Below are 57,459 nucleotides of genomic sequence, written 5' to 3'. Positions count from 1 at the left end.
TCACCCCACCCATGCCCAACCAACGCACCAACCGCCCCACCGGTTACGGGACAACCTCTAGGTAAGAAACTTGAGAAGAGGCGCAGAGGAACCTGAGGGTTCCGTTAGGGGCGCAAACTGTGCCCGATGTCATAGGCCCGCGTATGTCGCTCCCGCGTCCCGCAGGCGCTCGTGCAGTCCTCGGAAGACGGCGGCCGAGCGTGCGCCGGGCCAGTCCTCGGGCAGCAGCCGGGACGGGAGGCCGGGGTCGGTGTAGGGGAGGTGGCGCCAGGAGTCCAGGGCGAGGAGGTAGTCGCGGTAGGCCTCCTCGGGCGGGGTGTCGGCCCGGCGCTCCCATTCGTGCAGCACGCGCGCGTGGCGGTCGAGGAAGGCGTCGTGCTCCTTGGCGATCGCCGCCAGGTCCCACCAGCGGGCGACGGCCTCCACGGTCGGTGTGAAACCCAGGTGCTCGCCGCGGAAGAAGTCGACGTACTCCGCCAGGCGCAGCCGCGCGAGGGTGTGCCTGGCCTCCTCGTAGAGCCGCGCGGGCGCGATCCACACGCCCGGGGCCGCCGTGCCGAAGCCGAGCCCGGCCAGCCGGGAGCGCAGCACATGGCGCTTCTGCCGCTCCGACTCCGGCACCGAGAACACCGCGAGCACCCACCCCTCGTCGTCAGGCGGCACGGTGGCGTAGATGCGCTGGTCGCCGTCGTCGAGCAACTGGCGGGCGTCCGGCGACAGTTCATAGCCGGCCGCGCCCTGCGCCGTACGGGCCGGCAGCAGCAGCCCGCGCCGCTTCAGCCGGGACACCGACGACCGCACGGAGGGGGCGTCCACGCCGACCGCGGCCAGCAGTCTGATCAGCTCGGCGACCGGCACCGGGCCGGGCATATGGCGGCCGTACGCGCCGTAGAGCGTGACGATGAGAGACCGTGGTGCATGCTGGTCGGACACGTTGATCATCTTAGTTCGTACGGATCACTGCTGGGCGCCCTGTGGACGACCGCCGTCGCGCAGCCGGAACCGCTGGAGCTTGCCGGTCGCGGTGCGCGGCAGCGCGTCCAGGAAGACGAACTCACGCGGGCACTTGTACGGCGCCAGCTCCGCCTTGACGAACGTCCGCAGCACCTCCGCGTCCCGTCGCGCACCCTCCCTGAGCACGGCGTATGCCACCACGACCTGGCCGCGCGCCTCGTCGGGCCGCCCCACCACCGCGGTCTCCAGCACATCCGGATGACGCAGCAGCGCTTCCTCGACCTCGGGGCCCGCGATGTTGTAACCGGCCGAGATGATCATGTCGTCCGCGCGGGCGACATAGCGGAAGTAGCCGTCACTCTCCCGGACGTAGGTGTCGCCGGTGATGTTCCAGCCGTGGCGCACGTACTCGCGTTGCCGGGGGTCGGTGAGATAGCGGCAGCCGACGGGCCCGCGGACGGCGAGCAGTCCGGGCTCCCCGTCGGGCAGGTCGTGGCCCTCGGCGTCGACCACGCGCGCGTGCCAGCCCGGAACCGGCACCCCGGTCGTCCCCGGCCTGATGTGTTCGTCGGCCGCCGAGATGAAGATGTGCAGCAGTTCGGTGGCGCCGATGCCGTTGATGACGCGCAGCCCGGTCCGCTCGTGCCAGGCCCGCCAGGTGGCCGCGGGAAGGTTCTCGCCCGCGGAGACGCAGCGGCGCAGGGAGGAGATGTCGCCCGAGTCGAGCTCGTCGAGCATCGCGCGGTATGCCGTCGGGGCCGTGAACAGCACGGACACCCGGTGCTCGGCGATCGCGGGCAACAGCTGCTTGGGACCCGCCTGTTCCAGGAGGAGGGAGCTGGCGCCGGCTCGCATCGGGAAGATCACGAGTCCGCCGAGGCCGAAGGTGAAGCCGAGCGGGGGACTGCCGGCGAAGACATCGCCCATATGTGGTTGCAGCACATGTTCCGAGAAGGTGTCCGCTATCGCGAGCACATCCCGGTGGAAGTGCATACAGCCCTTCGGGCGACCGGTGGTCCCCGAGGTGAAGGCGATGAGGGCCACGTCGTCGGACGCCGTGTCCGCGGCGGGGTACGGGGTGTCGGGGGCCGGCAGGCGCAGCAGGTCGTCCGGTGCGTCACCGCCGTACGTGGCGAGGCGCAGGCCGGGGATCTCGGCCTTGGCGAGGTCGTCGACGGCGCGGATGTCGCACAGCGCGTGCCGAACCTGGGCGATCTCGCACATGGTCCGCAGCTCGTGCGGCCGCTGCTGGGCCAGCACGGTGACGGCGACCGCGCCCGCTTTCAGCACCGCCAGCCAGCAGGCCGCCAGCCATGGTGTGGTCGGGCCACGCAGCAGCACCCGATTGCCCGGGACGACGCCGAGGTGGGTGGTCAGCACATGTGCGAGCCGGTCGACGTGGGCACGCAGTGTGCCGTACGTCCATGTGGGGCCGGACGGGGTGTGGAAGACGGGCCGGTCGTCGTCGGGGCCGTCCAGCAGTTCGGCGGCGGCGTTGAGCCGATCGGGGTAGTGCAGCCCCGGCAGGTCGAAGCGGAGCTCGGGCCACTCTTCGGGCGGCGGCAGATGCTCGCGGGCGAAGGTGTCGACGTGGGCGGAGCGGTGCAGACCGGCCATGGCGGTTCGCCCCCTTGCCTTGTGGCTGCCTTATGGGCGTCGTGCTTGTGGGCGTCGTGGTGGGCTCGCACAGGGAGCGTATCGTGTTGGTGACGACAGTCAATGGAGCGCGATATCTTCGAGAGGGATCGTCCTCGGCCCCCAGGGAGGTCGGCAATGCCCGCATTCTCACTCGATCCGGCGCAAACCGCCCGGTGTGCCGAGCTGCGCACCCTCGCCGCCGAACGGCTGCGCCCACTCGCGGAGAAGGGCGAACCCGGGCATGTCAACCGCCCGCTCGTCACCGAACTCGGCCGACTGGGCCTGCTGGAGCGGCTGTTCACCTCCGGAGCGGTCGACCTGTGCCTGATGCGGGAGTCCCTCGCCCACGCCTGCACCGAGGCCGAGACCGCCCTCGCCCTGCAGGGCCTGGGCGCACACCCCGTCCACGCGTACGGCACCCCGGCCCAGCGGGAACGCTGGCTGCCCGGGGTGGCCGAGGGCAGCACGGTGGCGGCGTTCGCGCTGAGCGAGCCGGGGGCCGGGTCGGACGCGGCGGCACTGGAGCTGCGCGCGGAGCCGGAGCCTGCGGGGGACGGGGGCCCCGTCCGCTGGCGCCTCACCGGCGAGAAGTGCTGGATCTCCAACGCTCCCGAGGCCGACTTCTACACCGTCTTCGCCCGCACCACCCCCGACGCCGGCGCCCGCGGCGTCACCGCGTTCCTGGTCCCCGCCGACCGGCCCGGACTCACCGGAACGGGCCTCGACATGCTGTCCCCGCACCCCATCGGCGCCCTCACCTTCGACGCCGTCCCCGTCACCGCCGACGACATGCTCGGCGAACCCGACCGCGGCTTCCGGGTCGCCATGGGCACCCTCAACCTCTTCCGGCCCAGCGTCGGCGCCTTCGCCGTCGGCATGGCACAGGCCGCCCTGGACGCGACCCTCGCCCACACCGCCGAACGGGACGCCTTCAGCGGCAAGTTGAAGGACCTTCAGACGGTCGCCCACCAGGTCGCCGAGATGGCCCTGCGCACGGAGGCGGCCCGGCTCATGGTGTACGCGGCGGCCGCGGCGTACGACGAAGGATCCCGGGACGTCCCCCAACGTGCCGCGATGGCGAAGCTCCTCGCCACCGAGACCGCGCAGTACGTCGTCGACAAGGCCGTCCAACTGCACGGCGCCCGCGCCCTGCGCCACGGCCATCTGCTCGAACACCTCTACCGCGAGGTGCGCGCGCCACGTATCTACGAGGGCGCAAGCGAGGTGCAACGCGGCATCATCGCCAAGGAGTTGTACGCCACCATGGAGGCCGGCCAGTGAGCACCGAGCGCGTCAACCCACCCGACCTCTCCCCGCCCACCGGCTTCTCCCACGCGGTCGTCGCCACCGGCTCGCGCGTCGTGTTCCTCGCCGGGCAGACCGCGCTGGACTCCGACGGCAAGGTGGTCGGGGAGTCACTGCCGGAGCAGTTCGAGCGGGCGCTCACCAGTCTGCTGACCGCGCTGGCGGCGGCCGGCGGCACACCGGCCGATCTCGCCCGGGTCACCGTCTACGCGACCGACGTCGCGGCGTATCGTGCCCAGGCGGCCGAACTCGGCGCCATCTGGCGGAAGTTGGCGGGCCGTACCTATCCGGCGATGGCGGTCGTCGGGGCCGTGCGCCTCTGGGACGAGGCGGCGATGGTGGAGCTCGACGGGTTCGCGGTGCTGCCGTAGATCCCGGTCACGCCGCCATCGCGAGGCGCGCGGCCGGCACCCGGTGCGGGGCCACCACACGGCCGTCGGGCAGCAGCTCGCCGCTGTCGTCGAACACGATCGCGCCACTGCACAGCAGGCTCCAGCCCTGCTCGGGGTGTGCGGCCACCACATGTGCGCTGCGGTCGTCCGAGGAGGAAGGGCACGAAGGCTGGTAGGAACACATGGCGCACCTCCACATAGGGCGGACGAGCCGTACGGGTCGTCCATATGGGTAGACCATGCTCCCGCCACGAACTCATCGGAACGGCCCGCCGTGAACCGTGACAACACGCGGACAACTCTCTGACCGATCCACGAAGGTCGGGGCGGACTCGCCACCGAAGGGGTGACGATCACGCTCCTGGGCGCACCCGCCGGGTACCAGTGGGAGGCCCCACTCCGCCCACCCGGGAGGTCATCCCATGCACCTGCGTCCCGCTCTCGCCACCGCCGTCGGCGCCGCCCTGCTCCTGCTGGTCGCCGCGCCCTCGGCCCCCGCCGACTCCGACACCAAGGCCGAGCCCGAGGAGACGGTGACCGTCGACACCGCGGCCGTCATGGCAGCGGACGGCACCGTCACCGTCTCCGGAACCTACAAGTGCGTCGACAGCGCGGGGCCCACGTTCGTGAGCGCCTCCGTGGGCCAGAAGGCCTCCACCAACCGGTACGCCATCGGCGGCACCGTCGCCGAGTGCGACGGCAAGGAACACCGCTGGCAGAACAAGAGCAAGCCCTCCCCGTCCACGCTCAAGCACGGCAAGGCCGACGTCGAGGCCACCATCGTCGAACTCCGGCCCATGGACGTCCTCGGCGGCCTGCCGCTGCCGCACTTCCACGCCGTACTGAAGAAGAACGTCACCCTGTCGAAGGCGTGACGCCGGTGCCCGCGCGGGGACCGGCGTCAGGGCGCGCCGTCATGACACGGCGTCAGGACACGGTCCCCGCACGGGCCACCAGGTCCAGCGCGATGTCGGTGATCATGTCCTCCTGCCCGCCGACCATGCGCCGCCGTCCCACCTCGACGAGGATGCCGCGGGTGTCCAGGCCGTACCGTTCGGCGGCGGTCTCCGCGTGGCGCAGGAAGCTGGAGTACACGCCCGCGTAGCCGAGGCTCAGGGTCTCGCGGTCCACCCGCACCTCGCGGTCCTGGAGCGGCCGTACGAGATCGTCGGCGGCGTCCATCAGGGGGAACAGTTCACACATGTGGTCCCAGCCCATGAGGTCGGCGACCGCTATGAAGGCTTCCAGGGGACAGTTGCCCGCCCCCGCGCCCTGCCCGGCCAGGGAGGCGTCGACGCGAACCGCGCCGCTCTCCACGGCGACGACCGTGTTGGCCACGCCCAGGGCGAGGTTGTGATGGGCGTGGATGCCCAGCTCCGTCTCCGGAGACAGGACGTCGCGGTAGGCGCGGAAGCGGTCGCGGACGCCGTCCATGGTGAGACGGCCGCCGGAGTCGGTGACGTAGACGCAGTGGGCGCCGTAGGACTCCATCAGCTTGGCCTGGCGGGCGAGTTCGGCGGGCTCGGCCATGTGGGACATCATCAGGAACCCGGCGACGTCCATGCCCAGCTCCCGCGCGGCGGCCATGTGCTGGGCCGCTATGTCGGCCTCGGTGCAGTGTGTGGCGACGCGCACCGAGCGGATGCCCAGGGTGTGCGCCTGCCGCAGGTCGTGGAGGGTGCCGATGCCGGGGAGGAGCAGGGTTGTGGGGATCGCCTGGTGCGCGACGTCCACCACCGCCTCGATCCACTCCCAGTCGGTGTGGGCGCCGATGCCGTAGTTGATGCTGGAGCCGGCCAGGCCGTCGCCGTGGGCGATCTCGATCGCGGCCACTCCGGCGGCGTCGAGCGCGGAGGCGATGGCGCGGGCCTGGCCGGTGGTGTAGCGGTGGCGGACGGCGTGCATGCCGTCCCGCAGGGTCACGTCCTGGACGTAGAGCCGGGTCATCGGGAGGCCACCTTCGGAGCGATGGGGCGGGCGGCCATGCGTTCCGCGGTGCGCAGGGCGGCCGAGGTCATGATGTCGAGGTTCCCGGCGTAGGACGGGAGGTAGTGCGCGGCACCCTCGACCTCCAGGAAGACGGACACCTTCAGGAGATCGCCGCCGCTCGGGGCGAGGGTGCTCAGCGGGTCGTCGGCGGCGACGCGCTCGTACTGCACCTTCTGCTTGAGCCGGTAGCCGGGGACGTACGCCTGGACCCGCCCGACCATCTCCTCGACCGACGCCGTGACCGCCTCGGTGGCGCAGTCGGAGACCAGGCAGTGCACGGTGTCCCGCATGATCAGCGGGGGTTCGGCCGGGTTGAGGACGATGATCGCCTTGCCGCGCGCTGCGCCGCCGACCTGCTCGATGGCGGAGGAGGTGGTCTCGGTGAACTCGTCGATGTTGGCGCGGGTGCCCGGTCCGGCGGAGCGGGAGGCGAGGGACGCGACGATCTCGCCGTAGTGGACCGGGGTGACCGCGCCCACGGCGGCGACGATCGGGATGGTGGCCTGGCCGCCGCAGGTGACCATGTTGACGTTCGGGGCGTCGAGATGGGCGTCGCCGTTGACCGGCGGGACGACGTACGGGCCGAGGGCGGCCGGGGTGAGGTCGACGAGGGTGCGGCCCAGCGGGCGCAGCACCGCGTCGTGGTGGCGGTGGGCACCGGCCGAGGTCGCGTCGAAGACGATCTCCACATCGGCGAACTCGTCCAGCGCGACGAGCCCTTCGACGCCCTCGTGGGTCGTGGCGACCTTGAGGCGCCGGGCGCGGGCCAGGCCGTCCGAGGCCGGGTCGATGCCGGCCAGCGCGGCGATCTCCAGCGACTCCGACAGGCGCAGGACCTTGATCATGAGGTCGGTCCCTATGTTGCCGGAACCTATGATCGCGACCTTGGTGCTCACAGCTCGCCCCCTTCCTCGGCGGATTCCTTGGCGAAGCCGACCCGCACAGAGCCCAGCCCCGAGATATGTGCCTCGAACACATCCCCCGGCACGGCGGGCACCATAGGGCCGAGCGCGCCGGTCAGCACCAGGTCGCCGGCCCGCAGCGGATCGCCCCGCTCGGCGAGCGTGGAGGCCAGCCACACGGCCGCGTTGAGCGGGCTGCCGAGACAGTCGGCGCCGGTGCCCTCGGAGACGGAGTCGCCGCCCCGGGTCATGGTCATCGTCACCGTCCGCAGATCGACGGCGGTGAGCGGTACGGGGGTCGCGCCCAGGACGTACAGGCCGCAGGAGGCGTTGTCCGCGACCGTGTCGACCAGGGAGATGTCCCAGCCGGCGATACGGCTGTCCACGATCTCCAGCGCGGGCAGCGCGAAGTCCACCGCCCGCAGCACATCCACGACCGTGCACGCCCGCTCCGGCAGGTCCCGCCCGAGGACGAGCGCCACCTCGGCCTCCACCTTGGGCTGGAGCAGCCGCCCGGCGGCCACCTCACCGCCGTCCGGTACGGCCATGTCCGCGAACAGCGCTCCGAAGTCCGGCCGGTCCACGCCGAGTTGGCGCTGCACGGCCACCGAGGTCAGACCGATCTTGCGGCCCACGATCCGGCGGCCGGCGTCCAGGCCACGCCGGACGCCCAGCTGTTGCACGGCGTACGCGGTCGCCAGATCGCCGCCGCCGTCGAACAGCTCACGCACCGGAGGACACGCGGCCCCGGTCCGGGCGGCCTCCGCCAGCAGGTCGGCGGCCTGGACGACGGCCGGTGGGGCGGCGTCCGGACGGACACCGTCGGGTGCGGTCGGCACGGGATACCTCCAGGGCAGGGGAACGGGCGGTTGCCGCCTTCGATGTGATGGCTGCCTTCGATGTGGCTGCCGCCTTCGATGCGGCTGCCGCTTCCGATATAGACAGGCCCTGAGCAAGAGCGCCAAACTTTGTTCCGTGACGCGGAACAACGTGGGCGGCAGCAACATGCTGGACAAGGCCGCGACCATCCTGGAGAGCTTCAGCCCGAGCGGCGGACCGTACCGTCTGTCGGAACTTTCCGAGCGCACCGGGCTGCCCAAGGCCACGGTGCACCGGCTGGCGGCGGACCTGGTGCGGCTGGGCTGGCTGGAGCGCTCGGGCACCCGGTACCGGCTCGGCGCGAAGCTGTTCGAGCTGGGCTCGCTGGTGCCGCACCGGCTCGATCTGCGCGAGGCGGCCCTGCCGTTCCTCCAGGACCTGTTCGAGGCCACCCGCGAGACCGTCCACCTCGGCATCCGCGAGGGCATGGACGTGGTCTACCTGGAGCGCATCCACGGCCACGAGGCACTCCAGCTGCCCTCCCGTATCGGCGGCAGCCTCCCGCTGACCTGCACCGGGGTCGGCAAGGCCCTGCTCGCCTTCTCCGGCGCCGAGCTCACCGAGGAGGTGCTGTCCCGGCCGCTGCCGAGCCTCACCCCGCACTCCATCACCGACCCGAACCGGCTGCGCATGGCCCTGGAGAAGACCCGGGTCTCCGGCCTCGCCTACGAGGAGCAGGAGGCCGCCCTCGGCGTGAGCTGCATCGCGGCGCCCGTCTTCGCAGGCGGCACCACGGTCGCCGCCCTCTCGGTGGCCGTGCCGCGCGCCCGCTTCAGCCCCGCCCAGCTGGCACCCGCCGTACGGACGGCGGCGCTCGGACTGTCTCGGGTGCTGCGCGGGGGCGGGTGACGGGTGCGGCCCGTACGACGGTGGACAGGAGGCGGCCCGTCCGGTCTGAGGCATCCATGAGAGCGGCGTAACGTCGTCTGTGTGGAGCCCACGCCCGGCGGTCTTCTCTCGCGTGCGGCGCATGAGCTCGGCTCGCGGACCGATGAGCTCACGGCCGACGTGGAACAACGCCTGCGGCGCGAACTCCCCGCGCTGTGGGAGAACCCGGACGTCGCCAGGACGGCCGCCGAGAACGTCGTCGAGCACACCGCCGCCGCCCTGTTCGGAATCGAACACGCGATCGAGCCGAGCCTGATCGAACTGCCGCCCGCCGATGTGGAGCGTGCGCGGGTGCTGGCCCGGCACGGCACACCTCTCAGCACCATGCTGCGTGCCTTCCGGCTGGCGCAGGAGATCGTCAGCGACCGGCTGTTCGCGGAACTGCCCCGGCTCAGCGACGACGCCGAGCAGGTCAGTGTGGCGGCGCGGCAGCTCACCGCGCTGGCGACCACCTATGTGGACCGGGTGGCGGAGCAGGGTGTCGTCGCGTTCCAGGAGGAACGGGACCGGCGGCTGCGGTGGCGGTCGGCCATGGTGAACGAGGCCAGTATGTGCATCGGCACCACCCTCGACATCGCCCGCACCACCCAGGAACTGGCGGACTTCGCCGTCCAGCAGTTCGCCGACCTGGTCACCGTCGACCTGCTCGACACCGTGCTGCGCGGACGGGACGCGGCGGGGGAGGGCCCGCTGATGCTGCGCCGGATGGCCGAGGGGCCGACGGGCGGGGCCGGCCCGGAACCGGCGATCGCACCGAGGCAGCTGCACACCTGCCCGGACGGATCGCCGTGCGCGCAGGCACTGAGCAGCGGACGGCCCAGCCGGCAGCGGCAGGGCGGGGCGTGGGGCGCCCCGAGCGACGGTTCCACCCTGGTCGTGCCGCTGCGCGCCCGGGACACCACGCTGGGCGTCGCCCAGTTCCACCGCTACGGCCCCGCCCGGCACTACGACGACGAGGATCTGCTGCTCGCCCAGGAGATCGTCGCCAGGGCCGCCGTAGCCGTCGACAACGCCCGCCGCTACACACACGCGCGTGCCACCGCCCTCACCCTCCAGCGCAGCCTGCTCCCCCGGGCGGCACCGCGGCAGTCGGCCGTGGACGTCGCCTACCGCTATCTCCCGGCCGGCTCCGAGACCGGGGTGGGCGGTGACTGGTACGACGTCATCCCGCTGTCCGGCGCGCGGGTGGCGTTGGTGGTGGGCGATGTCGTCGGTCACGGCATCCGCGCCGCCGCCACCATGGGCCGGCTGCGGACCGCCGTACGCACCCTGGCCGACATCGATCTGCCGCCGGACGAGCTCCTCACCCACCTGGACGATGTCGTCCTGCGCCTGGCCACCGAGGCGGGCACGGACCCGGACGCCGAACCCGAGGCCGACGTGGGCCGGGACAACGGTGCCACCTGCCTCTACGCCGTCTACGACCCCGTCGCGCGCCGCTGCACCCTGGCCCGCGCGGGGCATGTGCCGCCTGCCGTGGTGGTCCGGGACGGCACGGCGGACGTCCTGGAACTGCCGCCCGGTCCTCCGCTGGGCATCGGCGGGCTGCCGTTCGAGGCGCTGGAGGTCGACCTGCCCGAGGGCAGCCTGATCGCCCTGTGCACCGACGGCCTGATCGAGGCGAGGGCGGCGGAGGGCGTTGACGACGTGTCCCCGGCTCCCGACACCCCGGCTCCCGACACCCCCGCTCCAGACACCCCCGACATCGAAGTCGGCCTCACCACCCTGTGCCGGATCCTCGCCCGCCCGGCCCCGTCCCTGGAGACCGCCTGCGACACCGTGCTGGAGGCCCTGCTTCCGTCCCGGCCGGACGACGACATCGCCCTGCTCCTCGCCCGTACCCGTGCGCTGGGCGCCGACCGGGTCGTCACCTGGGAGTTGGACGCCGACCCGGCGGTCGTGGCGCGTGCCCGTGCGGACGTCTCCCGGCAACTGGCCGCCTGGGGCCTGGAGGAACTCGCCTTCGTCGCCGAGCTGGTGGTCAGCGAACTCGTCACCAACGCCATCCGCTATGGGCGTTCCCCGATCAGTCTGCGTCTCATCCATGACCGCGCCCTGCTGTGCGAGGTCTCCGACGCGGGCGGCACCACCCCGCATCTGCGCCGGGCCCGGGTCTTCGACGAGGGTGGCCGCGGTCTGCTCCTGGTCGCCCAGCTCGCCGGGCAGTGGGGCACCCGCCACGCCCGGCACGGCAAGACGGTCTGGGCGGCACTGAGCGAATAGGCCGCCGCCCACGGCCCTCAGCCGGTCCCGGCCTCAGCCGGTCCCGGCCTCAGTCGCTCCCGGGCTGGATGAGCTTGAACACGGCACGGGCCCCGGCGCGCCGCACGGACCGCCGCAGACGCACCGCGAGGGGACGCGGCTCCGGCGGCGCGGGCCTGCTCCCGGCCAGGCGCGGGAAGAGCGCCTCGGCGGCCGTGCGGTTGATCGTCGCGAGGGTGTCGGGGTCGACACCGCTGTCGAGCCCGGCCGCGAAGTACTGTCCCGCCGCGGCCGGCGCGAACGGCCAGTCGCTGCCGAACAGGACGTGCCCGGGACGGGCGAAGGCGAGCAGCGTGGGCAGGGCAGCGGGGCTGGAGGACAGCGCGGTGTCGAAGTGGAAACCCCGGAAGTCGTCCAGGACGTCATGGGGGCCGCGTCCGATGTCACCGGCGATGGCGACGGCCATGCGATGGGAGGCGTACGGGACGAAGCCGCCGCCGTGGCTGAGGATGAACCGGATGTTGGGGTAGCGGCGCGGGACGCCGTTGCGTACGAGGAGATACGCGGCGCGGGTGGTGTCGAGGAGGAAGTCGGCGGCGAACGGCAGGATGCCGTCGACGGCGGGCGCGGGGAGTTCGGCCGGATGCACGAAGACGACGGCACCGTGCTCGTCGAGGACCTCCCACAGGGCGTCCTGGCCCTCGGCGCCGAGGTAGGCGCCCCGGTTGTTGGCCAGCAGCGTCACCCCGTCGGCCCCCAGCTCGGCCAGCGCACGCCCGGCCTCCCGCGCCGACGCGGCGACATCGGGCATGGGCAGCGTGGCGAACCAGCCGAAGCGGGCGGGGTGTTGGGCGGTGAGCTCGGCGCAGTGGTCGTTGAGGCGCCGGGCCAGGCCGGCGGCCTCATCGGGGTCGGTGAGGAAGCCGGTGCCGGGGGTGGAGACCGAGAGGATCGCAGTCTCGGTGCCGAGCAGGTCCATCGACTCCAGGGCCGCCTCGGGACTCCAGTCGGGCAGGGCACGGCCGCCCGCCTCCGTGATGCCGGACGCGGCGAGGGCGTCGCGGTAGAGGGAGGGGATGAGGTGCTGGTGGACGTCGATACGGCGGGGTGCGGTGGTCATGCCTTGGCCTCCTTGGGGCAATGGGTCGGTGTCATCCCGCGCGCGGCCTCGTAGACGAGCCGTGCGTGCAGCTCGAACATCGCCACCAGGTCGACCGAGTCGCCGCCGATCTCGCGGTGCACGAACAGTCCGTCGGCTCCGGCCACGGCGTAGGTCGTCAGGGTGTGGACGACGTCCTCGTCGAGGGTCGGGAACAGGGCGCGGATCATGTCCGCGACCCGCTGCCGGGAGAGGTCGCGCACCTGGAGGAACACCGCCCGGCCCCGGGGCTCGGCGGGGCGTCGCTCCAAGGCGAGCATCAGGCCCAGACGCAGGAAGTCCGGCGCCTCGACCAGTGATCTCGCGACCCGCGCCGCCATCGCCGTCACCCGCTCCAGTGGGGTGCCCGCCTCGGGGCCGGGCAGTTCGACGGCCGTGAGCCAGGCCGCGAAGCTGCGCTCGATGACCGCGGCGATCAGATGGTCCTTGTCCTCGAAGTGCCAGTAGATCGAGGACGCGGGCAGCCCGCACTTGGCGCTGACCGCCGCGATCGACGTGCCCTCGTAGCCGCGCTCGCCCGCGATCTCGACGGCGGCGTCGAGGATGCGCTGCCGCGACTCCACGCCGTTCGCCCGCATCCTGCGCGCCGCCCGAGGCCTGGTCATCGGCGCCCCTTCCTGTCGGTCCGGCACTTGACCGACCCTGAAGCCGAGCTTACCGTAGCGTCCATTCCAATTGGAGTGAACACTACGGTAAGAATCCGGGACGACAGTGAGGTGGGCCGATGACAGGGACCGGCGAGGATGCGTACGACGTGGCGGTGATCGGCTACGGCCCCACGGGAGTGACCGCCGCGAACCTGCTGGGCGCGGCCGGCCTGAAGGTCGTCGTGCTGGAGCGCGACGCCGAGATCTACTCGCGGGCCCGCGCGATCTCCACCGACGAGGAGGTCCTGCGGATCTGGCAGCGCACCGGCCTCGCCGAGCGGCTGAAGCAGGACATGCTCCCCGACCGGCCGCTCGACTTCGTCGACGCGCGCGGCCGCGCCTTCATCAGCGCCCGCCCCACCCCGCGCGGCCACGGCCACCCGCCGCAGATGTTCCTCTACCAGCCCGCCCTTGAGCAGATCCTGCGCGACGGCGTCGACCGCTACCCCGAGGTGGAGGTCCTGCTGCGGCACGAGTGCGTGCGGCTGCGCCAGGAGGCGGACGGGGTCGAGCTCACCGTCGTGGGAACCGCCGACGACGCCGTACGACGTCTGCGCGCCAAGTACGTCGTCGCGGCCGACGGCGGCTCCAGCCTCACCCGTGCGCAGCTCAACGTGGGGTACGAGGGACGGACGTACGAGGACCGCTGGGTCGTCGTCGACACCAGGATGATCGAGCCCTGGCCGGACCACGACCGGCTGCGCTTCCGCTGCGACCCGGCCCGCCCGGCGGTCGACTGCCCGACCCCGCTCGGTCACCACCGCTGGGAGTTCCCGATCCTGCCGGGCGACGACGAGACCTATCTGACGACCGACGACGCGATCCACTCGATGGTGGCGCGGTACGGGATCGGCCCGGACCAGATCGAGATCCTGCGCGCCACCGTCTACAGCCACCATGTCCGCTTCGCCGCCCGCTTCCGGGTGGGCAGGGTCTTCCTCGCCGGTGACGCCGCCCATGCGATGCCGCCGTGGATCGGGCAGGGCATGGCCGCCGGGGTGCGTGACGTGGCCAACCTGTGCTGGAAGCTGGAGGCCGTGCTGCGCGGCGAGCTGCCCGAGTCGGTGCTCGACAGCTACGAGGCCGAGCGCAAGCCGCACGTCAAGGAGGTCACCGCGCGGGCGGTGTTCGTCGGCCGTGTCATCACCGAGCGGCGGCCCGCCGTCACCCGGCTCCGGGACCTGCTGCTTCCGGCCCTGAACCGGGTCCCGGGCTTCGGCGACTGGCTCCAGGGCTCCAACTGGATCCCCGCCGCCCACTACGCCGAAGGCCTCCAGGCCCGCCCTCGCGCCAAGGCCTCCGGGCATCAGCTGCCTCAGCCCCGGGTCACCGCCCCCGACGGCACGCGGGCCCGCCTGGACGACGTACTCGACGGTCGGTGGCTGCTGCTGCATCGCGGACGGCTCACCCCGCAGCCCGCGTGGGACCGCTCCGGTGTCCCCTCCCTGACGGTCCTGCCGGCGGGCTCGCTCCCGGCGGAGGGCGCGGTCGTGGACGACGAGGGTGTGCTGCTGCCGTGGCTGACCGAGCACCGTGCCGCCGCCCTCGCGCTGCGCCCCGACGCGTACGTCTATGCCGCCGCCCCCGCGGGCGCCCAACTCCCGCCGCCCCCAACCGGATTCACCCTCCAAGGAGCGTCATGAGAGAGTCCCTGATCGATGTCCACGGTCGCCGGATCTTCGTCACGGAGACCGGCGACGGACCGCCCGTACTGCTGCTGCACGGCGGCGGCCCCGGCGCCTCCGGGGTCTCCAACTACGCCCGGAACATCGCCGAGTTGGCCAAGGAGTACCGCGTCATCGTCCCCGACCTGCCCGGCTACGGCCGCAGCAGCAAGGGCGTGGACCGCGCCGACCCCTTCGGTCACCTCGCCACCGGCGTCCGTGGTCTGCTCGATGAACTCGGCCTGGACAAGGCGCACTTGGTCGGCAACTCCTACGGTGGCGCCTGTGCCCTGCGCCTCGCCCTGGACACCCCCGACCGGGTCGACCGCATGGTCCTGATGGGCCCCGGCGGCATCGGCACCACCCGCGCGCTGCCGACCCCCGGCCTGAACAGCCTGCTCGACTACTACTCCGGGGACGGGCCTTCGCGGCTGAAGCTGGAGAGGTTCATCCGCACCCACCTCGTCTTCAACGCGGCGGACGTGCCGGACAGCGTCATCGAGTCGCGCTACCGGGACAGCATCGACCCGGAGGTCGTCGCGGACCCGCCGCTGAGGCGCCCGAAGACGCTGAAGGCCCTGTGGAGGATGGACTTCACCCGCGACCGGCGACTGTCCCGGCTTCCGGTGCCCACGCTGGTGCTCTGGGGCGCGGCCGACAAGGTGAACCGGCCGTCCGGGGGCCGGATGCTGGCCGACCGTATGCCCAACTGCGATCTGTACGAGGTCGCGGGCACCGGGCACTGGGTGCAGTTCGAGCGCGCCGAGCTGTTCAACCGGATGTGCGCCGACTTCCTGGCGGGCCGCCGATGAACGTCTTCGGCTCCGTCCGTCTCGGCCACATCGTCATCGAGACCAACCGCTTCACCGACTGGCGCCGCTTCGGCACCGATGCGATCGGCATGCACCGCGACGACCTCGACACCGGCCTGATGCGCTTCCGCCTGGATGACAACCAGTGCCGCTTCCTCCTCCGGCGCGGGTCCGCCGAGGACGTCGTCGCCCTAGGCTGGCACCTCGCCGACCACACCGCCTTCGAGCAGATCGAGGCCCGGGTCCGCGCCCACGGCGTGCCCTGCGTGGAGGGCACCGCCGAGGAGGCGGGGCTGCGTGGCGTGGAACGCCTGCTGCGGTTCCCCGGCCCCAAGGGCATCACCCAGGAGATCTGCACCGCCCCGGTCCGCTCGCCCCAGCCCCTGACCATGCTCACCTCCGGCTGGGTCACGGGCGACGCGGGCATGGGCCACGTGGCCATCACCTCCGCGAGACCCACCCTCCTGCGGGGCTACTTCACCAACGTCCTCGACGCCCGCCTCACCGACGTCATCGAAGAGACGATCAGCGGCGTCAAGCTCCAGATCCGCTTCCTGCGCGTCAACGAACGCCACCACTCCCTCGCGATCGCAGCCGTACGGGGCCTGCCCGTCGACCCGGTCCGCACCCGCGTCCAGCACCTCAACATCCAGGCCGCCACACTCGACGACCTGGCCCGCAGCTACGACCGCGTGCACGAACTCGGCTTCGACATGGCCCTCACGGTCGGACAGCACACCAACGACAAGGAACTCTCCTACTACGCCCGCACGCCCTCCGGCTTCGAGTGGGAGGTCGGCTGGAACTCCGTCGTCATCGACGAGAGCACCTGGGAACCCAGCACCCACCAGGGCATCAGCATCTGGGGCCACACACCGGTCGGGCAGACCATCGTCGGCAAGCTCGACCAGTTCCGCCTCGCCGCCCGCTCCCTCGCCCGCCGGGAACGGACGGTCCCCGCCCTCAGCGGGGGCGCGCCCCTCTCCTGAGCGCGCCGGATGCGACTTTCGTCGTACACCGGTGCGACGAACGGATGCTGTGGGCCGGGGCGCCGCCCCCTACCGTTGGCGTGTGAATCTGACGACGATGGCGCGAGACGTCCGAGAACACCTGGTCGTGGCGGGGATGTGGTCCCGGCGGCGGATCGTCGGCGAGGCGATCCTGGCGCCCTTCCTGGCGCTGATGGCGACCCTGGGCGTGCTGGGCGACGGCGTGTTCGCGATCGTCGCGGTGGCGGTGGTCGCCGTCGCGCTGTCCCTGCTGCGGCGGGCGTTCCCGACGACCGTTCTCGTGCTGACCGGCGCCATCGCCGCCGTGTCCGGCGGATTCTGGGCCCTGCTGATGCTCGCCGGCTGGTCGGCGGGCCCGAGGATCAAGGCACCGCGGCGGGCGCTCGCGGCGTTCGCGATCTCGTACGCCCTCTACGCGGGCCTGTCCGCCCTCCAGGAACACTCCGGGCTCACCGCGATGCAGACGCTGGTGTTCACCACACTGGCGTTCCTGGCGACGACCGTCGTGCCCGGCCTCGCCGCCCGCTACCGCACCCAACGCCGCACCCTCATGCACGCGCTGCACGAGCACAACGCCCAACTGCTGCGCGAACGCGAGATCATCGCGTCCCACACCAGGCTGCGCGAGCGGCAGCGGATAGCCCAGGACATGCACGACAGCCTCGGCCATCAGCTGGCGCTGATCGCGGTGCACACGGGCGCGCTGGAGGTGGACCGGACGCTGACGGACGGTCAGCGCGAGGCGGTCGCGGTGCTGCGGCAGGCCTCCGTGGCCGCGATGCACGAACTGCGCGAGGCCGTCGGCATCCTGCGCGACGGCACCTACGCGCAGGAGCACGAGAGCGAATCGGCGGCCGCGACCCGGGGCGTACCGGGCATCGACGGCCTGGTGGAGGCGTCGCGGGCCGCGGGTGCGGACGTGAAGCTGCGACAGGAGGGCGAGACACGGTCACTCGCACCCGCCGCCGACCACGCGGCGTACAGGATCGTGCAGGAGGCCCTGACCAACGCCCTGAAGCATGCCCAGGGCGCCTCGATCACCGTGGAACTGCGGTACGAGCCGGACTCGCTGGTGGTCGAGGTCGCCAACGGCCCCGCGCCGGTACCGGCCGACGGTGGTTCGCGGGTCGTGGTGAGCGGTGGGCAGGGGCTGACCGGGCTGCAGGAACGCGCCCGGCTGGTCGGCGGAATGGTGCACGCCGGGCCCGTGGCCGGGGGCGGCTTCCGGGTGGCGGGTGTGCTGCCGTACAGCGGGCGGGGCGGTACGCCGGATGCCTCGCCGACAACCTTCGTAGACGGGGGCAGCGACTTCCGGGGGCAGAGCGAGAGGGCGTCGAACGGCGACGGTGGTGAGGTCATCGACTGGTCCGGATCGCCGGACAGACAGAAGGAGCTCGACCGCGCCATGGGGAACAAGAAGAAGGGCGTCGTGATCGGATGCGGCATCGCGGCGGCCGTCGTCGTCGGTCTGGTGGTGCTCGCCGTCGTGGCCGTCGTCGCGCTGGTGAACGAGAGCGACAACGCCATGATCGAACCGTCCGTCTACAAGTCGATGAAGGTCGGCGAGGCCGAGGCGGACGTACGCGACAAGCTCCCGGACGGCGACTCCTTCCTCACCGAGGGGCTGGACAGCGACGGACCGGCGGAACCGAAGGGCGCCAACTGCCTGGTGCTGATGTCGACGGAGATACCGGACAGCCTGGACGACGAACCCGTCTTCCGGTTCTGCTTCAAGGACGGAAAGCTGATCGAGAAGCGGTCCTACACGATCAAGTCGTAGCGAACGTCAGGTGCCGGGGCCGTGAGTATGGTTGTCGCGTTCCACGCGTCCACCGAACGTCATGCGTCCACCGAAAGCCACGCGTTCACGAAAGCCTGCGGGAGAGTTGTGATCAGGGTCCTCGTCGCGGATGACGAACCGCTCATCCGGGCGGGCATCAGGATGATCCTCACCTCCGCCGACGACATCGACGTCGTGGCCGAGGCCGGCAACGGACGTGAGGCCGTCGACCTGGTCCGGGCGCACACTGTCGACGTCGCCCTGCTCGACATCCAGATGCCGGTCCTCGACGGCCTCTCCGCCCTCGCCGAACTACGCCGGGCCGCACCTTCCGTACGCCCGCTGATCCTGACGACCTTCGGCGAACGCGAGAACGTACTGCGCGCCCTCAGCCACGGCGGCGCGGGCTTCCTGCTCAAGGACTCGGCACCGGGCGAACTGATCCAGGCGGTACGGGCCGCCGCGGCCGGGGACGCGTATCTGTCGCCGGCCGCCACCCGGCACGTCGTCGACTCCCTCGCCTCGGGCCAGGCAGCCGCCCGCGCCGAAGCGGCCCGGCGCCGCCTCGAATCCCTCAGCGCCCGCGAACTGGAGGTCCTCGCCCTCCTCGGCGAGGGCCTCTCGAACGCCGACGCCGGCGAGCGGATCCACGTCAGCGAGGCCACGGTGAAGACCTACGTCAGCCGCATCCTGACCAAGCTGGAGTGCGAGAACCGGGTCCAGGCCGCGCTGCTGGCCAGGGACGCGGGGCTGGGGACGGCGCCCTGAATCGCACCCGCCCCGCACCGAGGACACGAAGGTCGACGGTGCGGGGCGGGGAACGACAACCGTGGCGCGGCGATCAGTCGTCGGCGGACTGACCGAAGCCGGACTCGTCCTGGCCGAAGCCGGAAGCGTCGTCGCCGAAGCCGGAGGCGTCCTGGCCGAAGCCGGAGGCGTCCTGGCCGAAGCTGGGCTCGTCCTGGCCGGAGCCGGGCGTGGCCGGTGCGCTGGTCCCGAAATCGAATCCGGCGCTGCTCGTGTTGTCGGTGTCGTCGGCAAGGGCCTGGCCCGCGCCGCCGAACAGGACGGCCCCGGTGAGAGCGACGGCGGCCAGCACGGTGGGTGCACGCATGAGCGTCTCCTTCGGTAGGTGTGTGCTCGCCCAGAGGTATGCCGTCGACCCACGCACGAGTAGCGGTGGCGTGCACACAAGCACCCGAACAGGTGGCGCACATGACGCACCCGGGCTCGCACCGCATCGCTTTCGGTGACCCGCTTGGTGCCCCCCGTCATGACGCCCGTGGTGACTCTCCTAGTGATTTCCTTAGTGCCCTCCAGCGCCCCTAGTGAATTCCTTAGTGGCCCCCCTAGTGGTTTCCCTAGTCCTCATCGATGCCTCGTTGACGCCGCTGAGCGAGATCACCCAGACTCAAATCCGAAATCGGGAATCGGATTTGCTCGCGCGACTGGAGGAGAATCGCGATGAGTACGCACGTCACCTCGTCCACCAGGCCCCAGGCCCTCTTTTCGCCGGGGGTGGCGCGATCCGCGGTATTTCCTGTGATGCGGCATCAGGTTTCCACGCTGGAGCCCTCCTTGGCCCGGATCTGCGGTTATCACCTGGGTTTCCTCGACGAACATGGTGACCCCGCAAGTGGGGGATACGGCAAACTCACCCGCGCCAGCCTCATGATGGCGGTGGCCGAAGGGGTCGGCCTGCGGCCGGAGGACGTACGGTCCCAGGCGGCGGCGGTGGAGTTGCTGCACAACGCGACGCTGGTGCACGACGACATCGCCGATGCGGACGACCTGCGCCGCGGCCGCCGGGCGGCGTGGAAGGTGTTCGGCACGGGCCAGGCGATACACGCCGGGAACGCGCTGCAGATTCTCGGGCTGCGGATGGTCGTGGACGACTCCGGACCCGGCCACAGGGAAATCGCCAGTACGTTCACCGAGGCCATCGGATTGGTGCACGCGGGTCAAGCTCGCGAACTCACCATTCGGCCCGGTTCGGACGCCGGAATCGCGGCGTACGAACAAATGGTGAAGGAGAAGGCTTCGGCACTGCTGGAGTGCTCACTGGCGACGCCGGCAATGCGCGCGGAACGGCCGGAAAATGTCCTGGCGGCGCTGCGTGATTCAGGCCGGCACCTGGGCATCGCTCTGCAGATCTTCAATGACGTGGAGGACATCTGGGGCGATCCGGCGGTGACCGGAAAACCGATCCGGGGAGATATCCGGCGGCGTAATCCGACCTTCCCCGTGCTGGTCGCCATGGCCACCGACAACCCGGCCGCGAACCGGCTGAGCCGTGCGTGGCACGCCGAGAGCACCACGGACGCGCATCTGCAGGCGATGGCCGACCTCATCGACGAGGCCGGCGGCCGGCACACGGCCGAGCGGCTGTCCCGCCACCATCTCGACTCGGCTGTCGAACACCTCGGACGAGCCGGACTGTCCCCGACCGCGACCACCGAACTGACCACGCTGTTCGACCGCATCGTCAATCGCACAACATGACCCGCGCCGCCCCACAGAAGCGGCATGTTGATTGGAGTTCACCATCATGACCACCACCCAGGACACCTCGGTTCGCCCCGTCATCCGCAGCGAGTTCGAGCGCCGGGCGCAGGCTCACTACGAGACCAAGACCCAGGACCCGATCAACCTGCTGCTGGGCGAGGAGGACGGGCTGTACCACCACCACTACGCCGTCGGTCCCTACGACAAGTCCGTGCTGGAGGTTCCCCGGCCCGAGCGGGACGCGGCGATCCTCGCGGAGATGACCCGCATGGAGAACGAGCAGGTCGAGCTGGTACTGCACGGGCTGGCCCCGCTCTCGCCCGACGCGAGGGTGATGGACGGCGGATCGGGCCGCGGCGGCACGGCCTTCCTCGTCAACCGGCGGTTCGGGTGCGAGGTGGTCGGGGTCAACTTCTGCGCCCACCACATCGAGTTCGCCGAGCGCCTCGCCAAGGAGAAGCACGGCTGCGACGACAAGGTGTCCTTCAAGTACGCCAACATGTGCGACACCGGTCTGCCCGCCGACTCGTTCGACGCCGTGTACACCAACGAGACCACCATGTACGTCGACCCCGCGGAGGCCTTCGCGGAGTTCGCCCGGGTGCTGCGCCCGGGAGGCCGCTACGTCTGCGTCACCTGGTGCGCCAACGACGCCGTGTCGACCACCAGCGAGGCGGTGAAGGCCATCGACGACCACTACGACTGCCACATCAACAACCGCAGCGACTACTTCAAGGCGCTCGCCGACAACCACCTCGTGCCCTCGCAGGTCTGGGACCTGACCCAGGAGGCCATCCCCCACTGGGAGCTGCGATCCCACTGGGGCCTGGCCACCGGTGTGGAGCAGCCGTTCCTCGACGCGCACCGGAGCAACGAACTCAACTACATAGTCGTGGTCGCCGAGTACACGCCGCCGGCGTAGTCGCCCTCATCGCGCACGGCGGGTGCCCTCGCCCGAGTGGCGCCCGCCCGCCAGGGCCGGGTCACAACGATGTGGAGGTTGTCAGTGAACGCACCAGCTCAATTGCCCTTCGAGCAGACGCACCTGTTGCATGTCGCGCCACTGCTGCGCACGCTCCAGTCCGAGGGCACGGTCCATCGCGTTCGTACCCCCGAGGGGGACGAGGCATGGCTGGTCACCGGCCATGCCGAGGTACAGCGGTTGTTGGACGACGACCGGCTCAGCCGCTCCAATCCCGACCCGGGCGCGGCCCGAGACAGCGGGGCCGCGCTGCTCGACAGCCTGCTGGGCGGCTTCGCCACCGACCACGCCCGGCTGCGTGCGCTGCTGGAGCCGCACTTCGCACCCGAGCGCATGCGGGCGCTGCGCTCCCACGTCGAGACACTCACCGAGCGGCTGCTCGACGAGTTGGCCGGGCAGGCGCCGCCGGTGGATCTGCGCCAGGCACTGGCATTACCGCTGCCGATTCTGGTGATGTGCGAATGGCTCGGCGTGCCCCACGAGGACAAGGACCGGTTCGGCAGCTGGACCCAGGACGCCGCCAATGTGGGGGACCGGATCCGATCCAAGCAAGGCATGGCCGAGCTGTTCGGCTACTGCCAGAAACTCATCGCGCACAAGCGGCAGAACCCCGGCGACGACGCGATCTCCAGGCTGTGCGCGACCGAGGGCATCAGCGACACGGAAGTCGTGGGCCTGACCGCGTTGTTGCTGTTCGGCGGATACGAGACCACGGTGGCCCGCATCGGCACGGGAGCGTTGCTGCTGCTGACCAACCCCGAGCAACGGCAGGCTTTGCTGGATGACCCGGGCCTCGTCCCGGGCGCGGTGGAGGAAATCCTCCGTCGGTCGATGCCGAACCCGCACAACGGCGGAATGCCCCGCTATGCGCTGACGGACCTGGAGATCGACGGAACCACCATCCGGACCGGCGAACTCGTGCTGCTGAACATCATCGCGGCCAACCACGACCAGACGGTGTTCACCGACCCCGAGCGGGTCGATGTCACCCGCGAAACCGCGGGCAGCCTCACCTTCGGCCATGGCACGCACTACTGTGTCGGCGCCCCGCTGGCCCGGATGCAGCTCCAGGTGGCGCTCGCCCGACTCGTCGCACGCTTCCCGACCATGCGGCTCGCCGTCGACGTGGCGGAACTGAAACTGCGTCACGACACGTTGCTCGGCGGCCTGGTCGAACTTCCGGTGACGTGGTGAGCAGCACCCCGGCGGCGGTGAGCCGCGACAATTCCCCCATGCTGCAGCGGATATCCGCGCACATGGTCAAGAAGAGCCCGGATTCGATTCGCTCCTATCTCATATTGATGCGGCTCCACGCGCCCACAGGCGTCGTGCTCTACCTCCTTCCAGGATTGTGGAGTCTCACCCTCGCCACCGAGCAACGCCCGGATCTGCTGGCGGTGGTATGGCTCGCCCTCGCGGCCGTACTGGTACGGGGAGCGAGCTGCGCGGTCAACGACGTCGTCGACAAGGACATCGACGCCCAGGTCGCCCGCACGGCGTCGCGTCCCGTCGCCGCCGGCACGATCAGTGTCGGAAAGGCTCTGCTGTTCGGCGCCGCACAGGCTGTGGCTTCTCTTGCGATCCTGGCGCTGATCAACACGGAAACGGCGCTGGTCGTGGGCGCCTCGTATCCGTTCCTTGTCGCGTACCCCTACATGAAGCGCATATCTCCGTGGCCCACGGCATGGCTGGCGTTGGTGATCAGCGTCTATCCGATGGCGGGCTGGACGGCGGTGACCGGGAGCGTGGACTATCCGCCTACCGTGTACGGCCTTTACGCCTGCGCTTTCTTCTGGACCCTTTTCCACGACACCGTCTACTCCCACCAGGACAAGGAGTACGACCGGAGCATCGGCGTCAAGTCCTCTGCTCTGATGTTCGGCGAATCCAGCAAGGCATGGCTGACCGTCTTCATCGTGCTGAGCGTCGCCGGCGCTTTGTGGGCCGGTATCGAGGCGGAGACGGGCTGGGCCTTCTACCCGCTCGTCGTGGGTGCGGGGGCGCTGCTGTCCTATCAGGTCGTACGAGTGAACCTGGACGATCCGCAATCCTGCTGGGACACCTTCGTCACCAACCGCTACTTCGGCTGGATCATTCTCGCGGCGACGATCGCCGGACAGTTCACCTGACAGAGCTGAATCCGCGGATCGAAGGATGGGATACAATGACAGATTCGATATGGCAGGGCGCCGATGTAGACCTGGACGCCTATCTCTCCCGTGTGGGATACGAGGCCGAAGTGGCTCCGGATCTCGGCACGCTACGGGGCCTGCATGCCGCTCATGTCGAGGCGATCGCCTTCGAGAACATCGACGCGGTGCTCGGGCGGGCGGTGCCGTTGGACCTGGACAGCGTCCAGGAGAAGATCGTTCGACGTGGCCGTGGCGGCCTGTGTCTGGAACAGGTCGTCCTGATGGCGGCCGTGCTGGACCGGATCGGGTTCACCTTCTCGGCGTTCGCGGCCCGCTCCCGGATCCGCACCGGAAACAAGTTGGGTCCCGCCGTCCATATCGCCCTGTGCGTCACGCTGGACGACGAACGGTGGCTCTTCGACGTGAGTTTCGGCGGATACGGGCTGCATGAGCCGATCCGCCTCGCCGAGGGCGCCCGGCTGGACGGCGATTGGCCTTTCGATGTGGTGCGGGAACCGCACGGCGAATACGTACTGCGATTCCTGCGGGCCGAGGGACCGGCGGAACTCTACGGATTCACCACCGACGCGCGCTATCCGGCGGACTTCGAGGTCCTGAACCACTACTGCCTGACCCACCCTCGCTCACCGTTCAACCACCGGGTGATCCTCCAGCGCACTCAGCCGAAGGTGCGGCACGTCCTCATCGGCAACACCCTCACGGAAATACGGCCCGGAGAGCCGGCGACCTTCCGGGAACTCGACGACGACGAGGCACTTTCCGCTCCCGGGAAGATCTTCGGGATCACCTTGGACCATAAGGATCACTATGGACGAGATGCTCGATGAAGGGGAGTTCGGGGCATTGCCCGTGGCGGAACGGCTGCGGTCGCTCCCGGAACACGATCCGAATGACCCGGTGGAGAACGCCGTCATCAGCAGGCTCGCCGACAACTGGTACCGGCGCGCCACGGTGAAGCGGCGGGAGGAGACCCTGGACGACGTGTTCGAGCGGGACAGGCCGGACTTTCCAGTGGCCCTGCTGCCTTTCCGGAATCACCCCACCTATCTCGGTCTCGACGACGAAATCAAGGCCAGGCTTCTCGCGTGGGGCTGGGTGGCGTTCAACAAGAACGTCATGGACATCGAGCAGTTCGTGGTCAACCCGGGGTTCAGTCTGATCGCCAAGGACGCCTTCGGTACAGGGCTGGGCGATTCCATGACCATCGCGGTCACACAGGCCATGGTCGACGAGCAGTACCACACGCTGATGCATCTGAACGCCAGCGCGGTGACGCGTCGGCAACGCGGCTGGCGTATGCCCGAGACCGCGCTTCCCCGCGGCTACAAGACACGCCGGCATACGCACCGGCTCGCCGCCGCCGAAACCCCTGAGCAGCAGGCGCTGGTCTCACTCGCCTTCACCACGGTCGCGGAAATCTCCATCAACGCCCATCTGGACCTCATCGCGGAGGACCACGAGATCCAGCCCGTCAACCGCATGACGGCCGTCCTGCACAACCGCGACGAATACTGTCACGCCTCGATCGCCAACACCGTCGTCCAAGAAGCATGGAAGCGATTCACCGCAGAACAGCGCGGCTGCTTCCTGACCGAACTGGCCGACGGGATGGAGGCGTTCGCCGCCCATGACTTCACGACCTGGGCGCGGATCATGGAATTGCTCGAAGTGGAGGGAGGCGCGGAGATGCTGCGCGACATCAAGAACACCTCCGGCAGCGGGCGGCTCCTTCAGGACTTCAGCGGATTGCGGCAGTTGTGCCAGGAACTGGATGTATTCGACTCGGTCCCCTTCGACTGGTCGACGGTGAAGACCGAAACCCCCTGACGCCCGCCCCTCACGCTGCGCACCGGGAGATTCCCGCACTCTCCATTCCTCCGCCTCCGACAACCACCTGGTGTTGACTCATGCGCGTGCTGCTCATCGACAATTACGACTCCTACACCTACAACCTGTACCAGCTCCTGGCGAAGGTGTACGGCAGCACGCCCGTCGTCGTACGGAACGATGCTGCGGCCTGGAGCCACCTCGATCTGGACGGCTTCGATGCCGCGGTCATCTCACCGGGACCCGGGCACCCGGCCGTCCCCCGTGACTTCGGCCGCTCCCGCGACATCCTGGCGGACACCCGGCTTCCGGTCCTGGGCGTGTGCCTAGGACACCAGGGCATGGGACTGCTGGCGGACGCGCGGATCACCCCGGCACCGCAGCCCCGGCACGGCCACCTGTCCACGATCCGGCACAGCGGCGACGGCCTCTTCGCGGGCATCCCGCAGGAGTTCACCGCCGTGCGCTACCACTCGCTGAGCATCGCGGAACCCGTGCCCGCCCACCTGGAGATCACCGCCCGCGCCGAGGACGGCGTGGTCATGGGCCTGGCCCACCGCGATCGGCCCTGGTGGGGCGTGCAGTTCCACCCGGAGTCGATCTGCACGGAGCACGGCGCCCTCCTCGTGGCGAACTTCCGTGACCTGGCCCTCGCCCCGGGCACCCGCCAGGGCGGCGGCATCGGCACCAATGGCGTACGCGTGTCCGACGCACCGACGACCCCGCTCCCGCGCCCCGTGCGACTCCAGGCGCAGATCGGCACCCTGGACCGAGCCGTCGACACCGAGGCCGCGTTCCAGGCCCTGTACGGCGCCGACGCACGCTCCTTCTGGCTCGACAGCTCACATGTCGAACCCGGGCTGGCCCGCTTCTCCTTCTTCGGCTCCGCGGCGGCGCCCGGAGCCGAGATGCTCACCTACCGGGTGGAGGACAAGCATGTCGTCGTGGATCCCGCGGGAGGCGTTCCCCGTCTGGAGACCGGCACGATCTTCGACGCCCTCGACCGCCGCACCGGCCGAATGGTCGAGGGAGCCGAGGAATTGCCCTTCGATTTCCTCGGCGGCTACGTCGGCTATTTCGGCTATGAATTGAAGGCCGATCTCGGCGCCCAGCACCCGCACCGGTCGAAGACCCCGGACGCCGTGTGGCTTCAAGCCGACCGTTTCATCGCCGTGGACCACGCCGAGAACCGCACGTACATCGTCGCCGTGTGCGAGCAGCAGGACCTGGTCGCCGCCGAGAAATGGATCAGTACGGTCATCCCCGTCCTGGCCGAGCTGCCCACGGCCCAGTCCGACACGTCTCCACCACCCCGCGCCGAGAACCATGAGGCGTCGCGGCGACTGGCCCGATCGCGCACCCAGTACCTCGCCGACATCCGTGAGTGCGATCGCCGACTGCGGGAGGGCGTGAGCTACGAGATATGCCTCACCAATAAACTCCATCTGCCCGCGCCGGCCAATGACTTCGCCTATTACCAGCGCCTGCGCCGCCTCAACCCCGCTCCCTACGCCGCATTCCTGCGCCTCGGCGAGGTCACGGTCCTCAGCTCGTCACCCGAGCGATTCCTCAAGGTGGACGCCGCTCGCACGGTGGAGACCAAACCGATCAAAGGAACAGCGCCCCGTCACCCGGATCCACGAACCGATGACGAGAGGCGGCGCTCATTGCAGATGGATCCCAAGACGCGCGCCGAGAACCTCATGATCGTGGACCTGCTCCGCAACGACCTCGGACGGATCTGCGAGGTCGGCAGCGTCACCGTCCCCTCGCTGATGGCGACGGAGTCGTACGCCACCGTGCACCAATTGGTCTCCACGGTCACCGGGACCCTGCGCGACGGAAAGTCCGCCGTGGACGCCGTACGCGCCTGCTTTCCCGGCGGATCCATGACGGGAGCACCGAAGCTGCGCACCATGGAAATCATCGACACCTTGGAGGGTGAGGCCCGCGGAGTCTATTCCGGAGCCCTCGGTTTCATCGGATACACCGGGACCACCGACCTCAGCATCGTCATCCGCACCGCGGTGAGCCACGACGGCGAACTGACCATCGGTGCGGGTGGAGCCATCGTCCTCGACTCCGATCCCGACGCGGAGTACGAGGAAATGCTGCTCAAGGCCGAATCGACCCTGCGGGCACTGCCGAAGGCGAGGGTCTCGGGCTCGTAGCTGCCGCGGCCCGGCGGGCGACCCGGCCGTCGGCCGCCGGCTCGGCCGGGCGGGTGTCCCGCTCCCCCCCCACGACAGCCACGCAGCCACCACAGTCCTTGCGACCACCTGCTGCGCTCGTCTGCGGCGGAAGGATGCTCATGCCCCCACCACAACTGCCCTGCCACGACACCCACCCGGCACCGCCCGCGCCCACCGCACGGACCGGTCGCCCGCGAAGCCCGGACCTGACCACGCTCGGCGGCCCCCACGACGTGCGTGCCCTGCCGGCCGGGCAACTCGCCGCCCTGGCCCGGGACATCCGTACGTTCCTCATCGAGAAGGTCTGTGCGTCGGGCGGCCATCTGGGCCCCAACCTGGGCATGGTGGAACTGACCATCGCCCTGCACCGCGTCTTCGACTCACCACGCGACGCGATCCTCTTCGACACCGGCCACCAGGCCTATGTCCACAAGATCCTGACCGGACGCGCCGCCGACTTCGACCGGCTGCGCCAGGCCGGCGGACTCTCCGGCTATCCCTCGCGCGCCGAGTCCGCGCACGACTGGAGCGAGAACTCCCACGCCTCCGCCTCCCTCTCCTACGCCGACGGCCTGGCCAAGGCCCATGAACTGCGCGGACACCGGGACCGGTCGGTGGTCGCCGTCATCGGCGACGGAGCCATGACCGGCGGCATGGCCTGGGAAGCGCTCAACAACATCGGCGCCGGGGAGCTCCCGGTCGTCGTGGTCCTCAACGACAACGGCCGCTCCTACGCCCCCACCACCGGCGCCCTCACCAACCAACTGGACGCCCTGAAGCACTCCGGGGCCGTATCGGACGGGGCGGGCGCGAATCTGTTCACCCGGATCGGCTTCACCTACCTGGGCCCCGTCGACGGCCACGACACCGCGGCCCTGGAGGCCGTACTGGAGCAGGCCCGCCGCCTGCGCCGGCCCGTACTCGTCCACGCGGTGACCGTCAAAGGCTGGGGATTCGCGCCGGCCGAGGACGACGAGGCCGACTGTCTGCACGCGGTGGGCACCGTGGACGCGGCCACCGGCATGCCCGCACCCGCCCCCGCCTCCGGGCCGCCCGCCGTGTCGTGGACCAGCCTCTTCGGGCAGGCCCTGCTCGAACTGGCCGGTGAACGCGAGGACTTGGTGGCCATCACCGCCTCCATGCTCCGCCCCACCGGCCTGTATTCGATGGCGGTGAAGTACCCCGAGCGGGTCTTCGACGTCGGAATCGCCGAGCAGCACGCCGTCACCTCCGCGGCCGGACTGGCCATGGGCGGCTTCCACCCCGTCGTCGCCCTCTACTCCACCTTCCTCACCCGCGCCGCCGACCAGGTCCTCATGGACGTCGCCCTGCACCGGCTGCCGGTCACCTTCGTCCTGGACCGGGCCGGCATCACAGGACCCGACGGCGCCTCGCACCACGGCATGTGGGACGCCTCCCTCCTCGGCATCGTGCCCGGCCTGCGGCTGGCGGTGCCCCGGGACGGCGGCCAACTGCGGTCGCTGCTGCGGGAAGCCACCGCGCACGAGGGGCCCACCGCCCTCCGCTTCCCCAAGGGCAGGGCCGGGCAGGACCTGGCGGCCGTACGCAGCGCCGGGAGCGTGGACGTCCTGTCGGAGTCCGGGGTCCGTGACGTCCTCCTGGTCTCCTACGGCCCGCTGGCCCCCATGTGCCTGAAGGCCGCCGCCCGGCTCACCGAGCAGGGGATCGGTGTGACCGTCGCCGACCCGCGCTGGGCGACACCCGTCGCACCCGAACTGCTCGACATGGCCGCCCGGCACCGGCTGGTAGTCACCGTCGAGGACAACTCCCGCACCGGCGGTGTCGGCAGCACCCTCGCCCAGACCCTCCGCGACCACGCGATCACCGTCCCCGTCCACAATCTGGGGCTGCCGCGCGCCTTCCTCACCCACGGCCCACGCGACCAGCTGCTGGCCGACGCCGGCCTGACGCCCTCGCAGATCGCCCACGCGGTGCTGCGCGCCCGGGCCGGAAAACCCCTCAAGCAGACCGCCTCCACCGGTGGGAGCCCCCAATGACAGCCGTGGACCTCCCCCTTCCCGCTGTTCCGCCCGCGCCGGCGCGGCGCAGCAGCCGGCAGATCCATGTCGCCGGTGTCCCGGTGGGCGGCGACGCACCGGTCTCCGTCCAGTCCATGACCACCACCCCCACCGCCGACGTGGACGCGACGCTCCAGCAGATCGCCGAACTGACCGCGGCCGGCTGCGAGATCGTACGCGTCGCGGTGCCGTCCCAGGACGACGCCGACGCCCTGCCCGCGATCGCCGCGAAGTCGAAGATCCCCGTCGTCGCCGACATCCACTTCCAGCCCCGCTACGTCTTCGCCGCCCTGGACGCCGGCTGCGCCGCGGTCCGCGTCAACCCCGGCAACATCAAGGCCTTCGACGACAAGGTCAAGGAGATCGCGACGGCCGCCGCCGCGGCCGGGGTACCCATCCGCATCGGTGTCAACGCGGGCAGCCTGGACCGGCGGCTGCTGGCCAAGTACGGCAAGGCCACCCCCGAGGCGCTGACGGAGTCCGCGCTGTGGGAGTGCTCCCTGTTCGAGGAGCACGGCTTCACCGACCTGAAGATCTCCGTCAAGCACCACGACCCCATGACCATGGTCGCCGCCTACCGCCACCTCGCCGCCGCCTGCGACTACCCCCTGCACCTGGGCGTCACCGAAGCCGGCCCGCCACCCCAGGGCACCGTCAAATCCGCGACCGCCTTCGCGATCCTCCTGAACGAGGGCATCGGCGACACCATCCGCGTCTCCCTCACCGCACCCCCCGTCGAAGAGGTCAAGACCGGCCTGCAGATCCTGCAGTCGCTGGGACTGCGCGCCCGCCGGCTGGAGATCGTGTCCTGCCCCTCCTGCGGCCGGGCCCAGGTCGACGTCTACTCCCTCACCGAACGCGTCACCGCCGCCCTGGACGGCTTCCCCCACCCGCTGCGCGTCGCGGTCATGGGCTGTGTCGTCAACGGTCCCGGCGAAGCACGCGAGGCCGACCTCGGTGTCGCCTCCGGCAACGGCAAGGGCCAGATCTTCGCCAAGGGCGAGGTCGTCAGGACCGTCCCCGAGTCGAAGATCGTCGACGCCCTCGTCGAGGAAGCGATGCGGCTGGGCGAACAACTCGCCCTGGAATCCGCGGAGGAGGAGAGCCCGACGTGAGCGCACCGGCCCCGGCCACCCTGTTCGGAGACACCGCCGCCCCGCCCCTCCCCATCACGGCCGTACCGCGCTCCCTGGCCTTCACCACAACGTCGAGGACCACATGACCAACCCGCCCGCAGCGTCCGAACCGGCCGCACGCCCCCGCCGCGTACTGCTCGCCTCTCCCCGCGGCTGGTGCGCGGGCGTGGACCGCGCCGTGCTCACCGTCGAGAAGGCCCTGGAACAGTACGGGCCGCCCATCTACGTCCGCCACGAGATCGTCCACAACAAACACGTCGTGCGGACCCTCCAGGACAAGGGCGCCGTCTTCGTCGAACGAACCGACGAGGTGCCCGAGGGCGCCATCGTCGTGCTGTCCGCTCACGGCGTCGCCCCGACCGTCCACGCCGAGGCCGCCGAGCGGGGCCTCGCGACCATCGACGCGACCTGCCCGCTGGTCACCAAGGTCCACCGGGAAGCCGTCCGCTACGCACGGGAGGACTACGACATCCTCCTGATCGGCCACGAAGGGCACGAGGAGGTCATCGGCACCAGCGGCGAGGCCCCCGACCACATCACCGTGGTCGACGGCCCCGACGACGTCGCCGGCCTCTCGGTGCGCGACGAGTCCAAGGTCGTATGGCTCTCCCAGACCACCCTGTCCGTCGACGAGACCATGGAGACCGTCGACGCCCTCAAGGAACGCTTCCCGAACCTGGCCTCCCCGCCCAGCGACGACATCTGCTACGCCACGCAGAACCGCCAGACCGCGGTGAAGAAGCTCGCCGAGGACGCCGACCTGGTCATCGTCGTCGGCTCCAGGAACTCCTCCAACTCGGTGCGCATGGTCGAGGTCGCCCTCGACGCCGGCGCGCCCGCCGCCCATCTGGTCGACTTCGCCCACGAGATCGACGAAGCCTGGCTGGACGGCGTCTCCACGGTGGGCCTGACCTCCGGCGCCTCCGCCCCCGACGTCCTGGTCGACGGCGTACTGCGCTGGCTCGCCGAGCGCGGCTACGACGAGGTCGAGACCGTGACGACCGCCGACGAGTCCATCGTCTTCGCCCTCCCGCACGAACTCCGTCGCCAGCTGCGATGACCGTGACCGACATGCGTAAGCCCGCCCTCCAACAACCCGACTGGGACGACCCGTCACAGGTACGGCGCATCCGCGAGGTACTGGCCGCCCGCCCGCCGCTGGTCGGCGCGGAGGACGTGCGGGTGCTGCGGACGCTGCTCGCCCGGGTGGCCCGCGGCGAGGCCCTGGTGATACAGGCCGGGGACTGTGCCGAGAACCCGGGGGAGTGCGACGCCGAGCATGTGGCGCGCAAGTCCGCGGTGCTCGACCTGCTCGCGGCGACGCTGACGACGGCCACCCGCAAGCCGGTCGTACGGGTCGGGCGCATCGCGGGCCAGTTCGCCAAGCCGCGGTCCAGGCCCTTCGAACGGATCGGCGACCTGGAACTGCCCGTCTACCGGGGCCACATGGTCAACGGCCCCGAGCACGACCCGGAGAGCCGTCGGCACGATCCGCTGCGCCTGCTGACCTCGTATCTCACGGCCTGCGACGTCATGGAGCACCTGGGCTGGCGCGGACCCGCGGCCCACGCGCCCCGACCCCTGGTCGAGACCCGCTTGTGGACGAGCCACGAGGCCCTCGTCCTCGACTACGAACTGCCTATGCTCCGCGCGCTGGACGACGGCCGCCGCTGGCTCGGCTCCACGCACTGGCCCTGGATCGGCGAACGGACCCGCCAACTCGACGGCGCCCATCTCGACCTGGCCGCCGGCATCGTCAACCCGGTCGCCGTGAAGGTCGGTCCGGCCATGACCCGGGAGGAGATCACCGTCCTGTGCGAACGGCTCGATCCGCTGCGCGAACCGGGCCGGCTCACCCTCATCGCCCGGATGGGCGCCGACACGGTCACCGACCGGCTGCCCGCGCTGGTGGAGGCGGTACGGGTGGCCGGCCATCCGGTGATCTGGCTCAGCGACCCCATGCACGGCAACACCGTGATCGGCCCGGACGGACACAAGACCCGCCTGCTGGAGACCATGGCCCGGGAGATCCGCGGATTCCTCCGCGCCGTGACCGGCACCGGCGGCACGGCGGGCGGACTGCACCTGGAGACCACCCCCGACGACGTCCTCGAATGCGCCGAGGACGTCTCCGTGTACGAGGGGCAGCCCGTCCGCCGCACCAGCCTGTGCGACCCCCGGCTCAATCCGGACCAGGCGCTGTCGCTGGTCTCCGCCTGGTCACACGAGGAACGGGAGTTCGAGCACCTTGGCCAGTCCTCCGGAACATCGCGCTGACATGCTGTCCGCCATGGCGACCCTGAACGTGCTCCCCCTGGCCCTGACGGCGTACGGCCACTTCACGACGATGCGCGTCGACGCGGACGGCCGTGTCCGGGGCCTGTCCCTGCACATGGAGCGGCTGGTGAGGGACAGCCGGACCGTGTTCGGAACGGGCGTGGACACCGACCGTGTCCGTGTCCTGGTGCGCCAAGCCCTGGAGGACCGGGAGGCCCCCTGCACCGTCCGCGTCACCCACTTCGACCCCGGTATCGAACTGGCCCACCCCGAGGACGCCACCCGCCCCCAGATCCTGGTGACCGTACGACCCGCCGGCGCCCTGCCCCCGCCGCCCCTGACGGTGATGAGCGTGCGGTACGAGCGCGACCTCCCGCAGGTGAAGCACTGCGGGCTCTTCGGCGCCCTGCACACCCGCCGCACGGCACGTCTCCAGGGCTTCGACGACGCCCTCTTCCTCGGCCCCGACGACCACGTCTCGGAGGGCGGCACCTGGAACGTGGGCTTCATCGACGACCACGGCACCGTCATCTGGCCCGAGGGCCCCGTACTGCCCGGCGTGACCACGGCACTGCTCCAGCAGCGCACCGAGCACGAGGTCGCCCCCGTCACCCTCACGGACGCCAAGTCCATGCGGGCCGTCTTCGCGACCAACACCTCGATCGGCGTCCGGGCGATCTCGGCCATCGACGACACACCGATGGCCATCGAACACCCGGCGCTGGAGCGGCTGCGCGAGACGTACCTGGCCGTCCCGGGCGAGGAGTTGTAGGAGCGCCGGACCGCCGCTAGATGTCCCGGAAGATCTCGATCTGCGCCCCGATCGAGTTCAGCCGCTCGGCGAGGTCCTCGTAACCCCGGTTGATGACATACACGTTGCGCAGCACGGACGTGCCCTCCGCCGCCATCATCGCCAGCAGCACCACCACGGCGGGCCGCAGTGCGGGCGGGCACATCATCTCGGCGGCGCGCCAGCGGGTCGGGCCCTCGACCAGGACGCGGTGCGGGTCCAGCAGTTGCAGTCGGCCGCCGAGGCGGTTGAGGTCGGTGAGGTAGATCGCGCGGTTGTCGTAGACCCAGTCGTGGATCAGGGTCTTGCCGGAGGCGACGGCCGCGATCGCCGCGAAGAACGGGACATTGTCGATGTTCAGGCCCGGGAACGGCATCGGGTGGATCTTGTCGATCGGCGCCTCCAGCTTGGAGGGCCGCACGGTGAGGTCGACCAGTCGGGTACGGCCGTTGTCCGCGAAGTACTCGGGCGTACGGTCGTGGTCGAGGCCCATCTCCTCCAGGACCGCCAGCTCGATCTCCAGGAACTCGATGGGCACGCGACGCACCGTCAGTTCCGACTCCGTCACCACGGCGGCGGCCAGCAGGCTCATCGCCTCGACCGGGTCCTCGGAGGGGGAGTAGTCCACGTCCACGTCGATGGTCGGGACACCGTGGACGGTGAGGGTCGTGGTGCCGATGCCCTCGACCCGGACGCCGAGCGCCTCCAGGAAGAAACACAGGTCCTGGACCATGTAGTTGGAGGAGGCGTTGCGGATGACCGTGACGCCCTCGTGCCGAGCGGCGGCCAGCAGCGCGTTCTCCGTCACGGTGTCGCCGCGCTCGGTCAGCACGATCGGCCGGCCGGGACGTACGGCACGGTCGACGACGGCGTGGTACTGGCCCTCCGTCGCCGCGACGTCCAGGCCGAAGCGGCGCAGGGCGATCATGTGCGGCTCGATGGTCCGGGTGCCGAGGTCGCAGCCGCCGGCGTAGGGCAGCTTGAAGCGGTCCATGCGGTGCAGCAGCGGGCCGAGGAACATGATGATCGAGCGGGTGCGTACGGCCGCGTCGGCGTCGATCGCCGCCATGTTCAGCTCGACCGGCGGCACGATCTCCAGGTCGACACCGCCGTTGACCCAACGGGTGCGCACACCGATGGAGTTGAGGACCTCGAGGAGGCGGTAGACCTCCTCGATGCGCGCGACGCGGCGCAGCACCGTGCGTCCCTTGTTGAGCAGTGAGGCGCACAGCAGGGCCACGCAGGCGTTCTTGCTGGTCTTGACGTCGATGGAACCGGACAGCCGGCGTCCGCCGACGACCCTCAGATGCATCGGACCGGCGTAACCCAGCGACACGATCTCGCTGTCGAGGGCCTCACCGATCCGGGCGATCATCTCAAGGCTGATGTTCTGGTTGCCGCGCTCGATGCGATTGACGGCGCTCTGGGAGGTGCCGAGCGCCTCGGCGAGCTGCGTCTGTGTCCAGCCCCGGTGTTGCCGGGCGTCACGGATGAGCTTGCCGATGCGTACGAGGTAATCGTCTGCCATGAGGTTGAGGCTATCTCAGATATGAGATGGCACATGGCCAGGGGGGCCAATCGGGTGACGCGCCGTCAATGCCGCCTGAGGGGGCGGTTATGGCGTTCTGCTGTAATTTCTGGGCAAATCCATTAATGTCGTATGACATTCCTACCGGCGTGTCCCGGCGTGTCCCGGTGTGTCGGAAAACCGGAAGGGCCGGCCCGATGTCAGTGCGTCGAGCCGGCCCCTCCGGTGCGGTCGGTCCGTCCTCAGTCCGTGCCGGACTCCATCGCGGCACGGTCCAGGAGCGCGTCCTCCTCGGAGACCTCGCCGCGGGAGGCGATCGCCTCGGCGCCGCCCTCGGGCAGTTCCGGCATGGTGCCGATCAGGCCGGTCGCGGCGGCCTGCGAGGCGCCGACGGTGGGGCTGCCGGTGCCGATCAGACCGAGGCCGACGTACTGCTCCAGCTTGGCGCGCGAGTCGGCGATGTCGAGGTTGCGCATGGTGAGCTGGCCGATCCGGTCGACCGGGCCGAACGCGGAGTCCTCGGTGCGCTCCATGGAGAGCTTGTCGGGGTGGTACGAGAACGCCGGGCCCGTGGTGTCGAGGAGCGAGTAGTCCTCGCCGCGCCGCAGCCGCAGGGTCACCTCGCCGGTGACGGCCGCGCCGACCCAGCGCTGGAGCGACTCACGGATCATCAGCGCCTGCGGGTCCAGCCAGCGGCCCTCGTACATCAGCCGGCCGAGGCGCCGGCCCTCGTTGTGGTACTGGGCGAGGGTGTCCTCGTTGTGGATGGCGTTGACGAGACGCTCGTACGCGGCGTGCAGCAGCGCCATGCCGGGCGCCTCGTAGATGCCGCGGCTCTTGGCCTCGATGATCCGGTTCTCGATCTGGTCCGACATGCCGAGGCCGTGCCGGCCGCCGATGGCGTTGGCCTCCATCACCAGGTCGACGGGGGAGCCGAACTCCTTGCCGTTGATGGTGACCGGGCGGCCCTGCTCGAAGCCGATCGTCACGTCCTCGGTGAGGATCTCGACGGACGGGTCCCAGAACTTGACGCCCATGATCGGCTCGACGGACTCGACGCCGGTGTCCAGGTGCTCCAGGGTCTTGGCCTCGTGGGTGGCGCCCCAGATGTTGGCGTCCGTGGAGTACGCCTTCTCCGTGGCGTCCCGGTAGGGCAGGCCGTGGGCGACCAGCCACTCCGACATCTCCTTGCGGCCGCCGAGCTCGGTCACGAAGTTCGCGTCGAGCCACGGCTTGTAGATCCGCAGGTGGGGGTTGGCGAGCAGGCCGTAGCGGTAGAACCGCTCGATGTCGTTGCCCTTGTAGGTCGACCCGTCGCCCCAGATCTGGACGTTGTCCTCCAGCATCGCGCGCACCAGCAGCGTGCCGGTGACGGCGCGGCCCAGCGGCGTGGTGTTGAAGTACGCCCGACCGCCGGAGCGGATGTGGAACGCGCCGCAGGTCAGCGCGGCCAGGCCCTCCTCGACCAGGGCGGCACGGCAGTCGACCAGACGCGCCACCTCGGCGCCGTAGGTCTTGGCGCGGCCGGGCACCGAGGCGATGTCGGGCTCGTCGTACTGGCCGATGTCAGCGGTGTAGGTGCAGGGGACGGCGCCCTTGTCGCGCATCCAGGCGACGGCGACCGAGGTGTCGAGACCGCCCGAGAAGGCGATGCCGACGCGCTCGCCGGTGGGAAGGGAGGTGAGGACCTTGGACATAGGAAGAGTATGCATGAAGACGCATGGTCATGCAATGGGCGCATGTCGAAGCCCCGGGACATGAACATCCCGGCCCCATGTACTAGAGTTATCTCGACATCGAGATATCTGCCGAGGCGTACCGCAGCCGCAGTGTCGTCGGGTCCGACAGTAAGGGTTACCTAACTTAGCCTGACCTTAGTGGATCGGCCAAGACGTCGTGGCGGCAGGATGCGGTGGGAACGCGCACATCAATGAAGGAGACTGTCGTGTCGGCGAACAGCTTCGACGCCCGCAGCACGCTGAGCGTGGGTGACGAGTCGTACGAGATCTTCCGGCTGGACAAGGTCGAGGGCTCCGCGCGCCTCCCTTACAGCCTGAAGGTGCTGCTGGAGAACCTCCTCCGCACCGAGGACGGCGCGAACATCACCGCCGACCACATCCGCGCCCTCGGCAGTTGGGACTCCCAGGCCCAGCCGTCGCAGGAGATCCAGTTCACGCCGGCCCGCGTGATCATGCAGGACTTCACCGGCGTTCCCTGTGTCGTGGACCTCGCCACCATGCGTGAGGCCGTCGCGGCGCTCGGCGGCGACCCGGCGAAGATCAACCCGCTCTCGCCGGCCGAGATGGTCATCGACCACTCCGTCATCGCCGACAAGTTCGGCACCAACGACGCGTTCGCGCAGAACGTCGAGCTGGAGTACGGCCGCAACCGCGAGCGCTACCAGTTCCTGCGCTGGGGCCAGACCGCGTTCGACGACTTCAAGGTCGTCCCGCCCGGCACCGGCATCGTCCACCAGGTGAACATCGAGCACCTCGCGCGTACGGTCATGGTCCGCAACGGCCAGGCCTACCCCGACACCCTCGTCGGCACCGACTCGCACACCACCATGGTCAACGGCCTCGGCGTCCTCGGCTGGGGCGTCGGCGGCATCGAGGCCGAGGCCGCGATGCTCGGCCAGCCGGTCTCCATGCTCATCCCGCGCGTCGTCGGCTTCAAGCTCACCGGTGAGCTCACGCCGGGCACGACCGCCACCGACCTCGTGCTGACCATCACCGAGATGCTGCGCAAGCACGGCGTCGTCGGCAAGTTCGTCGAGTTCTACGGCGAGGGCGTGGCCGCCACCTCCCTCGCCAACCGCGCCACCATCGGCAACATGTCGCCGGAGTTCGGCTCCACGGCCGCGATCTTCCCGATCGACGCCGAGACCATCAACTACCTCAAGCTCACCGGCCGCTCCGAGCAGCAGCTCGCGCTCGTCGAGGCGTACGCCAAGGAGCAGGGCCTCTGGCTGGACCCGCAGGCCGAGCCGGACTTCTCCGAGAAGCTGGAGCTCGACCTCTCGACGGTCGTCCCGTCGATCGCCGGCCCGAAGCGCCCGCAGGACCGCATCGTCCTCGCGAACGCCGCCGAGCAGTTCAAGCAGGATGTCCGCAACTACGTGGACTCCGTGGACGAGGCGGGCCAGGAGTCCTTCCCGGCCTCCGACGCCCCCGCCGTCGCCCCGAACGGCGCCCCGTCCAACCCGGTCACCGTGACCGCCCCCGACGGCTCGACGTACGAGATCGACCACGGCGCGGTGACGGTCGCGGCCATCACCTCCTGCACCAACACCTCCAACCCGTACGTCATGGTCGCCGCCGCGCTGGTGGCCAAGAAGGCGGTCGAGAAGGGCCTGACCCGCAAGCCGTGGGTCAAGACCACCCTCGCCCCGGGCTCGAAGGTCGTCACCGACTACTTCGACAAGGCGGGCCTGACCCCGTACCTCGACAAGGTCGGCTTCAACCTCGTCGGCTACGGCTGCACCACCTGCATCGGCAACTCCGGCCCGCTGCCGGAGGAGGTCTCCAAGGCCGTCAACGACCACGACCTCGCGGTGACCTCGGTCCTCTCCGGCAACCGGAACTTCGAGGGCCGTATCAACCCCGACGTCAAGATGAACTACCTGGCCTCCCCGCCGCTGGTCGTCGCGTACGCCCTCGCGGGCTCCATGAAGGTGGACATCACACGTGACGCCCTGGGCGCCGACCAGGACGGCAACCCGGTCTTCCTGAAGGACATCTGGCCCTCCGAGGCCGAGGTCAACGACGTCGTGGCGAACGCCATCGGCGAGGACATGTTCTCCAAGTCCTACTCCGACGTCTTCGCGGGCGACGCCCAGTGGCAGGCCCTGTCGATCCCGACCGGCAACACCTTCGAGTGGGACGCCGAGTCGACGTACGTCCGCAAGCCCCCGTACTTCGAGGGCATGACGATGGAGACCACCCCGGTCTCGGACATCGCCGGCGCCCGCGTCCTGGCCAAGCTGGGCGACTCGGTCACCACCGACCACATCTCCCCGGCCGGTGCCATCAAGGCCGACACCCCGGCCGGCAAGTACCTCACCGAGCACGGTGTGCAGCGTCGTGACTTCAACTCCTACGGCTCGCGCCGAGGCAACCACGAGGTCATGATCCGCGGCACCTTCGCCAACATCCGCCTGCGCAACCAGATCGCGCCGGGCACGGAGGGCGGCTACACCCGCGACTTCACCCAGGCCGACGGCCCGGTGTCGTTCATCTACGACGCCTCGCAGAACTACCAGGCCGCCGGTACCCCGCTGGTCATCCTGGGCGGCAAGGAGTACGGCTCCGGCTCGTCCCGCGACTGGGCGGCCAAGGGCACCGCGCTCCTCGGCGTCAAGGCCGTCATCACCGAGTCGTACGAGCGCATCCACCGCTCGAACCTCATCGGCATGGGCGTCCTGCCGCTGCAGTTCCCGGCCGGCCAGTCGGCCGACTCGCTCGGCCTGACCGGCGAGGAGACCTTCTCCATCGCGGGCATCACCGAGCTCAACGAGGGCACCACCCCGAGCACGGTGAAGGTCACCACCGACACCGGTGTCGAGTTCGACGCGGTCGTCCGCATTGACACCCCCGGTGAGGCCGACTACTACCGCAACGGCGGCATCATGCAGTACGTGCTGCGCAACCTGATCCGCAAGTAGGCGGCAGGCCACGGCAGTTGAGGGCCGCATCCCCGGCGACGGGGGTGCGGCCCTTCGCCGTACCGGCGTCTGACCTCGGCGTTCTCGTCCCGTGACATCGCCAGGGCTCAGTCGGAACACAGGATTCCCTCAGCCGGCGGGGACAGGATCGAGACATGACCGCCACCGCCGCGTTCCGAAACGGCCGGCTGCATACGCGCCTGCTCCTCCTCATCGGCCTCACCCTCGTCGCCGTATGCACCGCGCTGGCGTTCACCGCGGTCTTCGTACAACGCGCCTATCTCCTCGGCGACCTGGACGACCGCGTCGAGACCGCCGCCGCACGGCTCCACCCCGGTCCGACGAACGACCTGAGCTTCCTCACGGACGGCGGCCACCCGGACGGCATGCTCGCCGCCCGGCTCGACGACGGCGGCGGCATCCTCGCCGCCGGGGTCGTGCGCCAGGACGCCTCACCGCGCGCCCTGACCGATGCACAGCGGACCGCCCTCGCGGACGTCGGCACCGACGGGGCGACGCACACCGCGAGCGTCCCCGGCCTCGGCACCTACCGGATCACCGTCGCCGAGAACGCCGGAGTGCGCGTCCTGGCCGGGCTCCCGACGGCCGACGTACAGCACATGATCCGCGGCATGCTGGCGGTCGAGGCAGCCGTCGCCGCGGCCGGTCTCGCCGTCGCGGGCGGCATCTGCGCGGTCGTCGTACGGCGCCAGCTGCGCCCCCTCGCCCGGGTCGCCGCCACCGCAGCCGAGGTCTCCCGCGCACCCGACGTCACGGGCCTCACCCGCGTCCGGATCGGGGACACCGACCCCGCCAGCGAGGCCGGCCAGGTCGGCGCCGCCCTCAACCGCATGATCGACCACGTCGAGTCCGCCACCCTCGCCCGCCGGCACTCCGAGGAACGCATGCGCCGCTTCCTCGCCGACGCCAGCCACGAACTGCGCACCCCGCTCGCCTCGATCGCGGGCTACGCCGAGCTGATGAACCACGGCCCCGGCCGTATCGAGCCGGTACTGGCCTGGCGCCGCGTCTCCGCGGAGTCGGCGCGTATGACGGGCCTGGTGGAGGACCTGTTGCTGCTGGCCCGGCTGGACGAGGGCAGGCCCCTGCACTCCACCGAGGTCGACGTGGCGGCGCTGGTCGCGGAGGCGGTCTGGGACGCGCGGACCGCCGGGAGCGGACACGACTGGCAGCTCGAACTCGGCCTGGACGACACCCCGTTGGCGCTCGGCGACGAGGCCGGGCTGCGCCAGGTGGTGGCCAACCTGCTGGCCAACGCGCGGATGCACACGCCGGCCGGCACGAGGGTCGTGGCGGCCGTGGAGTGCGCGCACGACCGGTGCGTCGTACGCGTCCGCGACGACGGCCCCGGCATCCCGCCCGCCCTGCTCCCCACGGTCTTCGACCGCTTCACCCGCGCCGACACCTCCCGCACCCGAAGCGCCCCGCACGACGGCGGGTCCGGTCTGGGTCTCGCCATCGTGGCGGCGATCGTCGCGGCGCACGGCGGTCATATCGAGGTCGAGAGCGAACCGGGCCGTACGGAGTTCACGGTACGGCTGCCGCGGGCTGTGCCGCTCCCAGGGGGGAGGTCGGCGGACGCGGCGGTGGGGCAGCGTGTCTGCGGTCACTGACGGAGCACCGTACGCATCGCCCGAAGCGGCGACAGGAAGGTGGGGACGGCACTCAGCGTCATGCCGACCGTACCGATCACCAGCGTGGCCGCGGCGCCGTACACCGAACCGAGCGTGCCACCCAGCAGCCCGCCCAGCGGAATCCCACCCCAGGAGACGAAACGGGCCGTAGCACTCACCCGCCCAAGGAGCCGGTCCGGTGCGAGGGTCTGCTGAAAGCTCGACTGGGCGACGACACGTACGACACCGCCGAGCGAGAGGCCCGCGAGCCCGACGGCAGCCATGTACACGCTCCACCCCGGGCGGGCCACCGCCATCACAGCCGTCGGCGGACAGGTCACGAGCGGCGCGAGCCAAATGACGGGCCCCTGCCCGATCCACCCCGCCACCTTGGTCGCCACCAGCGCACCAACCAGGGCGCCACATCCCATCCCCGACAGAACGAGGCCGATACCGAAGGACCCGAGCCCGATCTCCCTCTCCAGGAACACCAACAACATGGCTTGATACATGACCAGAGAGAGATTGAAGATCGCGTCACCCAGCATGATCCCGCGCAGCCCGGAATGCCGCAGCACGAATCGCAGCCCTTCCTTGATTTCCCTGCCCAGTTGAGAACGCCGACCCGGCGATTGCTGTATCTGCTCCCGCTCACGGATACCGAAGGCCAACACGCCCGACAGAGCCATCCCGACCGAACTCGCCAGCACCGTCGCGGGGGCGCCGATCCAGCCGACCATCGGCCCCGCGAGACCGGGCCCGCCGATACTGGTCACCGAGCGAATCGCCGAGAGCCGGGAATTCCCCTCCAACAGATTCCCGCGCCCCACCAGATGCGGCAGATAACTGACGTAGGCGACGTCGAAGAAGACGGTCAGCACGCCATGGACCAAGGCGACCGTGTAGAGCCACCAGATGGTCAGCAGATCCGCCCACCACGCCAAGGGCAGGGTGAGCAGGACCAGCGCTCTCGCCAGATCGGTACCGATCATCACCGACCGCTTCCGCATACGGTCCACCCACGCGCCGGCCGGCAGCCCGACCAGGAGCGTGCCGACGGTGGTCATCGTGGTCAGCAGTCCGACCTGGAACTCGTCGGCCCGCAACGCCGTGATGGCGACGAGAGGCAGGGCGAGAAATACGATGCGGTCGCCGAGTTGACCGAGGGCGGTGGCGGCGAAGAGCCGACGGAAGTCCGTATCCCGTAAAAGCGGCGTGCGAGTCACCGGCGTTTCCGCTCCACCGCGAACTCGTAGGCCACTTCCCGCCGTACGTCCGGAATGACCATGTCGGCGGTTTCCACCGGGCGCCGGTCGATGTCGTAGATGGTGCGCTCGATCAGGAGGACCAGATCCCCGACCCCGATCCCCAGAAGGTTGGCCTGTTCCCGGGTGGCACGGGCGGGCCGCGGCAATTCGATGACGGTATCGACCTCCACACCGATCGAGCCCATTCGCTCGACCACGCCCTTTCCCGCGAGCGGCCCCTTTTCGGGGAGCATGACCGGTGTTCCGTCCGTGATGGCCATCGGCTCCCAGGAGCGGGAGAGCTGGACCGGCTGGCCGTCGGCGAGAAACTCGTAATGAGTGCGGACACAGAGATCGCCGGGCGGGACGGCGAGCCGCTCGGCGATCGCCGCGGGAGCGGGAACCCGGACCTCACTGTGCGCGTCCCAGGTCCCGGCCCTGCCCCGTTCCCGCTCGGCGGCGAGCGAGGGAGCGCCGTGCCGCGAACGCACCATCCGCAGCCGCTCACGCGGCACCCGGACATACGTCCCCGAGCCCGCGCGCCCTTCGAGGAGGCCCTCGGCGATCAGCCGGTCCATGGCCCGCTGAGTGACGTTCCGCCCGACCCCGTACTCCTCGGCGAGGCGCGCCCGCGACGGCACCCGCTCGCCGATCGCCCACTCACCGGCGAGTATCCGCGCGCGCAGCGCGTCGGCCACGTCCAGGTAGGGCGCCTCTCGGGGCATGCGCGACTCTCCGGGTGCTAGTGATTCCAGGCGGAATGGGGAAGCTAGCGCACCGCCCGGAAGCTGCTGGAGCAGCACTACGCTCCGGTCAGCGCACCCGGCCGAGGTCCTTGCCGTACCAGATCTCCATGTACGGACCCGTGCAGTACGCCGGGATCTCGCGATAGCCGTGGCGGACGTAGAGCGAGCGGGCCTCGATCAGGTCCAGACGGGTGTTGAGGACCATCCGGGAGGCACCGAGCAGCAGGGCCTCGTCCTCCAGCAGCTCCAGCAGCAGCCCGGCGCCCTTCTTGCCGCGGAAGGCGGGACGCAGATACACGCGAGTGAGCTCGGCGCGCCCGGCGTCCAGCATCAACAGCCCACCGCAGGCGGCGGCCTCGCCGTCGAATCGGCCCACGACGAACTGGCCCGTCGGCGGGGTCAGTAGCTCGGCGCCGTCACCGGCCAGGCCCTCGTCGATCTCCTCGGAGGTCGCGGGCCGCTTCCAGTAACGGCTGGCGACCTCGTCGTAGTAGTCGCGGCGCAGGCCGGTCGCGTCCGCCGTGTCGAAGGGTTCGGGGGCCAGGTGCCAGAAGGTCATGACAGTCGTATAGCCGGGGTGCGACGCGGCCACCAACTGGTTTCCACCGGCCCGGTTCGGGGAGTGGGTGGGAGACAGCCGAAGAGCGAGGAGTGTCCCAAGTGATTCGAAAGCTGCAGGCGGTCGCGCTGGACTGTGCCGACCCGGAACGGCTCGCCGAGTTCTACGCGGAGCTGCTCGGCGGCCGGGTGGTGCCGAACCCCGAGGACGTCGACTGGGTGGAGGTGCAGGGATTCGAGGGGACACCGATCGCCTGCCAGCGCGTGGACGGCTACCGGCCGCCCGAATGGCCCGGCCAGGAGCGCCCCCAGCAGCTCCACCTGGACTTCGACGTGGACGACCTCGAAGGAGAGGAGAAGCGGGCGCTCGCCCTCGGCGCGACCCTGCTGGAGCCGACGGACCAGCTCCGCCCGGAGGCCAACTGGCGGGTCTACGCGGACCCGGCCGGCCACCCGTTCTGCCTCTGCCTCCACTGAGCCCACCACCCGGCCCCGGCTCCGCAATTCGTTTGCCGCAGGTCGGCCCGGTCGGATAGGAAGCTCGCATGCTGAAGGGGAACAAGGTAGGGCTGAGGGCTCGGCACGAGGACGACATACCGGTCCTGCTGACCGAGCTCTACGACGACGTGGTCAACTCCTCGCGGGCGGAAGCCGGGCCGTGGCGGCCGATCGTGCCCGGCTCGAAGGATCCGCGGCTCGTCGTGGACGACAAGGAGCAGGGGCGGGTCGCGTTCTCCGTGGTGGAGCTGGGGGGCGGGACGCTGATCGGCAGCGCGAACCTCTGGGGCATCGACAACCACAACCGGGGCGCGCACATCGGGCTGGGGCTGCTGCCGTCCGCGCGCGGCAAGGGATACGGCACCGACGTCGTCTCGGTGCTGTGCCACTACGGGTTCATCGTGCGTGGCCTGCGGCGACTGCAGATCGAGACGCTGGCGGACAATACGGCGATGCTGCGCTCCGCCGAACGCAACGGCTTCGTCCGCGAAGGCGTGCTGCGCTCCTCGGCGTGGGTCATGGGCGAGTTCCTGGACGAGGTACTGCTCGGGCTCCTCGTCCAGGAGTGGAAGCCGGGTTCGAAGGACTAGGGCCACCAACAGAGTCACGCGCCGGGCGTTTACAACCACGCCCCTCGGCGCTACCTTCCGCAACAGACGGGGTGGGAGCGCTCCCATTGTTTCGCACGGACGGTGGACCGGAACCCGCCGCCCGGACCGCTCCCGCCCCGCACCCACCCACACATGCAGTCGTACGACCCGTACCCGTGCCTCAAGGAACGGACTCGCCTGTCATGATCCTGACAAAGACGCGCTCGGACGGCGCCCCCACGCCTTTACGCCGCCGATTAACCCTCTCCACCCTCCCCACTCGCTCAGGAGCCCTCTTCCTGGTCCTGATCTCCCTACTCGCCACCATCCCGGCGGTCGCCCTCGTCATGACCACCGGAGGCAGGGCGGAGGCCCACGGCACCCCCATGAAGCCGGGCAGCCGCACCTTCCTCTGCTGGCAGGACGGTCTGACCGACACCGGTGAGATCAAGCCCGTCAACCCGGCCTGCAGAACGGCCCAACAGGTCAGCGGCACCACGCCGTTCTACAACTGGTTCTCGGTGCTGCGCTCCGACGGTGCCGGCCGCACCCGCGGCTTCGTGCCCGACGGCGAGCTGTGCAGCGGCGGCAACACCAACTTCACCGGCTTCAACACGCCCAGCAAGGACTGGCCGCTCACCCACCTCACCTCGGGTGCGACCGTCGACTTCTCCTACAACGCCTGGGCGGCACACCCGGGTTGGTTCTACGTCTACATCACCAAGGACGGCTTCGACCCGACCCAGACCCTCACCTGGGACGACATGGAGGAGCGGCCCTTCCTCTCGGTCGACCACCCGCCCCTCAACGGCTCCCCGGGCACGGTCGAGGCCAACTACTCCTGGAGCGGACAGCTCCCGGCGAACAAGTCGGGCCGCCACATCATCTACATGGTCTGGCAGCGCTCGGACAGCGCCGAGACCTTCTACTCCTGCTCCGACGTCGTCTTCGACGGCGGCAACGGCGAGGTGACCGGCGTCAAGGAGCCGGGCAACCCGACCGACCCGGTCCCCGGCGAATGCTCCGCCACCCGCCGCACGACCGGCACCTGGTCCGGCGGCTACCAGTCCGAGGTGACCGTCACCAACAGCGGCAACGTCCCGATGCTCGGCTGGATGGTCGACTGGACCCTCCCCACCGGCCAGAAGGTCGAGAGCCTCTGGAGCGGCAACGCGACCTACACCGGCCAGGACGTGATGGTCCACAACGCCGACTGGAACGGCTCCCTGGATCCGGGGGAGAGCGCGACGTTCGGGTATGTGGTGTCCGGCGCCGACGGGGACAGTACGACGACGCTGCCTTGCCGGGTCGGCTGAACGACCCCTGCGATTGCACCCGGTGGTCAGGTCTCCAGTCTCCCTCTGGCCACCGGGGACCGACCTCAGCCCTGCCTCTTCCCGAGGGCCGCGCGCAGCCAGTCCAGAGATCCGCCGGCCAACCGGGGCGTTCTCGTAGCCCTGAGCCTTGGCCTGGCCGTGCCGGACTGCGCCCACACCGCCTACCGGGAGCCGGACGGCATCCGGGCTGCCTGATGGTACAGCTTGCGTCACCGGTCCTGGGCCGCAGCCCGCTGGCCCGACGACGGACCTGCCACCATCTATCAGCATGGCGCCCGGCGTCCGTGGCACGAGGTAGAGGCTGCTCACCGCTGGTGGGAGGTTCACGAACGTCCCTCTGCCGAGCGGTACGGGCTCGCCGTCGACTGCTCCGGCGCTACGGTGTGGGGCCGGCCGGTACCGCAGACGGCGGCCCGTGAGGAGGCGCACCGTGGGACCCGAGGACGAGCCGCTTGAGGAATGGGCGGCGAGACGGGACCGGCGCCGGGCCGCCGAACGGCAGATCACCGGCACCCGTCGCGCCGTCCCCCTCGCTCCATCTGACGATCGCGCAGCTCCTGGAGATCGCCCTCAGCCCGAAGTGGGACCAGTTCGGTCAGCAGCTCCCTCACCGGTCGGCCCCCGGCTCGGGGCGGACCCGATGGCCGTGAGCTGTCGGCCACCGGGTCCGCGAGCCGAACGGGCCCGAGGGGGGGAAGTGGGACCGTCCGGTTGGTGAGTGGCTTGTGCGAGGTGTCGTGCGGCGACAACGTTGTCTTGTGGTCTGCCGGATGACTCTACCGCCTCAACGGACAACGATGTCAAGCTAGTTGGGGGCCAAATGGGCTTCGGCCGGGCCCGCTGGTCCGGCGTGATCCGCTGCCCCATCCAGGTGACCACCCCCCGCGCCCCACCCCGACCCGCACCCTTCCGTGGTACCGCTGGCACACGCTACTGTCCCTGCGGCTTGTGCGACCTGTGGTGCGCGACCCGTCCGAAGGAGGAGGGGCCGCGTCATGCGTTTCCGTCCTACGTCCCTGCTGCTCGCCGCCGTACTCGCGGTCGGTGGCGCCACCCCCGCCCTCGCGGCGCCGACGGCACCCCCGGACCTGGTCGAGGACCCGACCTCGTACGTGGATCCGCTCATCGGCACGAAGAACGGCGGCAATGTCTTCCCCGGCGCGGTCACGCCGTTCGGCATGCTGTCCTTCAGCCCCGAGAACACCCGCGGCGACGCGACCCGCACCGCCGCGCCCGGCGGTTATCACTACGACGCCACCCGCATCCGGGGCTTCAGCCTCACCCATATGTCGGGCACCGGGTGCGCGGGCGGCAGTGGTGACATCCCGTTGTTCCCGTACGCCGGTGAGGTCACCTCGTCGCCCGCGAGTGACACCAAGGACGCCATCTTCGCCTCCGACTTCAGCCACGCCGACGAGACCGCCGAGCCCGGCCGTTACCGGGTCCGTCTCGCGTCCGGTGTGACCGCCGACCTCACTGCCACCGCCCGTACCGGCTCGGCGCGCTTCACCTTCCCGGACGGCAAACCCGCTTCGATGCTCGTGCGGACCGCCAACTCCGAGGTGGGGGCCACCGATTCAGACGTACGCATCGATCCGGCGACCCGGACCATCTCCGGGTCCGTCACCTCCGGGAACTTCTGCGGATACCTCGACCCGGAGGGGCAGCGGGACTACTACACCGTCCACTTCAGCGCCCACTTCGACCGTGCCTTCAAGGCCACGGGTACGTGGAAGGACGAGCGGCTCGACCCGGGATCCACGGCCGGGAGCGGCGGTACGGGTGGGTTCGCGAACGGTGGGCGGCCCGTCGCCGGTAAGGGCGCCGGTGGGTACGTCGAGTTCGCGCCCGGTACCGGGCCGGTGAACGTCAAGGTCGGTATCTCGTACGTCAGTCAGGCCGGTGCCGAGGCCAACCTCGCCGTGGAGAATCCGCCGCACCGCTCCTTCGACGCCGTGGCGGACGCCGCCCGTCGTGCCTGGCGCGAGCGCCTCGCCGCGATCCGGGTCGGCGGCGGCACCGACGCCGAGCGCACCACCTTCTACACCGCGCTGTACCACGCCCTGCTCCACCCGAACGTCATCAGTGACGTCGACCGCAGATACCGGGGTTCGGACGGCCGGGTCCACGCCGTCCGTCGCGGCCATCGGGCCCAGTACGGCACCTTCTCCGGCTGGGACGTCTACCGGAACCAGGTCCAGCTGCTCACGCTTCTCGATCCGCGCGTCGGCTCGGACATCGCCCAGTCCTTGTACGAGCTCGCGGAGCAGAACGGCGGTGTCTGGGACCGCTGGCTGCACGGCGCGGGCGGCACCCATGTCATGAACGGCGACCCGTCACCCATCGCCCTGGCCGGCATCCGCGCCTTCGGCGGCACGGACTTCGATCTGCGCGGGGCGCTGAAGTCGCTGGTCGAGGCGGCGACCGTCCCGACCGACAAGGACCTCTCCCCGGCCGGGAAGCCCGTGCTGTCCGTCGGTCAACGGCCCTCCCTGGACAAGTACTTGAAGCACCACTACATGCCGTCCGTGTCGAACGCCTGGGGCGGTGCCGCCGAGACCCTGGAGATGTCCGGCGCGGACTTCGCCCTCACCCAGCTCGCCGGTGCGGCGGGGCAGAAGGACACGGCGGCCGCCTTCGCCGGTCGCTCCCAGTGGTGGCAGAACAACTTCAACATCGCCGCCACCCCCGCCGGCGGCTACATCGCCAACCGCAAGGCCGACGGCAGCTGGGTCACTGGCTTCACCCCCGCCACGGGCAACGGGTTCGTGGAGGGTACGGCGGCCCAGTACACCTGGATGGTCCAGCACAATCCTGCCGGGCTCTTCGCCGCGATGGGCGGTCGTGACGCGGCCGAGAAGCGACTCGACGCCTTCTTCCACGACGCCGATGGCAACTGGGCCTTCACCGGCAGCGGCGGCGACAAGTCCGAGCTGGACAACGAACCCTCCATCAATGTGCCTTATCTCTACGACTATGTGGGCGCCCCACATAAGACACAGGAGACCGTCCGGGCGGCCATGCGTGTCCTGTGGTCGACCGAGCCAGGTGGTATTCCCGGCAATGACGACCTCGGCGCCATGTCGTCCTGGTACGTCTTCTCCGCGCTCGGTATGTATCCGCAGGTCCCGTCCCGTGCCGAACTGGTCCTCGCCTCGCCGCTGTTCCCGCGCATCGAGATCGACCGGCCGGGCGGCGCCGACATCTCGGTGCGTGCGCGGGGTGCCGCCGCCGACGCCCCGTACATCCACTCCCTGACCGTCAACGGCCGCACCAGCGACCGTCCTTGGCTTCCGGCGTCCCTCGTGCGTGACGGCGGCCGACTCGACTACACCCTCTCCGGTACGCCCGACCCCGCCTGGGGAGCGTCCGAGGCGCCGCCCTCTTTCCGTGCGGGGGAGCAGCCGTACCAGATCGGCGTCGGCCCGACCACGGCGACCGTGCCGCCCGGCGGGAGCGCCCAGGTCGGCATCCGTGCCCTGGCGATGAGCGGGGGAGCGGGCCCCGAGGTGCGCTTCCGGGTCGACACACCCGACGGGATCACCGCGACGCCCGCCGAGGGCACCGTGGCTGACGGCTCGCAGGAGATCACCCTGAGTTCGGACGAGGGTATGGAACAGGGCTTCTACGACGTCGAGGTCACCGTGACCTCCGGCGACAGTTCGTATGCGCAGCCCGTCTCCCTCACCGTCGCGGCGCCTGGCACCCTTCTCGCCGCCTACAACAGCACCGGCGTCTCCGACGACGCCGGTGACCATGACGAGGCCGACTTCGACGGGGGCGGCTGGAGCTACTCGCGGCAGGCCCTCGCCGACGCCGGTCTGACGCCGGGCAAGGACGGCACGGTGGGGGGCCTCGGCTTCACCTGGCCGGACTCGCCGAGCGGCCGCCCGGACAATGTCTCGGCGGCGGGCCAGACCATCGAACTCGCCGGTCCTGCACGGCAGTTGTCCTTCCTCGGCAGTGGTGTCAACGGCAATCAGCAGTCCAAGGCCACCGTCATCTACACCGACGGCAGCACCGACACCGTCGATCTCGCCTTCACCGACTGGACCGTCGGCGGGGGCGCGGGCAGCGTCCAGTACGGCAACGAGGTGGTCGCCCGCGCCGCGTACCGGAATGTCGCGGGTGCGGATCGGGATCCGGTCGACACGTACGTCTTCGCCACCAAAGCCTTCACGGCACCCGACGGCAAGACCATCGCCCGCGTGAAGCTGCCGGACGACGGCGATCTGCACGTGTTCACCCTGGCCTTCGGCTGAGCCCTCAGAGGCCCAACACCTCGGCCGCCCAGTCGAGTTGGCGGCGTACATGCACCGCGTCGCCGCCCTCGTGGCCGTTGAACGGATAGGGGTGGATCTCCTTGCGCGGGCCGGCGCCCGACAGTTCCGCATAGCGGTTGAAGGCGCCGTACGCCCCGCTCGGCGGGCACACCGTGTCCCGCAGGCCGATGCCGAAGTGGGCCGGGGCATGGGCCCGCCGGGCGAAGGAGATCCCCTCCAGATGGGCGAGCGTGTCGTAGGCCGCCCGCTCGGTGCCCCGGTGCACGGAGAGGTACGCGGTGATCTCGCCGTAGGGCGAGGCGTCGGTGAGGTCGAGCGCGCGCCGGATGCCGCACAGGAACGGGGCGGTGACCAGAACCGCCGCCAGGTCGGGGACGAGTCCCGCGACGGCCAGGGCGAGCCCGCCGCCCTGGCTGTTGCCGACCGCCGCGATCCGGGTGCCGTCCACGCCAGGGAGCGTGCGCACCGCCTCGACCGCCCGCACCGCGTCGGTGATCAGCCGGCGGTGGTGGTGGTCCCGCGGGGAGAGCAGACCGCGTACCGCGGGGCCCGGGCCGCCCGGTGCCGTGGCGTGCGGGTCCGGGGTCGCGCCGCCGTTGCCGTACTGGTCGCCCTGGCCCCTGTTGTCCATCAGTAGATGGGCGTACCCGGCGTTCACCCAGGTCAGCCGCTCATGGGGGAGGCCGCGGCCCCGGCCGTAGCCGGCGTACTCCACGACGGCGGGCAGGGCCTCGCGCACCCCGGCCGGTCTGCTGAACCAGGCCCTCACCGGGTCGCCGCCGAAGCCCCGGAATGCCACGTCCCAGGTCTCGGTCAGCCGCAGCCCGGTCGCCACGGGCCGCGCCGACACCAACACCTCCGGCTGGGCCGCCTGCTTGAGGGTGTCGTGCCAGAACTCGTCGAAATCCGCGGGCTCCTGGAGCTCCGGACGGTAGCGCTCCAGCTCGTCCGGCGGCAGGTCGAATGCGGGCAACGATGACCTCCGATTGTTGCGCCTGAATATCAGAATGTTTCGCGGTCTTGGGCTCGCCCTGGCGTTCGCCTCCTCAACTCACCTTCCCTGTCAGTCCCATTGACAGCCATTACACCCGCCCCTAACCTCGCCGCAAAGTTGCCGGTACGACTCCGAAACTTTCGGTGCCACCACCGGGAGGCCCCTGCATGAGCACCTCCACCACGTCGGCTCCACCGCCCGGCACCCAGGAGCGGCCGCCGACGAAGGCTCCACCCCGCCCCGCGCGCACCGGCTGGCGGCGGGCGCTGCGCAAGGACTGGCAGTTGTACTCGCTCGCCGTGCTGCCGCTGCTGTTCTTCCTGGTCTTCCGCTATCTGCCGATGCTCGGCAATGTGATCGCATTCCGGCGCTTCGAACCGGGCGGCTCGATCTTCGGCGAGGACTGGGTGGGGCTGCGCTATGTGGAGATGTTCCTCAGCGACCCGACCTTCTGGCAGGTCTTCCGCAACACCCTGTGGCTCGGCGGACTCACCCTCGTCTTCTGCTTCCCGATCCCGATCGTGCTGGCGCTGCTGCTGAACGAGGTGCGCCGACGCTCGCTGAAACGGTTCGTCCAGTCGGTGTCGTATCTGCCGCACTTCCTGTCGATCGTGATCGTCGCCGGCATCACCATGCAGATGCTCGCCGCGGACGGCCCGGTCAACCATGTCCTCGGCTGGTTCGGGCACGACCCGATCCGGTTCATCCAGGAACCCGAGTGGTTCCGCACCCTCTATGTCGGCTCGGAGATCTGGCAGACCGCGGGCTGGGGCACGATCCTCTACCTCGCCGCCCTCACCACCATCGACGAGGACCTGTACGAGGCCGCCCGCATCGACGGCGCCAACCGCTGGCAGCAGATCTGGCATGTCACGTTGCCCGGCATCCGGCCCACGATGATCACGCTGCTGATCCTCAACGTCGGCACCTTCCTCGCCGTCGGCTTCGAGAAGGTCCTGCTGCTGTACAACCCGCTGACCTATCAGACCTCCGACGTGATCTCGACGTACGTCTACCGCACCGGTGTCGAGTCCAACAGCTTCAGCTACGCCGCCGCCATCGGCCTGTTCGAGGCGATCATCGGGCTGGTCCTGATCACGTCCGCCAACCAGCTCTCGCGCCGCACAGTGGGGACCAGCCTGTGGTGAAGCCGAGCCGTGCCCACCGTGTCTTCCAGGGCGTCAACGGGGTGATCCTCACCCTCGTCGTGATCGTCACCCTGTACCCCTTCCTCAATATCGTCGCGCGGTCCTTCAGCGGGGAACGGCAGATACGGGCCGGTGAAGTGACCCTGTGGCCCAAGGGGTTCAACCTCACCACGTACCAGATCGTGTTCCGGGACCACATGTTCTGGCGCAACTACGGCAACACCGTGCTCTACACGGTCGTCGCCACCGCCGTCGCCATGGTGCTGACGACCTGCTACGCCTACGTCCTGTCGAAGAAGCAGCTCAGGGGGCGTGGGGCACTGGTCGGCATCGCCGTGTTCACCATGTTCTTCACCGGCGGCCTGATCCCGAACTATGTGCTGATCACCAGCCTCGGACTGAAGAACAGTGTGTGGGCGATCGCCCTCCCCAATGCGATCAGTGTGTTCAACCTCCTGGTCATGAAGGCGTTCTTCGAGAGCCTGCCCACCGAGCTGGAGGAGGCCGCGCAGATCGACGGGCTCAGCACCTACGGCATCCTGCTGAGGATCGTGCTGCCGCTGTCCAAAGCGGTCGTCGCGACGATGGTGCTCTTCTACTCGGTGTCGTTCTGGAATTCCTGGTTCAGCGCGTTTCTCTATATGGACTCCTCGGATCTGATGCCGGTCACCGTCTATCTGCGCAATCTCATCGCGGGCGCCACCGGCGGCTCCAACGCCGGTGCCGCCACGGAGCAGCTCAGCCAGGTCGGGGCGAATATCCAGGCGGTCACGATCGTGCTGACCGCGCTGCCGATCCTCTGCGTGTACCCGTTCGTCCAGCGCTACTTCGTCTCCGGCGTGATGCTCGGCGCCGTCAAGGGTTGACAAGGGAGCTATGCATGAAGAAGAACCCAGGACAACTGTCGCGCCGCCAGATACTCTCCGCCGCCGGATTCATCGGTCTCGCCACCCTCACCGGCTGCGGCAGCGGCGATGACGGCGGCGATTCCAAGGACCTGTCGAAGAAACAGAACGGCGCGATGAAGGAGTACCGCGCGGGTCAGCAGTTCAAGGCCGCGAAGCCGCTCTCCCTCTCGCTGCTGCACAACAACAACCCGGTCTATCCGATGAAGGCCGACTGGCTGTTCTGGAAGGAGGTCACCAAGCGCACCGGAATCACCCTCAAGCCCGTCGACGTACCCCTCGTCGACTACGAGAAGAAGCGCAGCGTCCTCATCGGAGCGGGCGACGCCCCCTTCCTGATCCCCAAGACGTATCACCCCTCCGAGGTCGCCTTCGTGTCGTCCGGCGCGATCCTCCCGGTCAGCGACTACGTCCACCTCATGCCCAACTACCAGGACAAGGTGAAGAGATGGCGGCTTGAGCCCGAGCTCGACTCCATCCGCCAGTCCGACGGCAAGTACTACCTGCTGCCCGGCCTCCACGAGAAGCCCAAGCCCTACTACTCGCTGTCCTTCCGCACGGACGTCCTCGACAAGCTCGGCCTCACCCTGCCCACCACCTGGGACGAGGTGTACGACGTACTGAAGGCACTCAAGGCCGAGTACCCGAACAAATACCCCTGGACGGACCGCTGGAGCACCAACACCCCTTTCCCGTGCGGCGCGTTGTTCAGCTATCTCGGGCAGGCGTACGGGGTGAAGGCGGGCTGGACGTACGACAACATCAGCTTCGACACGAAGGCGGGGAAGTTCGTCTTCACGGCCACCCTTGACGGTTACCGCCAGATGGTCGAATACCTGAGAAAGATCGTCGCCGAGAAACTGCTCGACCCGGAGAGCTTCACCCAGCAGGACGACCAGGCGCTGCAGAAGCTGCTCGCCGAGAAGTCCTACGTCATCAGCGCCAATCCGCAGGAACTGGTCCAGAACTACCGCTTCAACCTGCAGAAGCAGGTCAAGGGTGCCGAAATCGACATGGTGCCGGTGCCGCTCGGCCCGGCGGGCCCCGTCGTTCTCGGCGGAATCCGGCTGGAGAACGGCGTCATGATTTCCAGCAAGGCCCTCAAGAGCGACTCCTTCGTCGCGATGATGCAGTTCGTGGACTGGCTCTGGTACTCCGACGAGGGCCAGAAGCTCTGCAAATGGGGCGTCCAGGGCGTCACCTACACCCAGTCCGGCGACACCTACAAGCTGAAGCCCGGCATCTCCCTCATGGGCTCCGACCCGGACGCCCCGAAGGACCTCCAGAAGGACTACGGCTTCTTCAACGGCGTCTTCACCTACGGCGGCAGCTGGGCCCTGGTCTCCTCCAACTTCAGCCCGGACGAGAAGAAGTTCCAGGACGCCATGGCCCAGCGTGAACAGCTCCCCGTCGACCCCGCCCACCCCCTCCAGTCCATGGAGCAGGAACAGGCCACCCTCTGGGACACCCCGCTCAAGGACCACACCATCCAGAACACCCTCAAATTCGTCCTCGGCAAGCGCCCGATGTCCGAGTGGGACGCCTTCGTCACCGAACTGAAGGCCAAGAACATGGACCAGCTCATCGACCTGCACAACAAGGCGTACGACCGCTTCAAGCAGGAGAAGGGGTGAGCAGCGGCGCCCCCACGGCCGGCTTCGGCGCAGGCCCCCTCTCCCGCGCCGCCGCCCTGATCCACACCCTGGTCACCATCGAGGCCCTGCTGCTCCTGGCCGCCTCACCCGGCCTGGCCGGCCTGCTCCTCCTCGCCCCCGACCCGGCCAACCTGCCCCTGGCCGCCGTATGCCTCCTGCCCCTCGGACCGGCCCTGTCCGCCGCGCTCTACGCCCTCCACCACCGCACCGCCGACCTCACCGACCTCCACCCGGCCCGCGCCTACGCGCGCGGCTGGCGGCTCAACGCCCTCCCGGCCCTGAAGCTCTGGACCCCGCTGCTCGCCTGGCTGACGGTCATCGCCTTCACCCTGACCCATTTCTCCGCCACCGGCCTGCCCGCCTGGTGGGCCCTGCTGCTCGCCGCGATCGGCGCCGCCTCCCTCCTCTGGGGCGCACACGCCCTGCTCCTCACCTCCCTCTTCACCTTCCGCGCCCGCGACACCGCCCGCCTAGCCGGCTACTTCCTCTTCCGGCACACCCGCGCCACCCTCGGCGCCGCCTCCCTGCTGGTGCTGGTGGCCGCGTCGACCGCCCTGCTGACCGAGGCCCTGCCCGCCCTGCTGGCCGCCCCACTGCTGCTCTCCCTGCTGCACAGCGGCCGCCCGGTGATCGCCGAGACCCAGGAGGACTTCACGGCATGAGCGCGCCGCGCACCCCGAAGATCCCGTACGGCGGCGACTACAACCCCGAGCAGTGGCCGGAGGACACCTGGGACGAGGACCACCGGCTGTTCACGCGGGCCGGAATCGACACCCTCACCGTCGGCGTCTTCTCCTGGTCCCTGACCCAACCCGCCCCCGACACCTACGACTTCACGGTCCTGGACCGCATCCTGGACCGAGCCGCCGCTGAGGGGCGCCAGATCTGCCTGGCCACCGGTACGGCCGCCCTCCCGCCCTGGCTCGCGAAACGGCACCCGGACGTCACCCGCACCGACTTCGAGGGCCGTCGCCACCGCTACGGCCAGCGCCACAACTTCTGCCCCAGCTCACCGGCGTACCGCGACCACGCCACGGCGATGGCGGCCCGGCTCGCCGAGCGCTACGCGGACCATCCGGCGCTGCTCGCCTGGCACATCAACAACGAGTACGGCGGAGCCTGTTACTGCGACCTGTGCGCCGAGGCTTTCCGGGAGTGGCTCCGGGACCGGTACGGCGGCCTCGACGCTCTCAACGACGCCTGGTGGACGACCTTCTGGTCCCACCGCTACACCGACTTCGCCGAGATCGAGCCGCCGAACGCCCTCACCGAGCACTGGCGGGGCCCCGACCACACCGCCTTCCAGGGCATCACGCTCGACTACCTCCGCTTCACCACCGACGCCCTCCTCGGCTGCTTCCTCGCCGAGAAGGAGGTGATCCGCGCCCATGACCAGGACACGCCCGTCACCACCAATTTCATGGGCATGTTTCGCCCCCTCGACTACCACCGCTGGGCGCCCCACCTCGACTTCGCCTCCTGGGACAGCTACCCGCCCCTCGACGCCCCGCCCACCTGGCCCGCCCTCGCCCACGACCTGATGCGCGGCCT

49 protein-coding genes (1 of these 49 running past the window's edge) are annotated in these 57,459 nt (G+C 70.0%); 34 read left to right on the top strand and 15 right to left on the bottom strand.

From position 1 onward, the window contains the following. Positions 1-129: 129 nt before the first annotated feature. Together IE325_RS05270 and IE325_RS05265 are read right to left on the bottom strand one after the other, a co-directional pair. The gene (locus IE325_RS05270; protein ID WP_190068455.1) at positions 130-942 is read right to left on the bottom strand and encodes a PaaX family transcriptional regulator; all 813 of its coding nucleotides are present in this window, start codon (positions 940-942) and stop codon (positions 130-132) included. Between the two features lie 15 nt (positions 943-957). Then, on the bottom strand, positions 958-2,571 hold the full coding sequence (locus IE325_RS05265) for an AMP-binding protein (protein WP_229911654.1): 1,614 nt from the start codon (positions 2,569-2,571) through the stop codon (positions 958-960). Between the two features lie 156 nt (positions 2,572-2,727). On the opposite strand from IE325_RS05265, the gene IE325_RS05260 reads away from it, so the two are divergent. After that, a complete protein-coding gene (locus IE325_RS05260) occupies positions 2,728-3,873 on the top strand; it encodes an acyl-CoA dehydrogenase family protein (protein WP_190068454.1) in 1,146 nt (381 codons plus the stop codon). Further along, on the top strand, positions 3,870-4,268 hold the full coding sequence (locus IE325_RS05255) for a RidA family protein (protein WP_190068453.1): 399 nt from the start codon (positions 3,870-3,872) through the stop codon (positions 4,266-4,268). The genes IE325_RS05260 and IE325_RS05255 overlap by 4 nt, the downstream gene beginning before the upstream one ends. 7 nt (positions 4,269-4,275) lie before the next feature. Here IE325_RS05255 and IE325_RS05250 read toward each other — a convergent pair whose 3' ends face one another. Continuing rightward, on the bottom strand, positions 4,276-4,473 hold the full coding sequence (locus IE325_RS05250) for a DUF5999 family protein (RefSeq protein ID WP_190068452.1): 198 nt from the start codon (positions 4,471-4,473) through the stop codon (positions 4,276-4,278). Positions 4,474-4,711: 238 nt separating this feature from the next. Here IE325_RS05250 and IE325_RS05245 point away from each other — a divergent pair, with 238 nt between their 5' ends. After that, a complete protein-coding gene (locus tag IE325_RS05245) occupies positions 4,712-5,164 on the top strand; it encodes a DUF6299 family protein (RefSeq protein ID WP_190068451.1) in 453 nt (150 codons plus the stop codon). Between the two features lie 52 nt (positions 5,165-5,216). Here the strand turns inward: IE325_RS05245 and dmpG are convergent, their stop codons facing one another. From dmpG to IE325_RS05230, 3 genes are read right to left on the bottom strand one after another with little or no spacing between them, the layout of a single operon-like run. Beyond that, on the bottom strand, positions 5,217-6,236 hold the full coding sequence (gene dmpG / locus IE325_RS05240; protein WP_190068450.1) for a 4-hydroxy-2-oxovalerate aldolase: 1,020 nt from the start codon (positions 6,234-6,236) through the stop codon (positions 5,217-5,219). Beyond that, positions 6,233-7,174 (bottom strand): acetaldehyde dehydrogenase (acetylating), encoded by a 942-nt coding sequence (locus tag IE325_RS05235; RefSeq protein WP_190068449.1) that lies wholly within the window; start codon positions 7,172-7,174, stop codon positions 6,233-6,235. The genes dmpG and IE325_RS05235 overlap by 4 nt, the downstream gene beginning before the upstream one ends. Next, positions 7,171-8,019 carry a 2-keto-4-pentenoate hydratase gene (locus IE325_RS05230; RefSeq protein WP_190068448.1) on the bottom strand — a complete coding sequence of 283 codons (849 nt, stop codon included), beginning with the start codon at positions 8,017-8,019 and terminating at the stop codon, positions 7,171-7,173. The genes IE325_RS05235 and IE325_RS05230 overlap by 4 nt, the downstream gene beginning before the upstream one ends. A 166-nt stretch (positions 8,020-8,185) precedes the next feature. Between IE325_RS05230 and IE325_RS05225 the strand changes: the two genes are divergently transcribed. Next, entirely contained in the window at positions 8,186-8,908 is a 723-nt protein-coding gene (locus IE325_RS05225; protein WP_190068529.1) for an IclR family transcriptional regulator, read from the top strand. Between the two features lie 81 nt (positions 8,909-8,989). Then, positions 8,990-11,170, top strand: coding sequence for an ATP-binding SpoIIE family protein phosphatase (locus IE325_RS05220; protein ID WP_190068447.1), 2,181 nt, complete (start codon positions 8,990-8,992; stop codon positions 11,168-11,170). 49 nt (positions 11,171-11,219) lie between these two features. On the opposite strand, the gene IE325_RS05215 is transcribed toward IE325_RS05220, so the two are convergent. Both IE325_RS05215 and IE325_RS05210 read right to left on the bottom strand, forming a co-directional pair. After that, a complete protein-coding gene (locus tag IE325_RS05215; protein WP_190068446.1) occupies positions 11,220-12,269 on the bottom strand; it encodes an amidohydrolase family protein in 1,050 nt (349 codons plus the stop codon). Continuing rightward, positions 12,266-12,913, bottom strand: coding sequence for a TetR/AcrR family transcriptional regulator (locus tag IE325_RS05210; RefSeq protein WP_190068445.1), 648 nt, complete (start codon positions 12,911-12,913; stop codon positions 12,266-12,268). Before IE325_RS05210 ends, IE325_RS05215 begins: the two co-directional genes overlap by 4 nt. Positions 12,914-13,032: 119 nt before the next feature. Here IE325_RS05210 and IE325_RS05205 point away from each other — a divergent pair, with 119 nt between their 5' ends. From IE325_RS05205 to IE325_RS05185, 5 genes are all read left to right on the top strand, one after another. Then, entirely contained in the window at positions 13,033-14,598 is a 1,566-nt protein-coding gene (locus IE325_RS05205) for a bifunctional 3-(3-hydroxy-phenyl)propionate/3-hydroxycinnamic acid hydroxylase (protein WP_190068444.1), read from the top strand. Then, positions 14,595-15,431, top strand: a complete 837-nt coding sequence (locus IE325_RS05200; protein WP_190068443.1) for an alpha/beta fold hydrolase — start codon at positions 14,595-14,597, stop codon at positions 15,429-15,431. Before IE325_RS05205 ends, IE325_RS05200 begins: the two co-directional genes overlap by 4 nt. Beyond that, positions 15,428-16,420, top strand: a complete 993-nt coding sequence (locus IE325_RS05195; protein ID WP_190068442.1) for a VOC family protein — start codon at positions 15,428-15,430, stop codon at positions 16,418-16,420. Before IE325_RS05200 ends, IE325_RS05195 begins: the two co-directional genes overlap by 4 nt. A 97-nt stretch (positions 16,421-16,517) precedes the next feature. Continuing rightward, positions 16,518-18,221: a sensor histidine kinase gene (locus IE325_RS05190; protein WP_229911668.1), complete on the top strand. Its 1,704-nt coding sequence runs from the start codon at positions 16,518-16,520 to the stop codon at positions 18,219-18,221. 108 nt (positions 18,222-18,329) lie between these two features. Then, entirely contained in the window at positions 18,330-18,989 is a 660-nt protein-coding gene (locus IE325_RS05185) for a response regulator transcription factor (RefSeq protein WP_190068441.1), read from the top strand. Between the two features lie 73 nt (positions 18,990-19,062). Here IE325_RS05185 and IE325_RS05180 read toward each other — a convergent pair whose 3' ends face one another. Then, complete coding sequence (locus IE325_RS05180) at positions 19,063-19,335, bottom strand: hypothetical protein (protein WP_190068440.1); 273 nt, start codon at positions 19,333-19,335, stop codon at positions 19,063-19,065. Positions 19,336-19,685: 350 nt separating this feature from the next. On the opposite strand from IE325_RS05180, the gene IE325_RS05175 reads away from it, so the two are divergent. The 12 genes from IE325_RS05175 (at position 19,686) to IE325_RS05120 (ending at position 34,104) form a co-directional block, all read left to right on the top strand. Next, the gene (locus IE325_RS05175) at positions 19,686-20,723 is read left to right on the top strand and encodes a polyprenyl synthetase family protein (protein WP_190068439.1); all 1,038 of its coding nucleotides are present in this window, start codon (positions 19,686-19,688) and stop codon (positions 20,721-20,723) included. A gap of 46 nt (positions 20,724-20,769) precedes the next feature. Beyond that, a complete protein-coding gene (locus tag IE325_RS05170; protein ID WP_190068438.1) occupies positions 20,770-21,648 on the top strand; it encodes an SAM-dependent methyltransferase in 879 nt (292 codons plus the stop codon). Positions 21,649-21,732: 84 nt separating this feature from the next. Beyond that, positions 21,733-22,902, top strand: coding sequence for a cytochrome P450 (locus IE325_RS05165; protein ID WP_190068437.1), 1,170 nt, complete (start codon positions 21,733-21,735; stop codon positions 22,900-22,902). After that, positions 22,899-23,837, top strand: coding sequence for a 4-hydroxybenzoate octaprenyltransferase (locus tag IE325_RS05160; RefSeq protein ID WP_229911653.1), 939 nt, complete (start codon positions 22,899-22,901; stop codon positions 23,835-23,837). The genes IE325_RS05165 and IE325_RS05160 overlap by 4 nt, the downstream gene beginning before the upstream one ends. A 35-nt stretch (positions 23,838-23,872) precedes the next feature. Beyond that, positions 23,873-24,688 carry an arylamine N-acetyltransferase family protein gene (locus tag IE325_RS05155; protein ID WP_190068436.1) on the top strand — a complete coding sequence of 272 codons (816 nt, stop codon included), beginning with the start codon at positions 23,873-23,875 and terminating at the stop codon, positions 24,686-24,688. Then, a complete protein-coding gene (locus IE325_RS05150) occupies positions 24,669-25,688 on the top strand; it encodes an AurF N-oxygenase family protein (RefSeq protein WP_229911652.1) in 1,020 nt (339 codons plus the stop codon). The genes IE325_RS05155 and IE325_RS05150 overlap by 20 nt, the downstream gene beginning before the upstream one ends. An 80-nt stretch (positions 25,689-25,768) precedes the next feature. Further along, the gene (gene pabB / locus IE325_RS05145; RefSeq protein ID WP_190068435.1) at positions 25,769-27,859 is read left to right on the top strand and encodes an aminodeoxychorismate synthase component I; all 2,091 of its coding nucleotides are present in this window, start codon (positions 25,769-25,771) and stop codon (positions 27,857-27,859) included. 140 nt (positions 27,860-27,999) lie between these two features. Continuing rightward, positions 28,000-29,898, top strand: a complete 1,899-nt coding sequence (locus IE325_RS05140; protein ID WP_190068434.1) for a 1-deoxy-D-xylulose-5-phosphate synthase — start codon at positions 28,000-28,002, stop codon at positions 29,896-29,898. Further along, positions 29,895-31,034 (top strand): flavodoxin-dependent (E)-4-hydroxy-3-methylbut-2-enyl-diphosphate synthase, encoded by a 1,140-nt coding sequence (ispG, locus tag IE325_RS05135; RefSeq protein WP_190068433.1) that lies wholly within the window; start codon positions 29,895-29,897, stop codon positions 31,032-31,034. Before IE325_RS05140 ends, ispG begins: the two co-directional genes overlap by 4 nt. 103 nt (positions 31,035-31,137) lie before the next feature. Next, entirely contained in the window at positions 31,138-32,115 is a 978-nt protein-coding gene (locus tag IE325_RS05130) for a 4-hydroxy-3-methylbut-2-enyl diphosphate reductase (protein WP_190068432.1), read from the top strand. Between the two features lie 11 nt (positions 32,116-32,126). Further along, the gene (locus tag IE325_RS05125) at positions 32,127-33,332 is read left to right on the top strand and encodes a 3-deoxy-7-phosphoheptulonate synthase (protein ID WP_229911651.1); all 1,206 of its coding nucleotides are present in this window, start codon (positions 32,127-32,129) and stop codon (positions 33,330-33,332) included. Positions 33,333-33,345: 13 nt separating this feature from the next. Continuing rightward, positions 33,346-34,104, top strand: coding sequence for an aminotransferase class IV (locus IE325_RS05120; protein ID WP_229911650.1), 759 nt, complete (start codon positions 33,346-33,348; stop codon positions 34,102-34,104). 16 nt (positions 34,105-34,120) lie between these two features. Here the strand turns inward: IE325_RS05120 and IE325_RS05115 are convergent, their stop codons facing one another. Both IE325_RS05115 and argG read right to left on the bottom strand, forming a co-directional pair. Next, a complete protein-coding gene (locus IE325_RS05115; protein ID WP_190068429.1) occupies positions 34,121-35,650 on the bottom strand; it encodes a helix-turn-helix domain-containing protein in 1,530 nt (509 codons plus the stop codon). A 242-nt stretch (positions 35,651-35,892) separates the two neighbouring features. Further along, entirely contained in the window at positions 35,893-37,347 is a 1,455-nt protein-coding gene (argG, locus tag IE325_RS05110; RefSeq protein ID WP_190068428.1) for an argininosuccinate synthase, read from the bottom strand. A gap of 248 nt (positions 37,348-37,595) precedes the next feature. Here argG and acnA point away from each other — a divergent pair, with 248 nt between their 5' ends. Together acnA and IE325_RS05100 are read left to right on the top strand one after the other, a co-directional pair. Then, entirely contained in the window at positions 37,596-40,313 is a 2,718-nt protein-coding gene (acnA, locus tag IE325_RS05105) for an aconitate hydratase AcnA (protein WP_308437620.1), read from the top strand. A gap of 155 nt (positions 40,314-40,468) precedes the next feature. Further along, entirely contained in the window at positions 40,469-41,947 is a 1,479-nt protein-coding gene (locus IE325_RS05100) for a HAMP domain-containing sensor histidine kinase (RefSeq protein ID WP_190068426.1), read from the top strand. On the opposite strand, the gene IE325_RS05095 is transcribed toward IE325_RS05100, so the two are convergent. From IE325_RS05095 to IE325_RS05085, 3 genes are all read right to left on the bottom strand, one after another. Then, positions 41,941-43,173, bottom strand: coding sequence for an MFS transporter (locus IE325_RS05095; protein ID WP_190068425.1), 1,233 nt, complete (start codon positions 43,171-43,173; stop codon positions 41,941-41,943). The genes IE325_RS05100 and IE325_RS05095 overlap by 7 nt on opposite strands. Then, the gene (locus tag IE325_RS05090) at positions 43,170-43,919 is read right to left on the bottom strand and encodes a GntR family transcriptional regulator (protein ID WP_190068424.1); all 750 of its coding nucleotides are present in this window, start codon (positions 43,917-43,919) and stop codon (positions 43,170-43,172) included. Before IE325_RS05090 ends, IE325_RS05095 begins: the two co-directional genes overlap by 4 nt. A gap of 88 nt (positions 43,920-44,007) precedes the next feature. Then, on the bottom strand, positions 44,008-44,499 hold the full coding sequence (locus IE325_RS05085) for a GNAT family N-acetyltransferase (protein ID WP_190068423.1): 492 nt from the start codon (positions 44,497-44,499) through the stop codon (positions 44,008-44,010). Between the two features lie 101 nt (positions 44,500-44,600). On the opposite strand from IE325_RS05085, the gene IE325_RS05080 reads away from it, so the two are divergent. From IE325_RS05080 to IE325_RS05065, 5 genes are all read left to right on the top strand, one after another. Next, positions 44,601-44,975: a VOC family protein gene (locus IE325_RS05080; RefSeq protein WP_190068422.1), complete on the top strand. Its 375-nt coding sequence runs from the start codon at positions 44,601-44,603 to the stop codon at positions 44,973-44,975. A gap of 68 nt (positions 44,976-45,043) precedes the next feature. After that, positions 45,044-45,586 carry a GNAT family N-acetyltransferase gene (locus IE325_RS05075; RefSeq protein WP_190068421.1) on the top strand — a complete coding sequence of 181 codons (543 nt, stop codon included), beginning with the start codon at positions 45,044-45,046 and terminating at the stop codon, positions 45,584-45,586. A 203-nt stretch (positions 45,587-45,789) separates the two neighbouring features. Then, on the top strand, positions 45,790-46,902 hold the full coding sequence (locus IE325_RS05070) for a lytic polysaccharide monooxygenase auxiliary activity family 9 protein (protein ID WP_229911649.1): 1,113 nt from the start codon (positions 45,790-45,792) through the stop codon (positions 46,900-46,902). A 436-nt stretch (positions 46,903-47,338) separates the two neighbouring features. Further along, positions 47,339-47,641 carry a DUF6087 family protein gene (locus IE325_RS45960; protein ID WP_308437619.1) on the top strand — a complete coding sequence of 101 codons (303 nt, stop codon included), beginning with the start codon at positions 47,339-47,341 and terminating at the stop codon, positions 47,639-47,641. 277 nt (positions 47,642-47,918) lie between these two features. Then, complete coding sequence (locus IE325_RS05065) at positions 47,919-51,185, top strand: GH92 family glycosyl hydrolase (RefSeq protein ID WP_190068420.1); 3,267 nt, start codon at positions 47,919-47,921, stop codon at positions 51,183-51,185. A 4-nt stretch (positions 51,186-51,189) separates the two neighbouring features. Here IE325_RS05065 and IE325_RS05060 read toward each other — a convergent pair whose 3' ends face one another. Further along, complete coding sequence (locus IE325_RS05060; protein ID WP_190068419.1) at positions 51,190-52,179, bottom strand: acetylxylan esterase; 990 nt, start codon at positions 52,177-52,179, stop codon at positions 51,190-51,192. A gap of 188 nt (positions 52,180-52,367) precedes the next feature. On the opposite strand from IE325_RS05060, the gene IE325_RS05055 reads away from it, so the two are divergent. The 5 genes in view from IE325_RS05055 to IE325_RS05035 are tightly spaced (at most 14 nt apart) and all read left to right on the top strand, a layout consistent with a single transcriptional unit that may run on beyond the window. Next, complete coding sequence (locus IE325_RS05055) at positions 52,368-53,348, top strand: ABC transporter permease (RefSeq protein WP_190068418.1); 981 nt, start codon at positions 52,368-52,370, stop codon at positions 53,346-53,348. Further along, the gene (locus IE325_RS05050) at positions 53,342-54,214 is read left to right on the top strand and encodes a carbohydrate ABC transporter permease (RefSeq protein ID WP_190068417.1); all 873 of its coding nucleotides are present in this window, start codon (positions 53,342-53,344) and stop codon (positions 54,212-54,214) included. Before IE325_RS05055 ends, IE325_RS05050 begins: the two co-directional genes overlap by 7 nt. Before the next feature lie 14 nt (positions 54,215-54,228). After that, complete coding sequence (locus IE325_RS05045; RefSeq protein WP_190068416.1) at positions 54,229-55,887, top strand: ABC transporter substrate-binding protein; 1,659 nt, start codon at positions 54,229-54,231, stop codon at positions 55,885-55,887. Beyond that, positions 55,884-56,570: a hypothetical protein gene (locus IE325_RS05040; RefSeq protein WP_190068415.1), complete on the top strand. Its 687-nt coding sequence runs from the start codon at positions 55,884-55,886 to the stop codon at positions 56,568-56,570. Before IE325_RS05045 ends, IE325_RS05040 begins: the two co-directional genes overlap by 4 nt. Further along, positions 56,567-57,459, top strand: partial view of a beta-galactosidase gene (locus tag IE325_RS05035; protein ID WP_190068414.1) — the 5' portion only. It continues 1,147 nt past the right edge of the window; the window shows 893 of its 2,040 coding nt (coding positions 1-893); its start codon is at positions 56,567-56,569; its stop codon lies beyond the right edge, outside the window. Before IE325_RS05040 ends, IE325_RS05035 begins: the two co-directional genes overlap by 4 nt.

Source organism: Streptomyces lanatus, assembly GCF_014655715.1.
GTDB classification, from domain to species: Bacteria; Actinomycetota; Actinomycetes; order Streptomycetales; family Streptomycetaceae; genus Streptomyces; species Streptomyces lanatus.
The sequence above is the reverse complement of the archived record's forward strand: the minus strand, read 5'-3'. Positions and strand labels throughout refer to the sequence as shown.

Bases quoted from the DNA above. Each gene is read 5' to 3' on its own strand.
- IE325_RS05140 (WP_190068434.1), top strand. From the start codon at position 28,000: ATGCCCCCACCACAACTGCCCTGCCACGACACCCACCCGGCACCGCCC.
- IE325_RS05065 (WP_190068420.1), top strand. From the start codon at position 47,919: ATGCGTTTCCGTCCTACGTCCCTGCTGCTCGCCGCCGTACTCGCGGTC.
- IE325_RS05150 (WP_229911652.1), top strand. From the start codon at position 24,669: ATGGACGAGATGCTCGATGAAGGGGAGTTCGGGGCATTGCCCGTGGCG.
- IE325_RS05210 (WP_190068445.1), bottom strand. From the start codon at position 12,913: ATGACCAGGCCTCGGGCGGCGCGCAGGATGCGGGCGAACGGCGTGGAG.
- IE325_RS05205 (WP_190068444.1), top strand. From the start codon at position 13,033: ATGACAGGGACCGGCGAGGATGCGTACGACGTGGCGGTGATCGGCTAC.
- pabB (WP_190068435.1), top strand. From the start codon at position 25,769: ATGCGCGTGCTGCTCATCGACAATTACGACTCCTACACCTACAACCTG.
- argG (WP_190068428.1), bottom strand. From the start codon at position 37,347: ATGTCCAAGGTCCTCACCTCCCTTCCCACCGGCGAGCGCGTCGGCATC.
- ispG (WP_190068433.1), top strand. From the start codon at position 29,895: ATGACAGCCGTGGACCTCCCCCTTCCCGCTGTTCCGCCCGCGCCGGCG.
- IE325_RS05250 (WP_190068452.1), bottom strand. From the start codon at position 4,473: ATGTGTTCCTACCAGCCTTCGTGCCCTTCCTCCTCGGACGACCGCAGC.
- IE325_RS05090 (WP_190068424.1), bottom strand. From the start codon at position 43,919: ATGCCCCGAGAGGCGCCCTACCTGGACGTGGCCGACGCGCTGCGCGCG.
- IE325_RS05100 (WP_190068426.1), top strand. From the start codon at position 40,469: ATGACCGCCACCGCCGCGTTCCGAAACGGCCGGCTGCATACGCGCCTG.
- IE325_RS05045 (WP_190068416.1), top strand. From the start codon at position 54,229: ATGAAGAAGAACCCAGGACAACTGTCGCGCCGCCAGATACTCTCCGCC.
- IE325_RS05125 (WP_229911651.1), top strand. From the start codon at position 32,127: ATGCGTAAGCCCGCCCTCCAACAACCCGACTGGGACGACCCGTCACAG.
- IE325_RS05175 (WP_190068439.1), top strand. From the start codon at position 19,686: ATGAGTACGCACGTCACCTCGTCCACCAGGCCCCAGGCCCTCTTTTCG.
- IE325_RS05170 (WP_190068438.1), top strand. From the start codon at position 20,770: ATGACCACCACCCAGGACACCTCGGTTCGCCCCGTCATCCGCAGCGAG.
- IE325_RS05070 (WP_229911649.1), top strand. From the start codon at position 45,790: ATGATCCTGACAAAGACGCGCTCGGACGGCGCCCCCACGCCTTTACGC.
- IE325_RS05180 (WP_190068440.1), bottom strand. From the start codon at position 19,335: ATGCGTGCACCCACCGTGCTGGCCGCCGTCGCTCTCACCGGGGCCGTC.
- IE325_RS05085 (WP_190068423.1), bottom strand. From the start codon at position 44,499: ATGACCTTCTGGCACCTGGCCCCCGAACCCTTCGACACGGCGGACGCG.
- IE325_RS05200 (WP_190068443.1), top strand. From the start codon at position 14,595: ATGAGAGAGTCCCTGATCGATGTCCACGGTCGCCGGATCTTCGTCACG.
- IE325_RS05120 (WP_229911650.1), top strand. From the start codon at position 33,346: ATGGCGACCCTGAACGTGCTCCCCCTGGCCCTGACGGCGTACGGCCAC.
- IE325_RS05225 (WP_190068529.1), top strand. From the start codon at position 8,186: ATGCTGGACAAGGCCGCGACCATCCTGGAGAGCTTCAGCCCGAGCGGC.
- IE325_RS05195 (WP_190068442.1), top strand. From the start codon at position 15,428: ATGAACGTCTTCGGCTCCGTCCGTCTCGGCCACATCGTCATCGAGACC.
- dmpG (WP_190068450.1), bottom strand. From the start codon at position 6,236: ATGACCCGGCTCTACGTCCAGGACGTGACCCTGCGGGACGGCATGCAC.
- IE325_RS05190 (WP_229911668.1), top strand. From the start codon at position 16,518: ATGGCGCGAGACGTCCGAGAACACCTGGTCGTGGCGGGGATGTGGTCC.
- IE325_RS05055 (WP_190068418.1), top strand. From the start codon at position 52,368: ATGAGCACCTCCACCACGTCGGCTCCACCGCCCGGCACCCAGGAGCGG.
- IE325_RS05155 (WP_190068436.1), top strand. From the start codon at position 23,873: ATGACAGATTCGATATGGCAGGGCGCCGATGTAGACCTGGACGCCTAT.
- IE325_RS05075 (WP_190068421.1), top strand. From the start codon at position 45,044: ATGCTGAAGGGGAACAAGGTAGGGCTGAGGGCTCGGCACGAGGACGAC.
- IE325_RS05260 (WP_190068454.1), top strand. From the start codon at position 2,728: ATGCCCGCATTCTCACTCGATCCGGCGCAAACCGCCCGGTGTGCCGAG.
- IE325_RS05115 (WP_190068429.1), bottom strand. From the start codon at position 35,650: ATGGCAGACGATTACCTCGTACGCATCGGCAAGCTCATCCGTGACGCC.
- IE325_RS05270 (WP_190068455.1), bottom strand. From the start codon at position 942: ATGATCAACGTGTCCGACCAGCATGCACCACGGTCTCTCATCGTCACG.
- IE325_RS05130 (WP_190068432.1), top strand. From the start codon at position 31,138: ATGACCAACCCGCCCGCAGCGTCCGAACCGGCCGCACGCCCCCGCCGC.
- IE325_RS05245 (WP_190068451.1), top strand. From the start codon at position 4,712: ATGCACCTGCGTCCCGCTCTCGCCACCGCCGTCGGCGCCGCCCTGCTC.
- IE325_RS05215 (WP_190068446.1), bottom strand. From the start codon at position 12,269: ATGACCACCGCACCCCGCCGTATCGACGTCCACCAGCACCTCATCCCC.
- IE325_RS05265 (WP_229911654.1), bottom strand. From the start codon at position 2,571: ATGGCCGGTCTGCACCGCTCCGCCCACGTCGACACCTTCGCCCGCGAG.